The 56,196-nt window shown below is 66.6% G+C and carries 56 protein-coding genes (2 of these 56 only partly in view); 29 read left to right on the top strand and 27 right to left on the bottom strand.

Translation table 11 applies throughout. The annotated features are described in order from the left end of the window. A protein-coding gene (locus ABC419_RS13175) for a flagellar biosynthetic protein FliO (RefSeq protein WP_412877186.1) crosses the window boundary here: on the bottom strand, window positions 1–46 show its start. 353 nt of this gene lie to the left of the window's left edge; 46 of the gene's 399 nt are visible here — the first part of the coding sequence; it begins with the start codon at window positions 44–46; its stop codon lies beyond the left edge, outside the window. Further along, complete coding sequence (locus tag ABC419_RS13180) at window positions 43–1,272, bottom strand: EscU/YscU/HrcU family type III secretion system export apparatus switch protein (protein WP_412877185.1); 1,230 nt, start codon at window positions 1,270–1,272, stop codon at window positions 43–45. The genes ABC419_RS13175 and ABC419_RS13180 overlap by 4 nt, the downstream gene beginning before the upstream one ends. 491 nt (window positions 1,273–1,763) lie before the next feature. On the opposite strand from ABC419_RS13180, the gene ABC419_RS13185 reads away from it, so the two are divergent. Genes ABC419_RS13185 through ABC419_RS13240 form a run of 12 tightly spaced genes read left to right on the top strand, consistent with a single transcriptional unit; the run spans window position 1,764 to window position 12,525 of the window. Continuing rightward, entirely contained in the window at window positions 1,764–2,258 is a 495-nt protein-coding gene (locus ABC419_RS13185) for a lytic transglycosylase domain-containing protein (RefSeq protein ID WP_412877184.1), read from the top strand. Between the two features lie 53 nt (window positions 2,259–2,311). Next, complete coding sequence (locus ABC419_RS13190) at window positions 2,312–4,336, top strand: FHIPEP family type III secretion protein (protein WP_412877183.1); 2,025 nt, start codon at window positions 2,312–2,314, stop codon at window positions 4,334–4,336. A gap of 15 nt (window positions 4,337–4,351) precedes the next feature. Further along, a complete protein-coding gene (gene sctC, locus ABC419_RS13195) occupies window positions 4,352–6,271 on the top strand; it encodes a type III secretion system outer membrane ring subunit SctC (RefSeq protein WP_412877182.1) in 1,920 nt (639 codons plus the stop codon). A gap of 6 nt (window positions 6,272–6,277) precedes the next feature. Then, a complete protein-coding gene (locus ABC419_RS13200) occupies window positions 6,278–7,435 on the top strand; it encodes a SctD/MshK family protein (protein WP_412877181.1) in 1,158 nt (385 codons plus the stop codon). A 24-nt stretch (window positions 7,436–7,459) separates the two neighbouring features. Further along, entirely contained in the window at window positions 7,460–7,768 is a 309-nt protein-coding gene (locus ABC419_RS13205; protein WP_112999251.1) for a hypothetical protein, read from the top strand. A gap of 26 nt (window positions 7,769–7,794) precedes the next feature. Then, window positions 7,795–8,193: a hypothetical protein gene (locus ABC419_RS13210; RefSeq protein ID WP_088411497.1), complete on the top strand. Its 399-nt coding sequence runs from the start codon at window positions 7,795–7,797 to the stop codon at window positions 8,191–8,193. An 11-nt stretch (window positions 8,194–8,204) separates the two neighbouring features. Continuing rightward, the gene (gene sctJ, locus ABC419_RS13215) at window positions 8,205–8,927 is read left to right on the top strand and encodes a type III secretion system inner membrane ring lipoprotein SctJ (RefSeq protein ID WP_003164555.1); all 723 of its coding nucleotides are present in this window, start codon (window positions 8,205–8,207) and stop codon (window positions 8,925–8,927) included. Further along, window positions 8,924–9,463, top strand: a complete 540-nt coding sequence (locus tag ABC419_RS13220) for a hypothetical protein (RefSeq protein WP_412877180.1) — start codon at window positions 8,924–8,926, stop codon at window positions 9,461–9,463. The genes sctJ and ABC419_RS13220 overlap by 4 nt, the downstream gene beginning before the upstream one ends. After that, a complete protein-coding gene (locus tag ABC419_RS13225) occupies window positions 9,460–10,071 on the top strand; it encodes a FliH/SctL family protein (protein WP_412877179.1) in 612 nt (203 codons plus the stop codon). The genes ABC419_RS13220 and ABC419_RS13225 overlap by 4 nt, the downstream gene beginning before the upstream one ends. Next, window positions 10,068–11,387 carry a FliI/YscN family ATPase gene (locus ABC419_RS13230; RefSeq protein ID WP_112999254.1) on the top strand — a complete coding sequence of 440 codons (1,320 nt, stop codon included), beginning with the start codon at window positions 10,068–10,070 and terminating at the stop codon, window positions 11,385–11,387. The genes ABC419_RS13225 and ABC419_RS13230 overlap by 4 nt, the downstream gene beginning before the upstream one ends. Further along, on the top strand, window positions 11,384–11,881 hold the full coding sequence (locus tag ABC419_RS13235) for a hypothetical protein (protein WP_412877178.1): 498 nt from the start codon (window positions 11,384–11,386) through the stop codon (window positions 11,879–11,881). The genes ABC419_RS13230 and ABC419_RS13235 overlap by 4 nt, the downstream gene beginning before the upstream one ends. After that, on the top strand, window positions 11,881–12,525 hold the full coding sequence (locus ABC419_RS13240; protein WP_412877177.1) for a hypothetical protein: 645 nt from the start codon (window positions 11,881–11,883) through the stop codon (window positions 12,523–12,525). The genes ABC419_RS13235 and ABC419_RS13240 overlap by 1 nt, the downstream gene beginning before the upstream one ends. A 9-nt stretch (window positions 12,526–12,534) precedes the next feature. On the opposite strand, the gene ABC419_RS13245 is transcribed toward ABC419_RS13240, so the two are convergent. Both ABC419_RS13245 and ABC419_RS13250 read right to left on the bottom strand, forming a co-directional pair. After that, the gene (locus ABC419_RS13245) at window positions 12,535–13,197 is read right to left on the bottom strand and encodes a hypothetical protein (protein WP_412877176.1); all 663 of its coding nucleotides are present in this window, start codon (window positions 13,195–13,197) and stop codon (window positions 12,535–12,537) included. Between the two features lie 18 nt (window positions 13,198–13,215). Continuing rightward, window positions 13,216–13,458 carry a hypothetical protein gene (locus tag ABC419_RS13250; protein WP_412877175.1) on the bottom strand — a complete coding sequence of 81 codons (243 nt, stop codon included), beginning with the start codon at window positions 13,456–13,458 and terminating at the stop codon, window positions 13,216–13,218. A gap of 110 nt (window positions 13,459–13,568) precedes the next feature. On the opposite strand from ABC419_RS13250, the gene ABC419_RS13255 reads away from it, so the two are divergent. The 7 genes from ABC419_RS13255 (at window position 13,569) to ABC419_RS13285 (ending at window position 18,959) form a co-directional block, all read left to right on the top strand. Next, on the top strand, window positions 13,569–14,669 hold the full coding sequence (locus tag ABC419_RS13255; protein WP_412877174.1) for a sensor histidine kinase: 1,101 nt from the start codon (window positions 13,569–13,571) through the stop codon (window positions 14,667–14,669). After that, complete coding sequence (locus ABC419_RS13260; protein ID WP_412877173.1) at window positions 14,666–15,325, top strand: response regulator transcription factor; 660 nt, start codon at window positions 14,666–14,668, stop codon at window positions 15,323–15,325. Before ABC419_RS13255 ends, ABC419_RS13260 begins: the two co-directional genes overlap by 4 nt. A gap of 2 nt (window positions 15,326–15,327) precedes the next feature. After that, entirely contained in the window at window positions 15,328–16,299 is a 972-nt protein-coding gene (locus tag ABC419_RS13265) for a FliM/FliN family flagellar motor switch protein (protein WP_412877172.1), read from the top strand. Between the two features lies 1 nt (window position 16,300). Further along, the gene (gene sctR / locus ABC419_RS13270) at window positions 16,301–16,960 is read left to right on the top strand and encodes a type III secretion system export apparatus subunit SctR (protein WP_003164548.1); all 660 of its coding nucleotides are present in this window, start codon (window positions 16,301–16,303) and stop codon (window positions 16,958–16,960) included. Between the two features lie 11 nt (window positions 16,961–16,971). Then, entirely contained in the window at window positions 16,972–17,244 is a 273-nt protein-coding gene (gene sctS / locus ABC419_RS13275; protein ID WP_003164547.1) for a type III secretion system export apparatus subunit SctS, read from the top strand. After that, on the top strand, window positions 17,245–18,042 hold the full coding sequence (sctT, locus tag ABC419_RS13280) for a type III secretion system export apparatus subunit SctT (RefSeq protein ID WP_412877171.1): 798 nt from the start codon (window positions 17,245–17,247) through the stop codon (window positions 18,040–18,042). Between the two features lie 98 nt (window positions 18,043–18,140). Further along, the gene (locus tag ABC419_RS13285) at window positions 18,141–18,959 is read left to right on the top strand and encodes a DUF1521 domain-containing protein (protein WP_412877170.1); all 819 of its coding nucleotides are present in this window, start codon (window positions 18,141–18,143) and stop codon (window positions 18,957–18,959) included. Window positions 18,960–19,035: 76 nt separating this feature from the next. Here ABC419_RS13285 and ABC419_RS13290 read toward each other — a convergent pair whose 3' ends face one another. Together ABC419_RS13290 and ABC419_RS13295 are read right to left on the bottom strand one after the other, a co-directional pair. Further along, on the bottom strand, window positions 19,036–19,554 hold the full coding sequence (locus tag ABC419_RS13290; RefSeq protein WP_412877169.1) for a hypothetical protein: 519 nt from the start codon (window positions 19,552–19,554) through the stop codon (window positions 19,036–19,038). Between the two features lie 4 nt (window positions 19,555–19,558). Further along, on the bottom strand, window positions 19,559–20,653 hold the full coding sequence (locus ABC419_RS13295) for a LysM peptidoglycan-binding domain-containing protein (RefSeq protein ID WP_412877168.1): 1,095 nt from the start codon (window positions 20,651–20,653) through the stop codon (window positions 19,559–19,561). A 206-nt stretch (window positions 20,654–20,859) separates the two neighbouring features. Here ABC419_RS13295 and ABC419_RS13300 point away from each other — a divergent pair, with 206 nt between their 5' ends. The 8 genes from ABC419_RS13300 (at window position 20,860) to ABC419_RS13335 (ending at window position 29,408) form a co-directional block, all read left to right on the top strand. Further along, window positions 20,860–22,311, top strand: coding sequence for a hypothetical protein (locus ABC419_RS13300; protein ID WP_412877167.1), 1,452 nt, complete (start codon window positions 20,860–20,862; stop codon window positions 22,309–22,311). 41 nt (window positions 22,312–22,352) lie between these two features. After that, window positions 22,353–22,922 carry a hypothetical protein gene (locus tag ABC419_RS13305; protein WP_412878785.1) on the top strand — a complete coding sequence of 190 codons (570 nt, stop codon included), beginning with the start codon at window positions 22,353–22,355 and terminating at the stop codon, window positions 22,920–22,922. Between the two features lie 488 nt (window positions 22,923–23,410). Beyond that, on the top strand, window positions 23,411–24,139 hold the full coding sequence (locus tag ABC419_RS13310; protein WP_412877165.1) for a hypothetical protein: 729 nt from the start codon (window positions 23,411–23,413) through the stop codon (window positions 24,137–24,139). A 4-nt stretch (window positions 24,140–24,143) separates the two neighbouring features. Continuing rightward, entirely contained in the window at window positions 24,144–25,364 is a 1,221-nt protein-coding gene (locus ABC419_RS13315; protein WP_412877164.1) for an efflux RND transporter periplasmic adaptor subunit, read from the top strand. Next, a complete protein-coding gene (locus tag ABC419_RS13320) occupies window positions 25,361–26,050 on the top strand; it encodes an ABC transporter ATP-binding protein (RefSeq protein ID WP_412877163.1) in 690 nt (229 codons plus the stop codon). The genes ABC419_RS13315 and ABC419_RS13320 overlap by 4 nt, the downstream gene beginning before the upstream one ends. After that, entirely contained in the window at window positions 26,047–27,270 is a 1,224-nt protein-coding gene (locus ABC419_RS13325; protein ID WP_412877162.1) for an ABC transporter permease, read from the top strand. The genes ABC419_RS13320 and ABC419_RS13325 overlap by 4 nt, the downstream gene beginning before the upstream one ends. A 314-nt stretch (window positions 27,271–27,584) precedes the next feature. Then, a complete protein-coding gene (locus tag ABC419_RS13330; RefSeq protein ID WP_412877161.1) occupies window positions 27,585–28,490 on the top strand; it encodes a Tle-like phospholipase domain-containing protein in 906 nt (301 codons plus the stop codon). 81 nt (window positions 28,491–28,571) lie between these two features. Further along, window positions 28,572–29,408 carry an ankyrin repeat domain-containing protein gene (locus ABC419_RS13335; protein WP_412877160.1) on the top strand — a complete coding sequence of 279 codons (837 nt, stop codon included), beginning with the start codon at window positions 28,572–28,574 and terminating at the stop codon, window positions 29,406–29,408. Between the two features lie 7 nt (window positions 29,409–29,415). Here ABC419_RS13335 and ABC419_RS13340 read toward each other — a convergent pair whose 3' ends face one another. The 5 genes from ABC419_RS13340 to ABC419_RS13360 form a co-directional block, all read right to left on the bottom strand. Beyond that, entirely contained in the window at window positions 29,416–29,931 is a 516-nt protein-coding gene (locus tag ABC419_RS13340; protein ID WP_412878786.1) for a hypothetical protein, read from the bottom strand. Between the two features lie 61 nt (window positions 29,932–29,992). Beyond that, complete coding sequence (locus ABC419_RS13345) at window positions 29,993–30,541, bottom strand: TetR/AcrR family transcriptional regulator (RefSeq protein ID WP_412877158.1); 549 nt, start codon at window positions 30,539–30,541, stop codon at window positions 29,993–29,995. Window positions 30,542–30,695: 154 nt separating this feature from the next. Continuing rightward, a complete protein-coding gene (locus ABC419_RS13350) occupies window positions 30,696–31,280 on the bottom strand; it encodes a hypothetical protein (protein ID WP_412877157.1) in 585 nt (194 codons plus the stop codon). A 34-nt stretch (window positions 31,281–31,314) separates the two neighbouring features. Continuing rightward, window positions 31,315–31,803 carry a hypothetical protein gene (locus ABC419_RS13355; RefSeq protein WP_200216395.1) on the bottom strand — a complete coding sequence of 163 codons (489 nt, stop codon included), beginning with the start codon at window positions 31,801–31,803 and terminating at the stop codon, window positions 31,315–31,317. A 77-nt stretch (window positions 31,804–31,880) separates the two neighbouring features. After that, a complete protein-coding gene (locus ABC419_RS13360) occupies window positions 31,881–32,630 on the bottom strand; it encodes a hypothetical protein (RefSeq protein WP_412877156.1) in 750 nt (249 codons plus the stop codon). Between the two features lie 316 nt (window positions 32,631–32,946). On the opposite strand from ABC419_RS13360, the gene ABC419_RS13365 reads away from it, so the two are divergent. Beyond that, on the top strand, window positions 32,947–33,561 hold the full coding sequence (locus ABC419_RS13365; RefSeq protein ID WP_412877155.1) for a glutathione S-transferase family protein: 615 nt from the start codon (window positions 32,947–32,949) through the stop codon (window positions 33,559–33,561). Between the two features lie 87 nt (window positions 33,562–33,648). Here the strand turns inward: ABC419_RS13365 and ABC419_RS13370 are convergent, their stop codons facing one another. From ABC419_RS13370 to ABC419_RS13410, 9 genes are all read right to left on the bottom strand, one after another. Then, the gene (locus ABC419_RS13370) at window positions 33,649–35,157 is read right to left on the bottom strand and encodes an amidase family protein (RefSeq protein WP_412877154.1); all 1,509 of its coding nucleotides are present in this window, start codon (window positions 35,155–35,157) and stop codon (window positions 33,649–33,651) included. A 44-nt stretch (window positions 35,158–35,201) separates the two neighbouring features. Then, window positions 35,202–36,413, bottom strand: coding sequence for a patatin-like phospholipase family protein (locus ABC419_RS13375; RefSeq protein WP_412877153.1), 1,212 nt, complete (start codon window positions 36,411–36,413; stop codon window positions 35,202–35,204). A gap of 171 nt (window positions 36,414–36,584) precedes the next feature. Further along, window positions 36,585–36,923, bottom strand: coding sequence for a hypothetical protein (locus tag ABC419_RS13380; protein WP_200167820.1), 339 nt, complete (start codon window positions 36,921–36,923; stop codon window positions 36,585–36,587). A 74-nt stretch (window positions 36,924–36,997) separates the two neighbouring features. Next, entirely contained in the window at window positions 36,998–37,471 is a 474-nt protein-coding gene (locus tag ABC419_RS13385) for a PraA/PraB family alkane oxidation protein activator (RefSeq protein WP_200167821.1), read from the bottom strand. 133 nt (window positions 37,472–37,604) lie between these two features. After that, window positions 37,605–40,664 carry a TonB-dependent receptor gene (locus ABC419_RS13390; protein WP_412877152.1) on the bottom strand — a complete coding sequence of 1,020 codons (3,060 nt, stop codon included), beginning with the start codon at window positions 40,662–40,664 and terminating at the stop codon, window positions 37,605–37,607. Between the two features lie 446 nt (window positions 40,665–41,110). Next, window positions 41,111–42,112: a FecR family protein gene (locus tag ABC419_RS13395; RefSeq protein WP_412877151.1), complete on the bottom strand. Its 1,002-nt coding sequence runs from the start codon at window positions 42,110–42,112 to the stop codon at window positions 41,111–41,113. After that, window positions 42,109–42,669, bottom strand: coding sequence for an RNA polymerase sigma factor (locus ABC419_RS13400; RefSeq protein ID WP_200167823.1), 561 nt, complete (start codon window positions 42,667–42,669; stop codon window positions 42,109–42,111). Before ABC419_RS13400 ends, ABC419_RS13395 begins: the two co-directional genes overlap by 4 nt. A gap of 202 nt (window positions 42,670–42,871) precedes the next feature. Next, window positions 42,872–45,148, bottom strand: a complete 2,277-nt coding sequence (locus tag ABC419_RS13405) for an AMP-binding protein (protein WP_412877150.1) — start codon at window positions 45,146–45,148, stop codon at window positions 42,872–42,874. A gap of 72 nt (window positions 45,149–45,220) precedes the next feature. Then, a complete protein-coding gene (locus ABC419_RS13410; protein WP_412876289.1) occupies window positions 45,221–46,594 on the bottom strand; it encodes a transposase in 1,374 nt (457 codons plus the stop codon). Window positions 46,595–46,622: 28 nt separating this feature from the next. On the opposite strand from ABC419_RS13410, the gene ABC419_RS13415 reads away from it, so the two are divergent. Then, window positions 46,623–46,988, top strand: coding sequence for a GNAT family protein (locus tag ABC419_RS13415; protein ID WP_412877149.1), 366 nt, complete (start codon window positions 46,623–46,625; stop codon window positions 46,986–46,988). A gap of 11 nt (window positions 46,989–46,999) precedes the next feature. Here the strand turns inward: ABC419_RS13415 and ABC419_RS13420 are convergent, their stop codons facing one another. From ABC419_RS13420 to coxB, 7 genes are all read right to left on the bottom strand, one after another. Further along, window positions 47,000–47,326, bottom strand: coding sequence for a hypothetical protein (locus ABC419_RS13420; protein ID WP_412877148.1), 327 nt, complete (start codon window positions 47,324–47,326; stop codon window positions 47,000–47,002). A 1,030-nt stretch (window positions 47,327–48,356) separates the two neighbouring features. Further along, entirely contained in the window at window positions 48,357–48,848 is a 492-nt protein-coding gene (locus tag ABC419_RS13425) for an AAA family ATPase (RefSeq protein WP_412877147.1), read from the bottom strand. Window positions 48,849–49,813: 965 nt separating this feature from the next. After that, a complete protein-coding gene (locus ABC419_RS13430; RefSeq protein WP_412877146.1) occupies window positions 49,814–51,241 on the bottom strand; it encodes a UdgX family uracil-DNA binding protein in 1,428 nt (475 codons plus the stop codon). After that, window positions 51,241–52,482: a putative DNA modification/repair radical SAM protein gene (locus ABC419_RS13435; protein WP_412877145.1), complete on the bottom strand. Its 1,242-nt coding sequence runs from the start codon at window positions 52,480–52,482 to the stop codon at window positions 51,241–51,243. The genes ABC419_RS13430 and ABC419_RS13435 overlap by 1 nt, the downstream gene beginning before the upstream one ends. A gap of 54 nt (window positions 52,483–52,536) precedes the next feature. Further along, complete coding sequence (locus ABC419_RS13440) at window positions 52,537–52,833, bottom strand: hypothetical protein (RefSeq protein WP_412877144.1); 297 nt, start codon at window positions 52,831–52,833, stop codon at window positions 52,537–52,539. After that, window positions 52,830–55,376, bottom strand: a complete 2,547-nt coding sequence (locus tag ABC419_RS13445; protein WP_412877143.1) for a cbb3-type cytochrome c oxidase subunit I — start codon at window positions 55,374–55,376, stop codon at window positions 52,830–52,832. The genes ABC419_RS13440 and ABC419_RS13445 overlap by 4 nt, the downstream gene beginning before the upstream one ends. Further along, a protein-coding gene (gene coxB, locus ABC419_RS13450) for a cytochrome c oxidase subunit II (protein WP_412877142.1) crosses the window boundary here: on the bottom strand, window positions 55,373–56,196 show its 3' portion. Its footprint extends 127 nt past the window's final position; the window shows 824 of its 951 coding nt (coding positions 128–951); its start codon lies beyond the right edge, outside the window — the gene reads right to left on this strand; the stop codon is at window positions 55,373–55,375. Before coxB ends, ABC419_RS13445 begins: the two co-directional genes overlap by 4 nt.

The following is a 56,196-nucleotide window of genomic DNA, read 5'->3' on the forward strand; positions in this document are numbered from 1 at the left end:
CGACCAGAACGGTCAGGAAGTCCATCAGCAGGGCGAAGGGCGTCATTGCGTCTCCGAGGGGGAAGCCACGCCGTCGTCCGGCATGGCGGGAAAGAGCGGGGCGCGGCGGGCGGGTGCGGCTTCGGGCACGGCGGCGTCGCCTCGGCCTTCGCCTTCGCCTTCGCCTTCGCCTTCAGCTGTCAGATCAACCGGTTCAAGCGTCTCGCCTCGCGCAACCTCGTCGCGCAGGCGGCGCGCGGTCAGGATCACTTCGGCGACGGCGGCGAACATGTCCTCGGGCACCACGGCTTCGACCGGCACCTGTTCGTGCAGGGCGCGGGCCAGGGGGACGTTGCGGATGATCGGCACCCCTTCGCGCTCGGCCATGCCGCGCATGGCGCGGGCGATCAGGCCGTCGCCCTTGCCCGCCACCACCGGCACGACATGTTCGCCGGGATCATAGGCCAGGGACACGGCGATGTGGGTCGGATTGACCACCAGGGCGGCGGCCCCGTGCACGGACCCGACGGCGCTGGACTGCGCCCACTCCTGGGCCAGCTCGCGGCGCCGCGCCTTGACCGTGGGATCGCCCTCCATGTCCTTGGCTTCCTGACGGATGTCGCGGCGGCTCATCCGCAGCCGCTTCATGAAGCTGAAGCGCTGATAGGCCGAATCCAGGATGGCGACGAAGACGAAGACCACCAGGGTCCAGCCCAGCAGGTGAAACCCCGCCGCGCCGAACGCGCCCAGCACCTCTCCCGGCTGGGCGGCGGGCAGGCGCAGGATGCGGTCGAACTGGCCGAACAGGATCAGCCCCGCCAGTCCCAGCAGCAGGACTGTCTTCACCAGCGACTTCGCCACCTCGAACAGGTTGTCGGTGTTGAACATCCGCTTCAGCCCCTCGCCGGGGTTCAGGTGGTCCAGCTTGGGCGTCATCTTCTCCAGCGTGAAGACCGGCCCGGTCTGCAGGAACTCCATCAGCGACGCGAACAGGGCCACCGGCAACAGCAGCAGCGCCGTCAGATAGACGAACCGCCGCGCCGCCGACCACGCGACCTGTTCGAAGGCGTCGCCGAACGGCTGATCCATCACGCGGAACACGTCGTCGAACAGGGCGGCGAAATTCTCGAACACCGCCCCCGCCAGCATCAGGCCGACCAGCAGCCAGGCCAGCAGCACGGCGGTGGAGCCGACGTCCTTGCTCTTGGCGACGTCGCCTTTCTTGCGCGCGTCCTGAAGCCGTTTCGGTGTCGGCCGCTCTGTCTTGTCGCCGCCGTCGTTCTTCTCCGCCACGCGCGCTCCGCCTCATCGAACAGGTATGAAAAACATCAGGAACAAGCTTTGCCGAATACAGAAACAGCACAGCTTATGGTCAAGCTTATTCCTTCTCCGCACCCTGACAACTTCAGAATAAAAACAAGCTAGGGTTAACCCTACTGGCAGAAATTTTCATTCCCGATCTCGTTGACAACATTCATGAGCAATAATATCGCTGTCACACAAGATCGAAATTCACATAGCTTCGGGCGAAATACGAAGTGAGACAATTTTGCTCGGCAACAGGCACAGTAATACTTATAATTACTGCATGGAATCACTCCGCAATTGCGGAAGACTGTAGCGCTACCTCGTCGCAACTGGTCGCTTCAGCCGCTTCCGTCAGCCAGTTTTCCCTGGCGCTGGGAAGCGGAGCGCTCGGATCAGGGCCTTGCTCGGCACACGCCCAGCGAGAGACGCGAGCGGCGCAGCAACTGCTGATCTACGACAATGAGTCGCCAACCGAGGTGATCGGTTCCTCGGAAACCGTTGTTTTTTACAAACCGCGAAGTTCCACGACCGGCTCGGGACCAGACCGCAGCAGGCCGCCGCACGGCGAACTGATCGCAGCAGCGGCGCGCGAGCACGACATCGATCCCGCCCTGCTACAGGCGATCATCAGCGTGGAATCCGCCGACAATCCCAACGCCCGCTCGCCCGTCGGCGCGCGCGGCCTGATGCAGGTGATGCCCGCCACCGGCCGCCGCTTCGGCGTCGCCGACGAGATGCGGCTGCACGAGCCGGAAACCAACATTCGCGCCGCCTCGCGCTACCTGAAGACGCTTCAGGGCCTGTTCGGCAACGACCTGCGCCTGGTGCTGGCCGCCTACAACGCCGGCGAAGGCGCCGTGCAGCGTTACGGCCGCAACATCCCGCCCTACCGCGAGACCCAGGACTACGTCCGCAAGGTCATGGCTCGCTACGACCAGCTCCTCACCGCCCGCCGTTCCTCCTTCCGATAGTTCTCACCGATCTCCCGTTCGGCCTGATCCGCCGGCAGCCACAAGGCGCGTCCATGTCCTTCGCCAGCCCGCTGAAACTGCTGGGCCTGCGCCACAACGGCGGAGGCGTCGGCCGCTATTCGGACCTGTTCCTGGTGGCGGGGGTGGCGGCGATCATCGCCATGATGATCATGCCCCTGCCGTCGCTGGCGATCGACGCCCTGGTGGCGATCAACATCAGCGCGGGCGTGGTGATGCTGCTGGTGTCGATCTACATCGCCTCGATCGTCGACATCTCGGTCTTCCCCAGCCTGCTGCTGATCACGACCCTGTTCCGGCTGGCGCTGTCGATCGCGACGACGCGGATGATCCTGCTGGAAGGCCACGCCGGGGCGATCATCAACACCTTCGGCAACATGGTGGCGGGCGGCAATCTGGTCGTCGGCCTGGTGGTCTTCCTGATCATCACCGTCGTGCAGTTCATCGTCATCGCCAAGGGCGCCGAACGGGTGGCCGAGGTCGCCGCCCGCTTCAGCCTGGACGCCATGCCGGGCAAGCAACTGTCGATCGATTCCGATCTGCGCTCGGGTCTGATCGACAAGGATGAGGCCAAGCGCCGCCGCCGCCTGCTCGAAATGGAGAGCAAGCTGAACGGCAATCTCGACGGCGCGATGAAGTTCGTGAAGGGCGACGCCATCGCCGGGATCATCATCGTGGTGATCAACCTGCTGGGCGGCCTGGCCGTGGGCATGCTGCAGAACGGCATGGATTTCGGCGCGGCGGTCCAGAAATACTCCATCCTGACCATCGGCGACGGCATGGTGATGCAGATCCCGGCCCTGCTGGCGGCCATGTCGGCGGGCCTGCTGGTGACGCGCGGCGGCGATTCCGAGACCGACGCCCACCTGGGCGCCTCGATGCATCGCCAACTGTCAGCCCAGCCCAAGGTCTTCCTGGTCGCCGGCGGGATGTGCTGGCTTCTGGCCCTTGTGCCAGGCTTTCCGACCGTGGTCTTCCTGGTGCTGGGCGCGGCGGCCATGACCGCCTCCATCATGATCGAGCCGCGCTGGCGCAAGTCGGCCGGGCGCAAGGTCAGGGCTCTGACCGGCCGCTCGTCCGCAGAGACCGAAGGGCCGATCGCCTCGACCCAGACACGGCCGACCGAAGGCGCCGCCATGACGCCTCTGCTGCTCGAGATCGACGGCCGCGCCCTGCGCGCGACCGATCCCGAACGTCTGACCGCCGCCCTGGAGACCCTGCTGGACGAGTTCGAGGCCTCGCTGGGCGTGGCCCTGCCGCGCGTGACGGTGCGCTACGGCCCGGCCGAGGCGACGGACCGCTGGCGGCTGATGGCGTTCGAGGCGCCCCTGGGCGCGGGCGATCCCGGCCCGGCCGAGGACGCGCTGGAGGCGACCCTGGCCGGCGTGCGCGGCCTGTTGCGGCGCAACGCGGGGATGTTCATCGGCATTCAGGAGGCCTCGATCCTGCTGAACCGCGCGGGCGAGAGCTATCCCGAGGTGGTCAAGGAGGTCGCGCGCGCCCTGCCCCTGGCCCGCATCGCCGAGATCATGCGTCGCCTGGCCGAGGAAGAGGTGCCGCTGCGCAACCTGCGGGACATCCTGGAATCCCTGGCCGACGCCGGTCAGCGCGAGAAGGATCCGCTGGCCCTGACCGAGTTCGCCCGCGTGGCCCTGCGTCGCCAGATCAGCCACCGCTACGCCCCCGACGGCGTGCTGAAGGCCGCCGTGCTGGAGCCCGCGCTGGAGAAGCATCTGCGCGAATCCATCCGCGTCGGCGGCGCCGGGCAGCAGCTGGCGCTGGAGCCGGACATGGCCCGTCAGATCATCGAGGCCGTGCAGAAGACGGTGCGCGACACCGGCGCCGACGCCGTGCTGGCCGCCATCGACCTGCGCCGTCACATCCGCAAGCTGGTCGAGCCGGAGCTGTTCGATACGCCCGCCCTGTCGTTCCACGAGCTGCTGCCCAGCCTGAAGCTCGAGATCGTCGGCCGGGTCGCCCTGCCCGACCTCGACGCGGCCACGCCGGCGGCTGTTCCCGCCTCCTCCGCTCCCCCCGCCTCCACGGCCGCTGCGGCCTGAAACGACGGACCCTGCATGACGATCAAGACGCCGACCGCCCGCAAGAGCTTCAAGACCGCCCTCCTGGCCATGGCCTCCCTGGCCACGCTGCTCGGCCTGTCCGCGCCCGCTGCGGCGGGCGACCCGCCCATCGGCAACCAGACGCTGCAGATCGCCCCGCGCGAGCAGCCGGTGGGTCAGTTCCTGCAGAGCTTCTTCGGCCAGTTGGGCGTGCCGGTGATCATCAGCCCCAACCTGCGCGGCACGGTGAACGGCGCCTTCAGCGGCCCGGCTTCTACCATCTTCAGCCAGGTGGCGGACGCCTTCGACCTGGTGGCCTATTACGACGGCGGGGCGGTCTACATCTATCAGACCTCCGAACTGACCAGCCAGTCGATCCCCGCCTCGCCGCAGATGCTGCGTCGCGTGCGCGCCACGGCGCAGGAAATGGGCCTGCTGGACAGCCGCAACACCCTGCAGCCCGCCGGGCAGATGCTGGTCGCCAACGGCACCCGCCGCTTCATCCAGCAGATCGACGAGATCGCCCGCGCCGGGCCCGGCGCTCGGGCCGAAGCCGCCCAGCCGACCTATGAGTACCGCGTCTTCACCCTGCGCTACGCCTGGGCCGATGACGTGACCTTCGAGACGGCCCAGAGCGAAGTCACCATTCCGGGCGTCGCCTCCATCCTGCGCGCCATGGTCAGCAACGACCCGAACGGCGCCGTCGCCCGGCGCATCGAGACCCGCCGCTCGCCGCGCGTCGGGGGCCTGCGCGGTCAGGGTCTGGCCTCGCAAGGCGCGGCGCAGAACGGCCTGATGGACGCCAGCTATGTCGACGGCGGCTTCACCCCGACGCCGGACACGCTGGGTCTGGCGCTGGCAGACGAACAGATGGCGGGCGGCGCGCCGGTCCAGCACGCGCGCATCCAGGCCGACACGCGCCTGAACGCCGTCATCGTGCGCGATACGGCCGAGCGCATGGGGGCCTATGAGGCGCTGATCGCCGCCCTGGACAAGGAGCCGCAGCTTCTCGAAATTCAAGCCACCATCATCGACATCGACACGACCCGCGCGCGTCAGCTGGGCATCAGCTGGCGTTTCGACGACGGTCGCGGCGGCATCCTGTTCGGCGACGGCACGCGCAACGACGACCGCCTGCGCCGGGGGCAGGACATCACCCCGCGCAACAACGGCCTGGCCATCTCGACCATCATCGGCAACGGCGACTACTTCGTCTCGCGCATCACGGCGATGGAGGATGAAGGCGTCGCCCGCATCGTCTCGCGGCCGCAGATCGTCACCCTGTCGAACGTCCAGGCCCTGTTCGAGAACACCCGCAGCTTCTACGTCGGCCTGGAAGGCGAGCGGGACGTCGACCTCTACAACGTCACCGCCGGGACCACGCTGAAGGTCACGCCGCACGTCCTGCGCGACCAGAACCAGACCCGCATCCGGATGCAGATCCAGATCGAGGACGGCTCCCTGACCGACGCCGACGTCGACGACATCCCGGTCGTGCAGCGCGCGGCCCTGAACACCCAGGCCATGATCCTGGAAGGCCAGAGCCTGCTGCTGGGCGGCATGGTGGTGCAGCAGGACGTCAACGCCGTGACCAAGGTGCCGGTGCTGGGCGACATCCCGGCGGTGGGCCTGCTGTTCCGCCGTTCGGAGCGTTCGACGGGCCGGATCGAGCGTCTGTTCCTGATCACGCCGCGCCTGGCCTCCATCGGCGAGGAAGCGCCCGCGCCGCGCCTGGACTTCGGCGCCATTCCCGGCTCGCCCGAGACCCAGCCCCTGCCCGCCGCCCCGGCCCTGCCCAAGGGCGGATCGCGCATGGGCTTCAATCAGGGGTCGGCGCCGAACGCCCCCCTGCCCGCCCCAGCCGCCACGCCGGTCGTCGCGGTGCGCGAAGCGCCGCCGCCCGGCTTCACCCCCTATGAACCGGCCAAGGACTGATCCACCATGCCCGCCGACGCCGTCGCCGCACCCGAGATCGAAAGCCTGGTCCTTCGCGTCCTGGCCGGGCGTGTGCGCGGCGCCTCGGCGCCGTTGGAGCGGGGCCGCGTCATCGCCGTGGGCCATGACCTCGACGCCGACATCGTCCTGCGCGACGCCAGCGCCGAGGGGGTGCGGCTGACGCTGAAGGCGCGAGCGGACGCCGCCGACCTGGAGCTGACGTCCGGCGCCGTGACCTTGCTGGGGCACGAGCTGACCGCCCCGGCCCAGGCCATCCTGCCCCTCTATCTGCCGCTGCTGATCGGCGACAACGCCGTCGCCATCGGCGAGGCCGAAAGCCCGCGCTGGAGCGAGGCCGAACGCATCCTGGCAGCCGCCCGCCCCTTGCCGGACGACGACGGCGAAGAGGACGACGCCCCGGCCGGCGACGGCCGCAACTGGCAATATCTGCTGAACAACACCAACGCCCTGGTGTCGCGCTCTGCCAAGTTCGTTCCGGTTCTGCTGATCGCCGTCATCACCGTCTCGGCTCTGTTCGCCATCAGCACGGGCGTCCCAGCCTGGCCCAAGTCGCAGCCCAAGCCCGCCAAGGTTCAGGCCGTCCTGTCGGAGGAAGGCTTTGACAAGCTGGTCGTCACCAAAACCGAGGCGGGCGATCTGCGCATTGAGGGAATGCTGGCCTCGGACGCCGAGCGCGTGCGTCTGCAACGCATCCTGGCCGCCCGCGAATGGCGCCCCCGCCTTGAGCTTCAGACCCACGACGGCATCGCCCGTCAGGTCGAGGAGCTCTACCTCGCCAATGGCGTCAAGGCGGCCGCGCGCTCGGTCGGCGCGGGCATGGTGCGGCTGGACGTCACCGGCAGCGACCCGGACGAAGCCGCCCGCCTGGAGCGTCTGGCCATGGGCGAGGTCAAGGGCCTGCGCCGCATCGACGTCAGCATGCTGCCCGGCGCCGACGAGGGCGGCCGCTTCGAAGACATTCAGCAAGGCGGCGGCAAGCGGGTGGTGTCGGTGATCGGCGGCGAGCGCGGCCACGTCACCACCGCCGACGGCGCCCGCTACTTCCCCGGCGCCGTCCTGCCGACCGGCCACCGCATCGTCTCCATCGAGGACACCCGCGTCCTGGTCGAGCGCAACGGCTCCCGTTCCGAACTCAACTTCTGACCCCAGCCCAAAAGGAGAATACCCATGTCATCCCAAAGTCTGAACGGCCTCGGCATGCTGGCCGTCTCGCCCGGCCTGAACAGCGAGCGCGACAAGGCCCGCCCCGGCTCCTGGTTCGAGGCCATGGCCCATTCGTGGGGTCAAACCCTGGACGCCCAGGCCGGCCGCATCGTCGAACTGTCCGAGCAGATCGGACCGGGCGGCGAGGACAAGCCCTCGACCATGGCCATGCTGACCGCCGAGTCGATGCGCATGAACTTCATGGCCAACTCCTCCTCCACCTCGACCGACTCCGTCGGCAAGGCGCTGGAGACCATGGCTCGCAAGAACTGAGCCCTTCATTCCAACAGGAGGGGCCCATGTCCTTCGAAGCCTCGGCCGCCGCAGCGGCCATGCCGCCCGAGATGCTGCAACCCCAGACGCAGCAGATCGACGTCGCCTACAACGCCACCCTCAGTCAGGCGGTGCAGTTCCAGAACCTGCTGCACGTCACGCCCCTGTCGGCTCCGGCCGCCCCGACCGAGCCCAACGGCGTCATGAAGACCATGATGGGCGCCCTGGAGCAGGTGAACGGCCAGGCCTCGGACCTCGCCGCCCTGGCCCAGGCCGCCGAAGGCAAGGCCGGCGGCATGACGCCGGGCGAGATGGTCATGATGACCGTCCGCGCGCACGAGTTCATGTTCAACTGCCAGCTCACCTCCAACATGGCCAACCGCACCTCGGACGGCCTGCAGCAGCTGTTCCGGCAACAGTCCTGAGGGAGGCGGTCATGCGAATCCGATCGCTCGCCGCCCTCGCGGGCGCGGCCCTCCTGCTCGCCGCCTGCGGCCAGCAGGAGCTTTACGGCGGCCTGACGGAACGCGACGCCAATGAGATGGTCGCCGTGCTCAAGGCTCAGGGGCTGGACGCCTCCAAGACCCGCGACGGCGACAACTGGGTGCTGAAGGCCGATCGCGGCGACTTCTCCCGCGCGGTCGCCCTGCTGCACGACCGGGGCTATCCGCGCCAGAACTTCGCCAGCATGGGCGAGGTCTTCCAGAAGGAGGGCTTCGTCTCCTCGCCGATGGAGCAGCGTATGCGCATGATGTACGCGCTGCAGCAGGAGCTGGGCCAGACCATCTCCTCCATCGACGGCGTGGTGCAGGCGCGCGTCCACATCGCCGTGCCGGAAAGCGATCCCCTGGCGCAGGAGAAGCCGCCCTCCTCCGCCTCGGTCTTCATCAAGCACCGGCCCGACTACGACATCTCGGCCCAGACCGGTTCGATCAAGGCCCTGGTGGTCAACTCGATCGAGGGCCTGCCCTACGACAAGGTCACGGTCGTCGCCTTCCCGGCGTCTGAAGTCCTGACCCAGCCGCAGGCGCCGGCCGTCACCCAGCTCAGCCTGCCGCTGGGCGTGCTGATCCTGGGCGCGGCGGGACTGGGCATCTACGGCCTCTATCGGCGGCCCAAGCCGCGCGCCAAGGCAGACGCCAAGCGAGGCGAGGCTTGACGCCGGACGCCGCCAGGACCGAACGCGTCGCCCTGTGGCGCCGGGCCCGCGCCCTCGACGGCGCGGATGCCGCCGCGCGCTCGCCGCGCGCCCGCATCCTGGCCCGCCGACTGACGCCGCCGCGCGCGCCGATGGACTACGCCGCCATCCTGAAGGCGCCCGCCTGGTCCGCCCTGCCGCTGAACGAGCGTCGCCGCCTGGCCGCGACCTGCGGCGCCGTGCTGCTGGCCGAGCGGCTGGCGACCAGCATCGACGGACGGATGCTCGGCGTCGTCGGACGCAGCATCGGCGAGAGCGCGCTGGACGCCGTCCTGGCCCTGCCGCCCGCCCAGCGGCCCGAGACGCCGCCGGTCGGCGCGCTGGACGCCGAGGCGCTGGAAGGTCTGGGCGCCGCCGCCCTTCTGGCCGGTCTGGCAGGCGAGACGGCCCGGCGGCTGGCCGACGGCCTGGCCCCGCCCCTGTTGCGCCTCGACGCCGACCAGGCTCAGGCCGCGCGCCGCCTGGCCCTGACAATCTGCGGGATCGCCGCCGCATGAGCTTTCACCTGATCGCCGCCGCGCCCGACGCGGCCCTGCTGACCGACCGTCCCGTCATTCGCCGCGAGGACCGCGCCGTCATCGAGACGGCCCTTGATCTTCTGGCCCAGGCCCAGGCGCGGCTGGCCGAGGTCGATGTCCATCGCGCCGCCGAGGGCAAGGCGGGCCGCGCCGACGGCTACGCCGCCGGTTATGAGGCCGGGCTGACCGCCGCCGCGCGCGACGTCGCCGAACGCGCCGCCCGCCTGCACCGCGAGATGGAGGCCGAACGCGAGCGCCTGCGCGAGACCGCCGGACGCCTGGCGCTGGACGTGGTGCGCCGCATCGCCGCCGAACTGGCGCCCGAGGCCGTGCTGGCGGCCCTGGCCGAGCGGGCGGTGAAGGACGTCCTGCCCGAGGCGCCGGTCGTGGTTCACGTCGCGCCTGACGGCGTCGGCGCCGTCTCGACCCGGCTGTGGCCCATCGGCGCGGCGATCGAGGTGCGGCCTGACGACGCCCTGGCCCCCGGCGACTGCGTCATCGAGACCGCCGCCGGACGCAGCCACGCCGGACTTGAAGTCCAGCTCGCCGCCCTTGAGCGCGTCTTTGAGCGAGGGCGCGCCGCATGAGCCACGACGCCGTCGAACTGCGCCTGCACGACGCCCTGCGCCGCGCCCGCACCCTGGACCGGCGCGGGCGGGTCGTTCAGGCCTTCGGCACCACCGTGCGCGCCACGGGACTGAACGCCCGCATCGGCCAGCAGGTCGAGATCCGCGACCCCGCCGGCGGCCCCGTGGTCAAGGCCGAGGTCGTGGGCCTGAGCGACGGCGCGGCCATACTGACGCCCTTGACCAGCCTGAACGGCCTCGGCCCCGAAGCCGAGGTCATCGCCGCCGACGATCGGACGGAAGTCCCCAGCGGCCCCGGCCTGCTGGGCCGGGTCATCGACGCCTTCGGCCGCCCGCTGGACGGCCTGGGCCCCATCGCGGGGCCGGTCGCCCTGCGCGACGTCTATGCCGACGCGCCCAATCCGCTGGCCCGGCCGCCGATCAGCGCCCTGTTCCCGACCGGCGTGCGCGCGGTCGATACCCTGCTGAGCGTCGGCGTGGGCCAGAGGGTCGGCGTCTTCGCCATGGCGGGCGGCGGCAAGTCGACCCTGATGGGGATGTTCGCCCGCCACTGCGCCGCCGACGTCAACGTCATCGCCCTGATCGGCGAGCGCGGGCGCGAGGTGCGCGAGTTTCTGGACGACAGCCTGGGGCCGGAAGGCCTGGCCCGCTCGGTCGTCGTGGTCGCCACTTCCGACCGCCCGGCGATGGAACGCGTCCGCGCCGCCCACGCCGCCACCGCCATCGCCGAGGGCTTCCGCGCCCAGGGCCTGCGCGTCATGCTGCAGATGGACTCCGTCACCCGCTTCGCCCGCGCGCTGCGCGAGATCGGCCTGTCGGTCGGCGAACCGGCCGTGCGGCGCGGCTTTCCGCCGTCGGTCTTCGCCGAACTGCCCCGGCTGTTCGAGCGGGCGGGCGCGATCGAGGGCGGCTCCATCACCGCCTTCTACACCGTACTGATCGAGGACGAGGAAGGCGGCGACCCCATCGGCGAGGAGGTCCGCTCCATCCTGGACGGCCACGTCTATCTGTCGCGCAAGCTGGCGCAAGCGAACCACTATCCGGCCATCGACCCGCTGACGAGCCTGAGCCGCGTCTTCCCGCGCGTGACCTCGCCCGAGCATCAGGCGGCGGCGGGCAAGGTGCGCGCCTGGCTGGCCAAATACGCCGAGATCGAGTTCCTGCTGCAGATCGGCGAGTACAAGCCCGGCGGCGATCCCCTGGCCGACGAGGCCGTGCAGCGGATGCCCGCCCTTCGCGCCCTGTTGCAGCAGGGCGCGCATGAAGGCGTCGCGGCCGAAGCGGCCCTGGCCCAACTGGCTGAGGCCGCGTCATGAGCGGGCGCGACCGCATCACCCTGCTACGACGCCTGGCCCGTCTGCGGGCGCAGAGGGTCGAGGCCGCGCGCCGTCTGGTCGCCGTCGCCCAGGACGCCCTGGCGCGAGCGCAGGCGGCGTTGCAGGCGCGCGAGGAATCCATCGCCGCCCTCGGCCGCCACATCGAGACCCTGGACGAATGGTTCGCCTCGGGCGCGGGCGGCGACGCGCGCTTGATCGAAGGCGCCCTGTCGCGACGCGGCCTGATCGTCGATCGTCGCGAAGCCGAGACAGAGGCCCGCGCCGAGGACCACCGGGCGGTCGAGGCCGCCCAGGCTGAACGGGACCAGGCTCTGCGCGCCCTGATGCGCGCCACGGCCCGCCACGACGCCGTCGACGGCCAACTGCGCCGCGCCGTGGCCCAGCGCGCCGGGCGTCGCGAGGACCAGGACCAGCTCGATTTCGAGGAACGGGGCCGTCCGCGCCTGCAACTGCTTATGGGAGGCCGCGCCTGATGGCCGACGCCGTGAACAACTCCGCCCCCGCCCGGCCCGCGCCCTCAGCACGGTCCGTCAGCTCCGCCCCCTCGGCCTGGAGCGGCGGCGCCTTCGAGGCCGCCCTGGACCAAGCCGCTGCGCGCCGCCATGCGCTCGAAGCCGGCGAGCGCCAGCCCCGCTTCGCCCGCCGCGACGAAGACGCCGAACCCGTCCGCGACCGCCCGGACGACGCGCGGCGCGAAGAGGCCAAGGCCGACGACAAGGCGAACAAGGCCGAGGGCCAGTTGAACATCGCGGGGACGACCGGCCTGAACGCCGTCCAGGGCGGCCCCGCCGCAGCGGCGGGCTTCACCGGCGACGTCGAGGCCATGGCGTCGATGATGGAGAAGGCCTGGCTGGCGGCCCAGGCCGACGCCGCCAAGGGCATGCAGGTGCAGTTCACCGACCGGACCCTCGCCCTGGCCGGGTTCGGGGTGATGCGGCTGGCCGACGGCGGCCTGACGCTGCAACTGGCCGCCCACCAGCGGCCGACGCCCGAGCTGGAGCGCGCGCTGGAGCTGATGCGCCGTCGGCTGGAGGCGCGCGGCGTGGCCGTGTCCGAGGTGCGCGTCGCCCCCGCCGATGCCGACAGCGAGCATCGCCCGCCGGACGGGGTGCGGTGAGCCATGATCTCAGCGCGGCGTGAAATCCCAGCGGCCCTGGTCGCGATCGGCGCGGGCGGCGTCCAGCACGGCGCGCGCCGTCTCGGCGGGAGCACGACCCGCCGCCAGCCCCTCGGCGGTCAGCCGCACCAGGCGGCGGCTCTGGCGATTGTGCAGCCCCTCGGTCGGGCTGTCGGCGTCCGCCGCCAGCTTTCCGGCATAGAGGCGCGCCGCCTCGGGCGAGGTCTGGATCAGGGTCATGACCAGGGCGGCCGCGCGCTCGAACGCCTCGTCCTCCAGCGGCTGACCCACGACGTCGCGGGTCAGCCAGACGCACAGGAACTCCAACGGCCCCACGCTGCGGGCGTTGGTCATCAGCCCCCCGCCGGGGCCGGACAGGCTCGAAAAGGCCGCAGCGCCCCAGGCCGGCAGGCGCGTGGCGGGCAAGCGATCGGTCGTGAGGGCGCGGGCCAGGGCGTCGGCGGCCAGCCTCCGCGCCTCCCGGTCGCCGAAGCGCGCCACGGCGGCCAGCAGCTTGACGAAGCCGGGATAGAGCGCCTCGCCCAGTCCGTCGCAGACGCGCTGCAACACTGTGACGCGCGCATCGGGCGTCGACTGGCCATTCAGCCCATCGATCAGAGCCTGGGCCGCGGCGGCCCAGTCGGGTTCAGCCTTGAGAACGAGATCGGTCACGATGAACGAGGCATAGCCTCAGCCGAAGCCGTTGTCGCGGGTTTCAGTCAGATGATCAGCGATGGCGCGGGCGGCCGCGTCCATGTCCAGCCGATCCGACACCCGCACGCGCACGTCGTCGCCGGCGAAGGCGGTGAAATCGCCGAAGGCCTGGCCGCCGCGACCGTGAGCCAGCGCCTCGGCGCCCAGCGGCGTCGAGGCCGACAGATCGCGCGACCAGACGCCGGACAGGGGCGCGTTGTCGGTGCGGATCGTGGTCATGGCGGCCTCCTCGACGTGGAAGTGTCCACGCTAGGCCGCCAATCTAGGCGCATCGACGCGCCCTCGCCATGCGGGACTTCCCTAACCGCCCGCGCCCCGGAGGCGCGCCGATGACCGCCGCCCTTCGCCCGCTCGACGCGCCGCAATGGACCGACGCCGCCCTGTCGGCGCTGAACATCTGCGCCGCCGCCTTCGACGCGCGCGGCCTGACGTGGCGTTCCCCCGCCTTCGTCGCCGCCTTCCCCGAATGGCGCGAGGGCGAGGCCCTGTCGGCCGTCGAATGCCGCCTGCCCGGCCTGTCCGAGGCGATCGCGGCGGCGCGGCGCGAGGGCGCCTCGGACGCCCTGATCGTCCAGCCGGGCGGCCGCCGGGTGCATGACGCGCGCCTGGCCCTGTCCGACGGCCTGGTCTTTCTGGAGCTGTCCGACGCCGCCGAGCGTCAGGAGGCCCAGCAGCGCCACCTGGCCGACCGCGAGGAGCTGCTGACCACCTCGCGCGTGCTGTCGGTCGGCGAGATGGCCACCATGATCGCCCATGAGCTGAACCAGCCGATCGGCTCCATCGCCAACATCCTGCGCGGGCTGAAGGCGCGGCTGCAACGCGGCGCCCTGACGCTCGAGACCGGCGCCGAAGCCCTGGACCGCGCGACCGAACAGGCCCTCTACGCCTCGGGCGTGATCCAGCGCGTCCGCACCTTCGTCGATCAGCGCCAGCCCCAGGTGCAGCGGCTGGACCTGGCACGGCTGGCCCGCAACACCCTGGACCTGCTGGACTGGGAGATCACCCGCGACCGGGTGACGGCGCGCGCCGCCACGCCGCCGGACCTGCCCGCCGTCCTGGGCGATCCGGTCATGATCCAACAGGTGCTGGTCAATCTGGCGCGCAACGCCCTAGACGCCATGCGCGGCGTCGACCTGCCCCAGCGCGAACTGACCATAGAGGCGCGCCACAGCCTGGATGCGCGCCAGATCGAGCTGACCCTGACCGACACCGGGCCGGGCGTGCCGGAAGAGGCGAGCGCCCGCGTCTTCTCGCCCTTCTTCAGCACCCGCAGCGGCGGCATGGGCGTCGGCCTGGGCATTTGCCGCTCGATCATCGAACTGCACCGCGGCCGCCTGTGGTTCACGCCCGGCGAGACGGGCGGCAGCGTCTTTCACATCGCCCTGCCGCTGGCCGCGGCCGAAACCCCGACCGAGGAGGCCCGCCCATGAGCGCCGTCGCAACACCGGCTGACGGGCCGTCCGGCCGCATCTGCCTGGTCGACGACCACGCCGAGTTCCGCCAGTCCGCCGCCTGGTGGCTGGAAAGCCTGGGCTATGAGGTCGAGTGCTGGGAAGAGCCCGCCGCCTTCTTAGAGGCCATGACTGAGCGCCCGGCAGAACCCGCCTGCTTCCTGCTGGACGTGCGGATGCCGGGCATGTCGGGGCTGGAGCTGATGGAGGCGGCGCGCGAGCGCGGGCTAGATCAGCCGGTGATCTTCATGACCGGGCACGGCGACGTGCCCCTGGCGGTCGAGGCCATGCGGCGCGGCGCCGTCACCTTCCTCGAGAAGCCCTTTCAGGAGAAGGCGCTGGAAGAGGCCATCGCCCTGGCCTTCCGCACTACGCAACCGGAAACAGAAGACGAAACAAGCGCTTCTCCGCTGTCCCTCGCCTATCAGGAAAGGTTGTCGCGCCTGACCGCGCGCGAGCGCGAAGTCATGGATCTGGTCGTGGCTGGTTCCTACAACAAGGTCATCGCCTATGACCTGGGCATCAGCCCCAAGACGGTCGAGCTGCACCGCGCCCGCATCATGACCAAGATGGAGGCGCCGACCCTGACCCATCTGGTCCGCATGGCGGTGTCCGGCCAGGTCGAGGAGGCGTGAGCGTGGCCCTGGACTCCCTGCCCTCCTCGCTCGCGGCCGCGCGCCCGCCCCGGCTGGACGAGCCGACCGTGCGCGCCCGCGCCGCCGTCGTCGCCGCTCTGGACGGCCTGATGCTGAACGGACTGCGCGTCAGCATTCTGATCCCCGATCACGACGAGACCTTCGTCGGAGAGCAGGTCGCCTTCGCCACGCCGCACGGCCCCGTCCGCGTCGCGCCCCTGACGATCGACGGCGCGGCCTTCGAGAATGGCGACCACGTCGCCCTGCTGGCCGCCGTCTCGACGCTGGAGCCGCTGCTGGCGACGTTGGAAGACTCCGGCGCCGAGGCGCTGACGCCTGTCGGCGTGCGTTCCGACACGATCGATGCGGCGCACGTCGAGGTCCGCCTCAGCGACGGCGAGCGTACGTTGCATGAGGCGCGCCTGTCCCTGTCGCCCGCGTTGGCCCTGCGCCTGCGCCGTGTCGGCGATCAGCCGCCGGGGCTTAACCTGCCCCTGCCGGTCCGTCTGCTCATCGAGGGGCCGCGTCTATCGCCCGACGATCTGTCGAGCCTGCGCACGGGCGACCTGTTGCTGATCCCCGCTCTGGAGAGAGCCTGGTCCGCGCGTCTGTCGGTTCCTGGCGGGACGGCCGTCGGTCTGTTCACCCCCGCCTCCCGAAACTTCACCCATCAACGCAAGGAAAGCCGCATGACCGAGGCCGCCGCCCCGCCTGCCGAAGACGCGCACGGACTGACGCCGGGGGCCGATACGCCGATCGCCGTGACGGTCGATCTGGGCGAGACCGCTGCGCCGCTGAAGACGCTGACCGAACTGCGCCCCGGCGCCGTCCTGCCTCTGACCGGACTGGACGCCGAAATGCGCGTCACCCTGCGCAGCGCCGGCCAGGCCTTCGCGCGCGGCCGCCTGGTGTCCCTGGGCGAGGCCTACGCCGTGCTGATCGACGCCGTCGCCGATCCGAAGGAGGCCGTCTGACATGGACCTGTCCCAGTTCTCGCCGGGTTCGGCGCTCGTCACCGTCATCCTGCTGGCGCTCGCGCCCTTCGTGGCGGTGATGGTGACGTCCTTCACCAAGATCGTGGTGGTGCTGTCCCTGCTGCGCAACGCCCTGGGCCTGCAGCAGGTGCCGCCGAACATCGTGCTGAACGGCATGGCGCTGATCCTGACGCTCTACGTCATGTTCCCGGTCGGCCAGCGCATGGCCGAGGCCACCAACCACATGCCGCCCACCGCCGCCCTCAGCGACACCCAGCAGTTGTTCGCCTATGCCGACAGCGCCAAGGAGCCCTTGCGCGACTTCCTGATCAAGCACTCGTCCGAACGCGAGCGCGCCTTCTTCCTGCGCACCGCCCAGCGCATCTCGACGCCTGAAAAGCGCGCCGAAATCACCGCGCGCGACTTCCTGGTCGTCGTGCCCGCCTTCACCGTGTCGGAGCTGGCGACGGCGTTTCAGATCGGCTTCCTGATCTTCCTGCCCTTCCTGATCATAGACCTGGTGGTGTCCAACATATTGCTGGCGATGGGGATGATGATGCTGTCGCCGACCACCGTCTCCCTGCCGTTCAAACTGTTGCTGTTCGTGCTGATCGACGGGTGGGTGAAGCTGTCCCACGGCCTTGTGCTCAGTTACGTCTAGGAGAGCGCCCCATGATGAACGCCCAGGCCATCGAGCTCGTCAATCAGGCGCTCTGGCTCGTCCTGTTCCTGTCGGCCCCGCCGATCATCGCCGCCTCCATCGTCGGCCTGATCGTGGCGGTGATCCAGTCGGCGACGCAGCTTCAGGAACAGACCCTGCAGTATACGGCCAAATTCTTCGCCATCGTGCTGACCCTGTTCGCCACGGCGGCGCTGATCGGCGGCTCGCTGTATCAGTTCAGCGATCGCATCTTCACCGAGTTTCCGGCCCTGGTGCGCCGCTAGGTGTTCGAGGGTCTGGACAGTCTGTTCGACAACGCCATCCTGGTGGCGGTGTCGACCACGCGGGTGGCGACGACCTTCCTGCTGATGCCGCTGCTGTCGCCGCAGACGGTGCCGGCGATGGTCCGCAACTCCATCTTCCTGGTGTTCGGCCTGGCGGTGCTGACCATGCAGCCGCAGATGGCCCAGATGACCCTGCCGACGGTCCAGTGGATCCTGCTGTTCGGCAAGGAGGCCCTGGTCGGAGTGGTCATCGGCTTCTTCTTCGCCACCATGCTGTGGGCGTTCGAGGCCGCCGGCCAGATCATCGACACCAAGGTCGGCGCCACCATGGCCCAGGTGGTGGACCCGCTCAGCGGGCATCAGACCTCGCTGAACGGCGAGTTCCTGGGGCGGCTGGCCAACTTCGTCTTCATGTTCTCGGGCGGCCTGCTGCTGCTGGTCGGCACCATCCTGGACAGCTTCGTCATCTGGCCCATCGGCAGCCTGACGCCGGTGCTGACCATGAGCAGCCTCAGCCTGTTCGAGGGCGAGTTCACGCGGCTGATGACGCTGGCCGTGCTGTTCGCCTCGCCGGTTCTAGTGGTGCTGTTCGTCACCGACGGCGCCCTGGGCCTGGTCAACCGCTATGCGCCGCAGCTGAACGTCTTCTCCCTGTCGCTGTCGATCAAGGCGTGGCTGGCGACCCTGATCATCCTGATCATGATGACCGGCCTGGTGCAGACCCTGCTGAACGAGATCATGGGCCGCCACGACACGGTGCTGGAGGTGCTGAAGGCGATGGGACGACGCTCAAGCTAGGAAGCTAGGGTCGTCCCTGATGGGGACCGTCCCGACTGTGAAGCCCCGCCCGCGCGTGGTCCGATGCCCGTCAGCAAGATCAACCTCGGGGCTGCACGATGACCAGCATCAACACCGCCTTCTCCAACGCCGTCGGGACGCTTGTGCTCGGGGCGGTCGCCGACCGCATGGCCACGGCGGCCAACTTCGCCCAGATGGGCTTCCAGTTGGGCGTGATGCTCAACGGCGCCTTCCAGCCCTCCGCCCCCGCCTTTTCGGCTTCCATGCCCCAGGACGGCAAGGCCACGGTTGACCTGGGCGACGGCTATACGCTGGAGATCAACGAGGCCAACTCCGAGTTCGTGGTGCGTGACGCTGACGGCAACGTCACCCAGATCTGGGGCGATCCGCACTTCAACTACAACGGCCGGCACGTCGGCGACTTCTGGGACACCATGACCCTGGAGCTCGAGAACGGGACCAAGATCACCGTCAACACCGAGCCCTTCGGCAACAATCCCAACGCCACCGTCACCAGCCAGCTGGTCATCACGCGCGGCGACCAGGCCATGATCATCGACGGCGTCAGCCAGAACCGGCTGGGCGACCTGAACATCAGCATGAGCAACAACGGCTACGCCATCGACGCCGCCTATCGCGACGGCCTGACCATCCGCGAGGACGACGCCGCCGGATCGGGCTGGACCAGCGGCATCACCGGCGACGCCGTCAGCCAGGAAGACTTCAACCTGACCAAGATCGGCAACGCCGGCCTGCCCGAGGCGCTTCAGGCCTTCAGCGACGCCCTGCGCGGCGTCCTGGGCGCCTGGCTGCTGACCGGCGTGTTGAGCGGATTGGCAGAAGCCCTGGGCGGCGCCTCTGAAACCAGCGAGCCCGGCAGCCCGCGCATCGCCCTCGGCCCAACGCCGACGCGCTGAACTTCACCTGCGGTTCAGCGCGGAACCCCGCAGACTTCGGTCTGCGGGGTTTTTCTTTGCCAGACTAGCTTTGAGCTCAGCGTCGGTTCAGGGCGTCGGTCGCGGCGTCCACCATGCGGGCGAACTGTTCGACGGCGCTGTCGCGGGCGGCGGCGGGGCCTTCTTCACGCGCCAGGCCCGCCGCCAGGGCGCGCAGCATCGGCTCGACCACGGAGGGCGCGGTCAGGTACGGCGTCGCGCGGGCGTGATCCTGAACCGCGCGCACGAAATCGGTCAGGGCGCGGTCGATCCTGCCCGTTTCGATCGGAGAGACGGCGCTCAGCCGCGCCGCGACCGCCTGGCCGGTCTGGGCGGCCAGCACGCGCATGTCGCCGCCGACCACCGCCCCGCCCTGCTGGCCCTGTTCGGCCCAGACCTGAGACAGGGCCACGCCGCGATCCAGACTGTCCGCCGGATCGGGCAGGACCGCGCCGGCCAGTTCGGCCATCGCCTGGACGGCGGCGCCGACGGCCAATGCGCGGCCCTCGACGAACGACGCCCCGGCGGAGACCGCCGAGGCGCCGTTCGCGCCGGAGGTGGCGCTGGATTCAGTCATGCGTTCAGCGGCCGTCCAGCATGTTCAGGGCGTCGCGGCGCTCGTCCTCGAACCGCTGGGCCACGCCCGCCTGGACATCAGCGCGCGAGCTGGAGAAGTAGGCCAGTTCGCCGTTGCCGTCGCGACGGCCGCGCTCGTCATAGACGGCGTTGATGAGCGCCCGATCATAGTCAGGACTAGAGGCGTCGATCCCCTGGCGCTCGACCGCCGCCATGGCGCGGGTGACGACTGCCGTGTTCGGACCGTGATGGACCGAGGTCGACCACACCACGTCCTGAAGCGCATGCGAGCGGCTGGAAACGTCCAGGCCCGCATTCTCGATCCGGGCGGACTGCACGTCATAGTGGGTGCGCTCAATGAAGGCGTGCTGGGCGGCCTGGAAGGCTTCCGGCTCGCGCGCGGCGATGGCGCGCCAGGTGTCGGAGAAGGCGCGCGTGCCCGCCGCCGCCCCGCCGAACTCATCGGCCCAGCGCGCGCCGTCGGCGGCCAGGAACTCTTGCGGCCGGTTGCGGTTCACCGCCAACTGATAGGAGCCGTAGGACACCCCGCCGGGATCGCCCGAGCCGGACGACACCGTGCCGGGCCCACGCCCGCCCGTCTCATAGCGCGCCGACAGGGCGCCCAGGTCCGGATTGACGCCTTCCTGCGCCGTCGCGGGCGTCGCTTCAGCGGCGGGTTCGGACACCCGCGTCGCCGTCTCGGGCGCCGCGCCGTTCAAACGGATCTGCTGACCGACCTGAATCAGCGACGGATTGGCGATGCCGTTGTCCGCCGCCAGCTCGCGCCAACTCATCCCGTATTGCTGGGCGATGCCCGACAGGGTGTCGCCCCCGCGCACCGTATGAACGGCCGCCGTCTCGACCTGCGCCGCGCCTTGCCCCTGTCCCGCGCCGACCGGCAGCGTCACGGTCTGGCCGGGATGGATCAGGTTCGGATTGGTGATCTGCCGGTTCGCCGCCAGCAGATCGCCGACACTGACGCCATAGCGTTCGGCTATCCCGGACAGGGTCTCGCCCGCCCGGACGGTGTGGGCAGGCGCGGCGTCGCGCGCCCCGACGGCGGCGGACAGGCTGGTGGCGGAGGAAGCGGCGAGAGACATGGGTCGGCTCCAGAAGACGCGGTGATCCGTCAGGCCACTTTGGCCCCTCTTCGCGTGTCTGAAATCTGGGGCTTTCCCTAGCGGCGCTGTTCGCTGGCGCCCCGACATAGGGGATGTCCCTAGCTAAGGACGCCCCCAGCTTATGCCGCCGCCGTCCCGACCATAGGCTCGCTCCAACATCCGTCTGTATCGTGCAGGAGCCGGTCATGACCGTCACGCCTCTTTCGCCGTCCGTCGACACCCGCGTCCTGGCCTCGCCCGTCAACGGCCCCGTCGCTGGATCGCCCTCGACCAGCCGGGTCGATCAGGCGCTGGACACGATCCGCGACCGCCTGGACGAAGGCTTCTTCAACGACGTCTCCCAGGGCGACCTACGAGACATCAACGCCACGCTGAGCGGCCTGACGGCGGAAGAGCGCAACGCCGTGGTCTCCGAACTGTCCGACGACGAGCTGAACAAGTGGACTGACGAGCTCGACAATTCCGGCTTCCTCGGCATGGGCGGCGGGCTGAACGTGGACGAGCGCCGCGACCTGCACACGACGCTGGGCGGCTCGCTGGACGCCACCCAGCTGGAGCGCGTCTACAACGCCTATGACAACCGCGAGCAGAAGATCGAGCTGGCGCAGGGCGTCGCCACCCACGCGACGTCCGACGTGAAGACCGACTTCATCGCCGCCCTGGCGCCTCAGACGACCGAGGCCGACGGCATGGGCGGCGTGATGATCTCCGATCAGGGCGACACCGAGGGCCTGGCCGTGGCCCATGTGCTGGGCAGCCTGGGCGGCAACGCCTCCGCGCTCAGCACCGCCTATGCATCTTTGAGCGACACCCAGCTGTCGGCCGTCTTCGAGGCCGGAACCCAGCAGACCATGTACGCGAACATGCAGGGCGGCGTGCCGACCTACAGCTATGACGCCGGGCCGTTGGCCGCCGCCGTCGACGCCGCCGCCACCAGCCCCGACGCCGAGCTGAAGGCGCGGGTGTTCGAGCTGGCGGGTCGCCAGATGGCCAGCGTCTCGGGCGCCAACGGCGTGCTGACTCCCTCGCTCGGGACCGGCGACGCCGCTGACGAAATCCGCGCCAGCATGGAGGGCCTGCTGAAGTCCGACGTCAACGGCGTGGTCGACGCGCTGGAGCAGGACTATCAGGCCGGCAAGGGCATGACCGCCTTCCTGCAGGAGACCCTGGGTCAGGACGGCGGCGCCGACACCATCCGCGGGCTGGTCGACCAGCTGGCGCGCGGCAATGATCTGAAGGGCGACATGCTGCAACGCTTCACCGCCCCGACCCAGCAGGACGGCGGCGTCTTCTATCCGGCCGCCGAGCGCATGGGCTATTTCTCCGGCGCCCTGCATGAAGCCTTCGAGGGCGTGAACAAGGGCGCGGCCGAGAATGTCGATACGCTGAAGACCATCTTCGGCTTCGCCACCGGCAAGCTGCCCGGACCGGGCGTCAGCGACGCGACCGGCTGGCTGAGCGATCAGGTCTTCGACACGGCCCTGAGCCAGTATCAGAGCGGCCAGGCGGACCTGTTCGAGAGCATCGTGGCCTTGACCACCCCGACCGGCGCGGACGGCCGCCGCCCCTATGACGGCCCGGCCGAAGTCAGCTACAACGAGGGCTGGGAGTCCGTGACGCGGATCCCGCTGAACTGATCCTCATAGTCTGGCCGCGCCCGGACGGAAAGGACGCGGCCTTGCCTGCCCCCCGTTGGCTTCCAATCCTGGCGACCCTGACCATGCTGACCGCCTGCGACTCCTCCCCCGAGACGCCCCCTTCCGTCGCCGTCACGACCGAGAGCTTCATCGCGGCCGCAGCCCGGATCGATGCAGAGTCCCTCCCCCCCCTGGCCGCCGCCGTGGACGCCGACGCTGCGGGCGTGGCAAACCAGATTCAGAGCGGTCTGGGCGGTCGTCGGGCGTTACAGGCCTACGCCGCCGCCATGCTGGAGAACGGCGAGGCGGCGCATCTGGGGCGGCAATGGGCGGCGCTGACGGCCGATGTCCCCGCCCTGTCCGCCTCCGAACAGAAGGACGGTGGCGTCTGGCATCCCCGCGCCGAGGACGCCGGCTTCTTCACTGGCGGGGTCGCCGCCGCGCTGTCGCAAAACCCCAAGGCCCTGCCCGACTTCGCTCAAGGCGCAGGCGTCGCCCCGCCCGCTCCCGGCCAGGACGTCGCCGAATGGCTGTCAGCGCGCGTCGATGCCTTGCCTCGCCCCGCCCGCGCCGCCTTCGACCAGGCATTGCACGCGAGCGCCGCGAGCTAGGCGACGCCTCCAAGGTATCAGGTGTTCGAGCCGAGCATCCCGTTCCTAAAAACCAAGCATCTGCTTTAGCCGATCCGCATCAGTCGAGTTCTTCATACGAAGCCGCTGAAAGCTCTCGACGCCCGTAACGGCGCCGCGGACCAATGCGTCAAGCCTGGCGAAGGCTGGCTCGCTCATCTCCTTCCCTCTCTTCTCGCACACACGAGCTACCGCGCCGATTTCAAATAACTTGACTCGACCACCAACGTTTGGTCAATTTGAATTGCAGGCTAGCCTTCAAGAAAAAAAGAGGTTGTAATGCATAGGATTATTGTCGGTCCTGCATTCTAATTTTTTGCGTTATTCAGCGCTGCTTCTTCCGCGCAGTAAGTATGAGAATTCTCTCGCAGACTGCTGGATTCCATGCTCGGCAGCGCACCCCAGTGACTTTGCGAAGCGTTTCCAGTGTGTGTCAGCCTGCTGCGGTTGCTAGGTAGGAGATGGTTCCGATGAAATCTAATTTTATGCACCCGGCCATCTTCATGGCGTTTTTCACTTTGACAGGGTGTAGTCAATCGGAGCCTGAAGGCGCTGACGCGGGGGTGTCTGCGGTCACGTCAAGTGAACGACTCACCTCCGCGTCGGCATTCTATCGCGCTCAGCATTGCGATGCCGCCATTGCCAGTGATCCCCCTAGAGCGGGGCGCGTCTTTCATTATACGATGTCCAGCAGCGGCGAAAATCAGCCGCTCATGACGCGCGCCCAGACCATTCGCAGCGTCTCTGGAGACATGGTAAATTATGACGAGGTTCTGGGCATGGGCGAAATGTCGTCCCCGCCGGAATCGCGGCAGGCGCGTCTCGGTCTTCTTCTGACCGCCTCGACCGGCCGATCAATCCGATATGACGGCGCCGAGGACGCCATCAAGGGCTTGCAACCAGGCCACACCGTTAAAATTCCGATGACTGAAACGCTGTCCGATTCCGATGCGACGCCTGCCCAAGGCGAAGCCGTCGTGATGTTCGTCGGTTGCGGCGTAACGCACCCGACCGTCACGGGCGCGCCCGGTGAGCCTGTGCGGCTTTATCGCCTGAAAATGCCGCACGCCGCGCCTCAGGCCCCCGGACAAATGACTGAGGTCACGGAGTTGGAGATACTGCTGTCTCAACGCTATGGCTGGCCGGTCGTCGAAAGCGTGTCGGGCGGCACGATGGTGCTGACCTCCGTGTCGAACTAGCGCCATGCCGACGGAAGGCGGGTGGCGACGTTTTCTGCTGGCGGTGGCTGTTCTGTTCGCGGCCGCCTGTTCCGAGTCGGCCGGCGACAGCGCTTATGAAACGTCGGCGGTCGAGATCGGTGATGTGCGCGACATCGTACCCGCGACCGGCACGCTGCTCGCTGCCGGCATGGCCGAAGTCAGGGCGCCACGTGCGGGCGTTATGGCTGCGGTCTATGTCAAGGAAGGCGACACGGTGCGCGCCGGCCAGGTTCTGGCCACACTGTCGGCGCCGACGCGGGCGCCCGCGGGAGATATGGCCGATGCGGGCGCAGCCGCCTCGGAAGCCGCTATTCGCGAAGCCCAGATCGCCATCCGGCAAGCCGAGGAGCAGTTGGCGCGCAGCCGCACGCTGCAAGATCGGGGGTTCGTGAGCGCGGCTGCTACGGCTCAGGTTCAGGCCCAGGTGGACCGCGCCCGCGCCACGGTAGATCGCCTGACGGCGGAACGGACAGCGGCTCTTGCGCGGGCCAGGCTGGCCCAGGCCGAGGGCGTTGGTTCGGATATTCTCGCGCCGCTGGACGGGGTTGTGACCTTGGTCGACGCCCGCGTCGGACAGCGTGTCACGCCAGAGGATGCGCGCCCCCTGTTCCAGACTGTACAGGATGAAAAGGCCATGACGCTGGAAATCATGGTGTCCGAAGCCGATCTGAACCGTGTCAGCCTGGACAGTCAGGTGCTGTTCACCGTCGACTCATCGCCGGGCGTATTGGAGCAGGCGCGCCTTGTCAGTCTTGGTCGCGCGCCGATACGGGAGGGTCGGTTCGTGTCCTATCGCGCGCTTGCAGAATACGACAATTCGTTTGGCGTCCTGCGTCCTGGATTGTCCGCCTCGGTTCAGCTTGTTCGGGCCAACGCCAGAAACGTTCTGCGGATTCCAGCCCAGGCGACCTTCTACAAGCCAAACGGTTACGTGCCGCCGCTGCCTCCGGGCAAGCTCGAAGAGTTACTGGCTCAACATAAGGGCGACATGGGCATGGTTCGGGCGTCCGCCGACGGTCTGGAAATCGGTCGAATGCTGCGCACGGGCAAGCGCGTGGTCTTCGTGCTGGTCAACGGGTCGCCACAGCGCCGAGAGGTGCTTATCGGCGGCGAGACGGATGACTTCATAGAGATCACGGAAGGTCTGAGAGAAGGCGAACAAGTCGTTCTCAAGAACCGTACAGATTCACGCGGCGCCGTATGAACGATGGCGTCCAGGCTTGGGGACTGGGTCGAAACTATTCTTCTCGCGAAGGAGACGTGTCGGCGTTATCCGATGTGGACCTGAGCCTGACATGGGGACAATTCGTGGTCGTCCAGGGGCCGTCGGGGTGCGGCAAGTCGACGTTGCTGAACCTGTTGGGTCTTCTCGATACGCCGTCGGTCGGCCGTTTGAATATCGCCGGCGTCCCGGTGCATGAGTTGAGCGAGCGCGAGCGCGCCGGATTACGCCGATCCGAAATTGGTTATCTGTTTCAGGATGCGGGCCTGATTGAGCGAATGCGGGCCGTCGATAATGTAGAGATACCGCTGGCCTATCGCGGCGTCCCGCGAAGCCAAAGGCGCGCCAGAGCAGAGGCCGCTCTTAGAGAGCTTGGTCTATCGCATCGGCTGAAGGCGCTGACAGACACCTTGTCGGGCGGTGAACGCCAAAGGGTCGGATTAGCGCGAATTCTGGCGCAACGTCCGCGTCTGATCATCTGTGACGAACCCACAGCTTCACTGGACGAGGTCAATAGCCGCCTTGTCGTCGACCGCTTGATGCAACTGGCGGCTGAAGGCGCGCTGGTGGTCTGCGCCAGCCATGACCCTATTGTCATCGAGTCGGCCCACAGGCGGATTGAGCTGTCCCACGGACGAATGACGGCCATCACGGGCGGGGCGTCATGAACGTGCTGCGCTTCGCCGTATGGGGCGCAACCGCTCACCCATTGCGCACTCTGTCCCTGATCCTGTCGCTAGCGTCGGCTGTGGCCTGCGTTGTCTTTTCCGCTTCAGTATTGGGCGGCTTTTCGGAACGACTAGAACGTTTGGCTTTTGGAGATTACGCCACGACCCTGGTGATCCGAGCCAATGGTCTGGTTCCTTCCCGCCGAGGTCCGCCCTCACTCGATGACCAAGCGCGCCTTCTGCAGGAATTGGACAATGTCGAGAGCTCGGCAGCATGGGTCGAGACCTCGACGCCGTTGCAGGGACGAAACGAGACCCGTGCTTTGCGCGTATTTGGCGCCTATGGGGACTATCGGCGGGAGTTGGACGCCGATCTGGTCGCTGGCCGTTGGTTGACGACTGAAGAACTGGGAGGACTGACGCGGGTGTGCCTGGTCGGCGCGACTCTCGCCGATTTTCTCAGTGAAGAGCGCGGACAAGCCGCTCGCCTTGTAGGGGATGAGCTCTCCCTAGGAGGACCACGCTGTGAAGTGGTCGGGGTTCTGGACTATGCCAACACGCGACCAGCCGGACGTTTCAACGACGCCATCATCGCCCCCTTCCTTTCAGCGCATCGTTTCTTCGACGCACGACCGGAGTCTGACAACCCGTCGATCGGTCCGCGAGAAGCCAGTTGGCTCAGCTTCTTCATGGCGCCCGAGGTCGACATCCAGGACGTCCGATTCCAGGCGGACCGACTGATGCGACGCATGGCCGGCGTGCCGATGTCGCGCGCCAGTCCTTACAGTTACGACGACCCAGGGGCCGATATCCTGGAGCAGATCAGGCAGCGGCGCGCCCTCTCTCGTCTGTTGTGGACGATTACCGGGGCGGCGCTCGTCGCCAGCCTGATCGGATATGGCGGCATCGCACTAGCGGCCACCGTTCAAAGGCGCCGCGAGATTGCGCTGCGTCTTGCAATGGGCGCGGATATGCGCGGCATCTTGGCCCAAATCACGGTCGAGCACGCCTTGGTCGGAGCCGTCGCCTCAGCGATCGGACTTTCCGCCGGCATCGGCGCAGCGGCGATGGCCTCTCGACTATGGGACTGGCCGGTCAAGCTTGATCTATCGGCAGGGCTGCTCGCTGTGAGCGCAGGTTGGAGCCTTGGAATTGCGATTGGGATCATCGCTGCATGGCGCGCCGCCAACACTCCGCCTTCCATAGCGGCCAAAGGTTAGGCTCCGACTTCATAATCATAAAAGAGCGCCGCTAGGGTCGGGAAAAGACAGGCGGTTGGTCCGCCATCATGCCTTTGACCTGCAAGACATCCATGATGTCTGTCCGCGCCGCAGTCTATCGCCCTGCAGTCATTGCCCCCGCCAGACAGATCATCTGGACATTCGCCAAAATTGCTGCAGAGAAACTGATTCCACTTGTCGCCCGACTAAAGCCCGGAGCCTCTAGTTGATCCGCACCCCAAGTCTAGGGAAGACCCTAGCAGCGCGGTTCGGCGAGCAGCGATAGAGTGACTGCATAGGATCGGGAGGCGACCATGCAGATCGACCGGATCGGCGCGACATCGTTTCAACCTCAGACGACGCCCGCGGCGGCGCGCTTCGACGACGATCCGCGCGTCGCCCTGGACTGGGCGCCGCCGCCCGCTGCGCCGGTGCAGACCCAGGCCGTCGTCGCCCCCGCCCGTTCGGACAATGTCGTCGATCTGGACGCCGCGCGCACGCATCTGGCGCTGTCGGCCGACGTCTATAACGATACGCCTTCCCCGCCTGACGGCTGGCGCGTAGCCGGACCGGACGACCTGGACCGCTTGCGGTTGACGCCCGACCTGCTGGAGCGCGCCGATTCCGAGTTCCGCGCCCGCGTCTATGCCAGCGACGAGGGCGGCCAGACCCGCTACGTCGTCGCCTTCCGCGGCTCCCAGGCGGGCGAGGACTGGCTCAACAACGGCCAGCAGGCGCTGGGCCTGTCCTCCGAGCACTATGACAAGGCCCTGCGCATCGGTCAGCGGCTGGCCGCCGTCGAGGCGGACGTCACCCTGACCGGCCATTCGCTGGGCGGCGGCATGGCCTCGGCCGCGTCCCTGGCGTCGGGCCATGACGCGGACACCTTCAACGCCTCCGGCCTGCACGCCTCGACGATCGAGGCCGCCCAGGCGGGCGGGCGCCCGACGCCCGATATCTACGCCTTCTACCTCAAGGGCGATCCGCTCAGCCTGCTGCAGGACGGCGGCGACCGCATCATCCTCGGAGGCCTTGGAGCGGTTCTGTTCGGCCCGCTCGGCGGCGTGGCCGCCGGATGGGCGGGCGACGCGCCCGAGGCTGTCGGCGACCGCATCCCCGTGTCCCCCACCCCGCCCGAGGACCAGTCCTGGTGGAATTGGACGCCCGGCGCCCTGCACGGCGTCGAATGGTTCCAGTCCAGCCTGGACGCCATGCGATAAGGCGGCGGAACGGCCTCGACCCGCCGACAGTTCAACGCCAAGATGCGCCTCTTCACGCCGATCCTTCTCGCTGGAGTTCTGATGAGCGGTTGCGACGCCCGCGCCGACGGTTTTGTCGTCGGCACCGTCCTGCCCTCCCCGGCCAACGTGGCCGCGCTGGGCCGGGACGGCCATTCCACCCGCGACATGGTCGAGGCGGTCCGCGACGGCGACCTGGCGAAGGCCCGCCGTCTGCTGGACGCCGATCCCGCCCTGGCCCGCATCGGCGACGGCCGGAATCTGGATCTTCTGACCCTGGCCGTCGCGCGCGATGACCGGGCCATGGTCAGCCTGCTGCTGGAAAAGGGCGCCCCGCCCGACGGCCCGAACGGCGAGACCTCGCTCAGCCTGGCCCTGCGCGCCCGCGAGCCCTGGCACGCCCAGGCTCTGCTTCAGGCAGGCGCCTCGCCTGATCCGGTCGCGCCCGACGCCTTCTGGCCGCTGGACGAGGCTATCGCCCTGAACTCGCTCGGCGCGGTGCGTCTGCTGCTGGATCACGGGGCCGACGTGAACCGGGCCGACCGCACCGGGGGCACGCCGTTGGAAGCCGCCGTCGCCATGCGCAACTACCGGATCGCCGAACTTCTGCTGGAACGCGGCGCCGATCCCTGGGCGGTCGGCGTCAACGGCGACACCATCGCCGCTGCCCTGAACGCCGCCGTTCGCCCTGCCGAACCCGTCGAGGTCCAGGCCGAAGCGCGCGTCAAAGCCCGCATGACCGCCGCCGGCTGGCGCTTCCCCCCGCCCTCGGCCCAGGCCGTGCGCGCCGACGTCCTGGCCGGCCGCTGGCCGCCCGCCGGCGTAGAAGGCGGCCGCCCGCCCTCGCCCGAGCTGGTGCGACGGATGCGAGAACTTTGGCCGAGCGAAAGCTCACGATAATCAGCTATCAAGGAAGCGTCCGCGGACTGGCGCGGACGCCGGAGTCAAGGAACTGCGGACGATCAGTCCAGGTCAGCAGCTTGACCAGCGTTCCTCCCGGTCTGGCGAACGCCTCGCACACAGCCGGCTCCGGCGGAGCATGGTCAGACGCCGCCTGCGCGCCATCGCGCAACCCTTCCCAATAGATCTCGAAAGCGTCCTTCTGTTCTTCGAGCAGAAGTAAGAGCCCGGCGTTCATGTCCTGACGTCCATTGGCGACGATCAGGCGCGCATCGTCTTCGGACAGCAGTTTGCAGAGGACGCCTGTCGCTACGAGTCTCTCGATCCGTACAGACAGGGCGGCCTGCGACTTCACCAGCCTGAACTGAACCTCGGCGAATTCGGGATCCGTCCGCATCAGATGCTGCAGGACTTCCCGCGCTGCCTCCTCATCGGCGCTCGACACAATCTGAGCCGGCGCCGGTCCCGCCATTGTCAGAACCACGACCAAGGCCAACACGCCGGTCATCCGTCGTCCGATCATCAAGAACTCCCGCCACGCGACATGGATCGTCGCACCGGAGCGGATTATCCAATAATTCTGATCATCGCTCAATAATTTTACGCGGCGTCGCTCCCGCGTGGACCAGGGTTTCCCATACCCGCTCCAGAGCCAGGGCGACGGGCCGATCCAGCCCCATGAGAGCGAAGCTGCCGTTCAAATCGAACACGCAATGTCCATGGACGACGGCGATAAGAGACCGGGCCAGTCGCGGCGCGCCCGCATGGGCGTCGGACGGCAGGACAGCCGCCACCTCTTCGACGATGATCTGCGTCAGCTCGCCGCGCAGCGCGTTCTGCGCATCGGACAAGGTCACGTCCGGCGGCAGATGATGGTCGTAGATGGCGTTCCAGCTGTGCTCATTGGCTGTGGCGAAGTCGAAATAGGCCTGAACCAGACAGCCGATGCGGTCATCCGGCGCCGTGATCAGTCGTTCGCGCACATGGTCGGCCCAGAGCTGGAATGTGCGGGTGTTGATCGCGATCAGCAGCTGATCCAGCGTACCGAAGACGTTGTACAGGGTGCCGATCGAATAGCCGACGCGCTTGGCCACCTCGCGCGCTGAAAAACGCGCAAAGCCGACCTCGGCCATATGCTTGTGGCCCTCAACTACGAACAGATGCTCGAGTTCCTGCCGTGTATGATCCGATCGCCTGCCCATAGCTCGACATAGCAGGCGAACAACGCGGATCGAAGGTCAAAGATTAACCACGCCCGCCTCGCCCGACCTGCCCTTTGGCGCCGCCTCAGCCTGGGATGGGACCAATCGGCCAATTGCTGAGCGTCTCCATATCCCCTTCCTCGGCCGGGCACGGCGCATAGAGGGTGAAGGCCTGGTCGCCTTCGAAATACCAGTCCGCGCCCTGTTCGTATTTCACAATGCCGGTGGAGTAGCAGACTGCGGCCTTGCTACCGTCCGGAATCATCAAGATGGCCCAGTTGGTGGAGCCCGCCCCTACCGGATCATAGCCATGAAGCAAGAACCGCCCGCGCGTCTCGGTCACGACGCCGACGACATTACCGTCAAAGAAGACGGCCTTCTGGATATCGCGATCCACGCCGGAAGCGTCGATGGCGGCGCGCACGTCTGGGTGCTGGAAGAAGGTGACGCCCTGAACAGGCTCCGTCGGATGTTTGCCGACATAGGCCGAAAGCGGCGGCGCCTCGCCGTCCCGCGCCGACGCAACAGCCACGGCCGGCGCGCTCGTTTCAGCCTGAGCCGTTATGGCCGGCGCCTCGGCGCGGGCATCATCTTCGGCTTGAGAACAGGCGGCGAGCATTGCGGCCAAGGTGAATGCGCCGAGGGCGGCGCAGGCGGTCCTGTGGGTCATAAAAATTCCTGCAATGTACAAGTTCGTGAGACGCCTATTGCTCGACCGCGAGCATCTCGATCGTCAGAGGATCATCTTCGGTCCCGCGCCCGAAGAGGCTGGCGACGATCGTCTGTCCCTGCGCCGTGGACTGCGGCGCGCTCTTCATCGAACGACCGCCGTCAAGCTCGTCTTCAAAGACCGTGAAGCTGGAGCAAGTCGCTTGGCCCAGTCGATCGGCGAAGGCCCGGTCGATCTCGCCGCGCCAGCCCGGGAGGCTCACCGGGGCGGACATTTCGACCTTCTTGCCGACGATCCGTCCGTCACGGCCCCATCTATAGTTCACCCCGTCCTGCGCCTGAGCCCAGCACCCCGTGCGACCGCAGTGCAGCGTTCCAAGGGGCGCCGCCGCCATAAGCTGCTGCTGTTGCGCCTGCGTCAGCACCTGACCGATATACAGGTTTCCCTTGTCCAGCGACGCACAAGCGTCCTGCGCCAGTGCTCCTGTCGCCGCCAGTGATACGGCGACGGACAATCCAATCATGAGTATGCGCATTCAGATATCCATATGTCTCTGCATCGCCGTTCATGACGGCGGGATCCTCAAGATAAGAGCGGCCCCTAGCAGGCGGGAACCCGGCTCGGCCCGTCCAGCTTGAATTGGCCGTCGGCGCCACGCCTGTAGGTCTCGCTGAAACGAACGGACCCGCTGTAGGACACCGTGAAGCTACGGCCCTGCTCAGCAGACGTGATCACGCCGTCGACGCCCGCGTCGCCATCATCGGCGCTGGCGTCCGAAAAGGACGTCTGGAAGCGCGCGATATCTACGGGGCCGGAAGGCGTCAACTCGGTCAGGACGGCATATCCGCAAGCCCGCCCCTGCCACACGCCGCCGCCCTCGGTGAAAAGAACGGGATTGTCCGCGATCGCCTTGGTCCAACCCCATCGCGCTGCAGGATTGCCGACCACGCCTGTGGCGCCGACATCGAGCCATTCGCCCTGCAGCGTATAGGGATAGCGAGGCGCCCCTGTCGGATGATCCAGATAGTGCACGGCATTGAGACCCGAACAGGCCTGGCCTGTGCAATCGTTGGCCCCGGTGCTCACCAATGCGACCCGGGTGTCGGTTAGCGGGATGAACGCCAGCGGTACGAAGGCGTAGACGTCCTCACCTCCCACCTGACGCCGAGCCTCGTTCCGATCCGCATTGGGGAAGGCCACGTAAAAGGCTGCAGGCGTGCCCGTCGGGACTGCGTCTCGATCAACATCAGCGATTTCAATCAGCGACGCGCCAGGTTCCGCCTGGACGGTGACCGGAGCCGCAACAACCGTTGCAAGCCCGAAAACAAGGGTGATCCCGTAACGCTTCATCAGTTTTCCGCCTCAATCGCTTCGCCGTCAAAGACGGCGCTCATCCACAAATTAAACACCGCTCATATCCATGCGCAATAGGGATTCTCCCTAAATTATACATCGATCATTTAACTTATGCCCGCCACTGCCGCGCCGCGCCTCGGTCGTCCGCAGTCCTTCTTGCGCTCCCCCGCTCGCTTCAACATCAATAAAATGAACCGAAACGCCGCCCCGACTCCATCATCAGGAAGTCGGTGCGCGTGACGTCGAAGTCAGTTCCGTGCACGCGCCTTCACCGCTAGGCTCGTCGTCAAACACAAGGAAACCCCTGCTCATGCCGACTCTCTACTTCGCGCCCGGAGCCTGTTCGTTGGCGCCGCATATCGTTCTGGAGTGGATCGGCGCGCCGTATGTGGCGACGAAGGTCGGCTATGGCTCACCAGAACTTCTGGCCGTGAACCCGGCCGGGGCGGTGCCGACCCTGATCGAAGGCGACGGTTGGCTGTTGACCCAAGCCGGGGCGATCCTGGACTATCTGGCCGCAAAGCATCCCGAAGCCGACCTGGCGGGCGGCGACAGCTTGCGAGAAGTCGCCGAGGCGCATCGCTGGTCGTCATTCTTCACCGGCGACCTGCACCCCGCATTCTTCCCTGTCTTCATGCCTTATCGCTATACGACCGGTGGCGCCGCCGCGCACGAGCAGGTGGTGGACGCGGGCTACGCCCTCGTCCGCAAGCAGTTGACGATCCTGAACAGCCACCTGGACGGCAAGGACTGGGTTCTGGGCCGTCGTTCGATGATCGACGCCTACGCCTTCCCTATGATCCGCTGGGCCATCGCCCGCGTTCCAGGCGGCCTCGCCGACTTCCCTCATGTCCAGGCCCTTCACGACCGCATGGCCGCGGATCCCGCCGTCCAGAAAGTACTGGCGCACGAAGCGGCGGCATAGCCTACATACCGAAGCGGATACAGCCGGGCTGCGGCGCCCCAGGATCGGGATCATAGCCCTCTCCCGCTCAGATTCCGGCCGCCTGTCTCAACCTGCCCAGACAGGCGGTCGACGCTGCGCCCACGGCCGGGCCTGCTCCAACTCAAAAGCCAGTTCCAGCAGGGTGCGCTCGTCGCCGCGACCCGCCGCGAACTGGAGCCCGACAGGCAGGCCTTCTTCGGTCCAGTGCAGCGGGAGGCTGATCGCCGGGCCGCCGACTGCGTTCTGAAGCATCGTGTAGTCGGCGTACTCGACCAGCCTCTGGGCCAGATCGCCCAGAGGCATGGAGGCGTTGATCTCGCCTACCTTGACCGGCGGCTTCAGAAGAACGGGCGTCAGCACGACATCCCGGCTCGCGAACTGGGCGTAATAGGCGGCGGCATGCGCAGGCACGCGCGACAGCACGATCTGAAGCGCCGCCTCGGACACCATCGTCCCCATTAGCGCTACAGCCTGCGACGCCGACTCGACCTGATCGATCATCGCCTGGCGCTCCAGCCCGTTGTCCGCCGCCAGCCGATCCGCCATGCGGTCGCCGTACGCGAGATAGATCTGAGCGAAGTCGGCCTGAAAGGCTTGAGCGTCCAGCGGCCAGGCGTCCTCGCGCACATCATGACCAAGCCCTTCAAGCAGGCGAACAGCCGCCGTCAACGCTTCAATCACTTCCGGCGAAGGCGCCCGCCCGCCCAGGCTGGTCGCGATCACGCCGACCCTGAGACGCCGCGCCGCCGCGCCCTTGACCTGGCCGACGGGCGGCAAGCCATCCACGCCGCTCGTCTCTACGACGGCCAGAAGATTGGCGCTGTCGCGGACCGTGCGGCTGACGCAGAAGTGGCTGGACAGGTTCAGTTCCGGAAACCACCTGTCCGGACTGGGCGTGCGGCCCCGCGAGAGCTTGAGACCGACCAGGCCGCAATTGCTCGCCGGAATGCGGATCGAACCCGCGCCGTCCCATGCGTCGGCCATAGGAATGATCCCAGCGGCGACGGCGGCGGCCGCTCCGCCTGATGACCCGCCTGGCGTATGCTGCAGGCTCCACGGATTGCGCGTGATCCCGTAGGCCTCAGTCTCGGTGGTGGGCAAAGCCCCGAACTCGCTCATCGTCGTACGACCGAAGACGTTGACGCCTGCCGCCTCCATTCGTGAAATCGTGGGGTTCGTCTTCGTCGACATAGCCAGGGAGCCGTCGATGCGGGAGCCCAGATGGCGACGCACGCCCGCCAATTCGGTCTCGTCCTTCAGCAGATAGGGAACGCCTGCAAAAGCGCCTTCGGGCGCGATCCGGTCTGCACGCGCCCGCGCTCGATCGTACAGCGTCTCGCTGAGGCAGTTGAGGCGTCCGTTCACCGCCTCCGCCCGATTGATCGCCGCTTCCAGCAACTCCAGCGGCGTCACCTCGCGGGCCCGCACCTTCTGCGCCAGACCAGTGGCGTCCAGATCAGCCAGCACATCTTGCGCAAAGGCCGCCGAAGCGAGCCCGGCCAGACCCAGGACGGACGCTCCCTTCAGCACCGCGCGGCGGTCCGGAATACGCGACCCATGTCCTTGTCCCTTCATCCGTCAGCCCTCTGCTTCAAAAAGACGACGACCGGCCATGTCGCTCATGGCAGAGCGCTCGCCATAGCGTCCCGTCCCGCCTGGATCGCCAGATCGACCTGAGACGACGGCAAGGAAAGACGAGTGGGAATATGCAACAGCACCCTGGCGCGCTCGGGCGGCAGATCGGCGAAGGCGACCATCTCGGCGGAATAGCTCAAGGCGGCGCAGTTCCAACCCGGCTGAGCGCCCAGAGCCCGCGCCTGCTCGGCCGTCAGGGCGCAGCGCCAGGCGATCGTCCGCCGCTCCCACTGTTCAAGATGCCCTCGAAATGCGTCATAGGCGTTGCGCTTGGCTGCGTCGGTCGAATGATCGGCGACGGCCTCGACGATCTGCCGACCATCCGGCCCCTGAGGCGTCAGCCCCCAGGGACGGCGGGTGGCCCGTTCGCCATTGATCACGATCACGCGCAGGCGACGCAAACGCACGGCGTCGGCTGGCGACAGCATCGGGCCATAGGGCCGGCTCGACGCCGCCTGGATGACCGGCAGGCCGGACAAGCCGAAGTTGTCGACCACGCCGCCGTCCAGAAGGTGAATGTAGCGCAGACGTTCGGAGTCGCGGAACGTCTGGAAAGCGCGCGCCGCGTCCCGAACCGTCATGGCCTGGTCGCGCGCCTCAGCCATTCGCCCCACCCAATCCGGCAAGGGCGCGGGACAATCGCGGTTGAACGTTTCCAGCACTACCGGCCGGACAGCGAAAGGATAGGCCGCCGATGCCGCCACGGCGTCGGCGAGAAGAACGTCATCAAGGTCGCTGCACAGGGCGTCGAACCAGGGAGCGGCAAAGGCGAAAGGGACGCTGGTCGACAGCTCGACCGCATTCAGCACCACAGGCGGACCCGACAGATCCCCCATACGCGCTTGGCCATAGACTTCGCTCTCCAACCAACCGGCGATCCGCGCGCGTCCGTTCAATCCGCCCCGCCGCAGCCGTGACCAGTTGGCGGGCCACAACAGATCGTCATGCACCGCCCCCTGCCAATCCTTGTCAAGCATGGCGGCGCGGAAGCCTTCCAGCCCTTCCGGTCCATGCAGGCCGAACCAGGCGGCGGTCAGCGATCCCCCGGACACGCCCGTGACGAAAGCCACCTGATCGATCCAACGTCGCCCATCGGATCGACGCCGATCCTTGAGCTCAAGCAGCGCGCCGTAGGAGAAGGCGGCTGCACGCGCGCCTCCGCCTGAAAAGGCCAGGGCCACGGCTTCATCCGACAAGCCCAGGTCCCGCAGTTCCCCTCCCTGTTCACTGGGCGCGCTCCGGCCGGATCGGAGCGGTCCGTTGATCGGCGCCATGTCAGCCCCGCTCGCACAGCCCGCCAGCACGAGCGCGCTGGCAACGATCAGGGAAAGAAGCCTCAAGGCCACGGGACCGCGTCCAGGACAGCGTCAGGCGACAGGCGCGTTCAACGCCTTCAACCCCGTCTCGACCGCCTGCAGCCGCTCATCCGAGATCAAACCGCCCGAAAAGGGCTTCAGCGCCTTCAGGCTCATGCCCTTGAATTGTTCATAGCGCGCATGGGTGGTCAGGCCCGGCAGTTCGCGGTCCAGAACAGCCTTGGCGCCCGCATCCGCGACCAGTTGCTGGATCGGCGTATCCAGGGTGAAGGCCGCCCGCAACTCAGCAACCGGGGCAGGCGCCGTCTGTTCGGCAGACGTCTGTGGGGATGCACAGACCGCCGAAGACGGAACCACAACAAGAAGCACCAGTGAAACCAGATGACGCATGAAACCTTGCCTCCAGGAGGAAAACGAGGGCGGCGCGTGAACACTCGCCGCCCCCAGGCTGTGAGAAGACGGCCTTAGTTGATCGTGGTCGCCGGCGAGACCGTCAGCGTACCGGCCAGACGGCAGAAGCCGATCGCCGTGGTCGGGACGGTGACGCTGCTGTTGGCGTTGTTCCACGGCACGCGGATGTCCGTGCCCGAGCAGGAGCCCAGGCGCGTGTCCACGACCAGTTCTTCGATCGACAGTTCGCTGGACGACACCGCGTTGATGCGTACCGGCAGTTGGATGCCGTCATCGCAAGACAGCGGGCCGGACACGTTGACGCTGGACAGGCCGGTCAGGGTGAAGCCGGTGGCGTCCGCCGTACCGGTGAAGGTCGCATTGCAGACCGTGTCGAACCAGCTGACGCCGTTCAGGCCCTGGGTCAGCTGACCCGAGACGGTAACGGCGCCGGTCGGCGAAACAGTCTGGGCCGAAGCAGCCGAAGCGGCGGCGACCATGCTGGCGGCGGCAAGGGCGATTACAGAGATCTTGGACATATACTTCATAGTCTTTATTCCTAGTTGATGAGGTATTGGCTAGAAGCAGGTACGCTCGCCGCTTAAATATGCAGCAATGAATACATACACACAAAAGATGACATTATTGATTCGCCAGATCTATTTTACTTGGTAAATATTTCTAAAATTCCTTCCGGACAGAAACTCCTACAAGACGAGGATCAAGAGTGAATACATTTGTAGAATTACCGATCTCATCAGGCCCCGTGAAACCGTCCGTCAAAGGAGTCTCATCGAAAATATTTTTCACATAAACCTGAACGGTCAGTCGTTCGTCGGGATGAGACAGAGTCGCCGACAGATTGGCGTTTTCCCAACTCTTCAATTTATCGAACTCGGTATTATATACCCGCATGTAGCTCTCGGACTGGCGATAATAGTCGCCACGCAGCATCAGATCCCATCCCGCCGGCAATGCGATGCGGTACTGGGCGCCGATGTTGAATGTCATCTCCGGCGCGTTCGGCAGGCTGTTACCGCTCAGATCCGCCGAGAAACCGCGACCGCCATTCGTGTCGTGTGTCCCTGTCCTCGGATTCACATACGTCGCCGGGTCGTAGATGACCGGCCCCCACTGATCGACAACCCAGTTGCGGGGATCATCGCGGAACAGGCCGGCGCTGAGTTCAGGCCCCGGACACATCGCCTTGAGAAAGACGGAGTTCCCGACGCCGCTGCCCATCGCGCGGGCGAGTATGTCTTTCGGCACGATGCAGGTCGCGGGACTGGTGGGCCAAGGGCGCAAGGTGATCCAGTCGTCGTTCCCCTGGGTCCGGTTCATGATATCGATGGATTTCTCGCCATCGGCGATCCGCGTCCTCAGCAGCCCCAAGGTGGCGTCGATCCGGAAATTTCGCGTCGGCGCCCAGGCGGCCTCGAACTCCATCCCGTAGATCTCCGCATCGAAGTTCTCGTTGTGGAGCGTGCGGTCGATGACCTGAGTGACCTGGTAGTCCTTGTAGTCGTAGTAGAAGGCCGATGCGCTGAGCATCATCTTGCCGCCCATCAGGGCGTTCTTCGTGCCGACTTCATAGGCGTTGACGTATTCAGCCGCGAAATCGGTCGGCAGACGCGGATAGTTTGTCGCGCTGGTGTCTTCGGGCCCGCGCGGATTGGCGCCTCCGCCCTTGTAGCCCCGCGAATAGGAAGCATAGACAAGCGTGTCGTCGGTAAACGACAGAACGGGTTTCCAATCCAACGCCAGTCGCCCGGTCCACTCGCCCCAACGATGAACCTCATCGGGATAGCGCGGATAGCCCTTCCCGACCGTACCTGTCCCTAGCCAAATATTCGAGGAACCCAACAACTGCGTCGGGATAGGCGTGGTGGTCTTCTTGTCTTCTGTGTAGCGCACCCCGGCCGTCAGGCGCAGGTCTTCGCGCAGATTGAAGTAGCCCTCACCGAACACCGCCCACGACGCTGTCGAGGCGATGTTCATGTTCCGATAGTAGTTGTGTCCTTGGCCGTCGAGCTTGCCGATCGGGTTCGGGTCGATATAGGTGCAGGCGTCAGGGTTGGCGGTCGCGGCTTGGGCAGGATTGCCGATCCACTGGCAGGTTCCGCTCCAGTCCATGCCGTTCTGGCCCATGGCTGCGATCGTGAAAGCGTTGGAAAAGACGTAGTAATCTTCCTCGGTCTCAAACTTCAGATAGTTGGCGCCGAGATTGAAATTCACCGGCCCATCGAACGCCGAAGACAATCGGAACTCCTGAGACCACTGCTTGCTGGCCGACCGGCTCAGATCGACGGCGACCAGACGGTCAAGCGCGCCCAGTTGCGGATCATTGAAGGTACCGTTGCCGTAGTAGGCGATCTCGTTCCGATCATTCGTCGGTCGAGCGCCGCAGCTCCCGAGATACTGCGCGTACGGCGAAACCGATTGCCAAGGGTTGCGCGAAAGCACGCGATCTTGCCCGCAGGCAATCAACCCCGACTGCGGGTTGATGCGGAAATAGTCCTGCATCCCATAGTAGCTGTCCTCCATGTACAGCGTCTGGGAATGGAGCGTTAGACTGTCCGTCAGGACGAAATCGAGGTTAAGCTGAACCACATCGTTTTTCGCTCGGAACACCGGATCGAAATAGGTCTCGATCTCGCGCAGGTCAGCCGACTGCTTTCCTGATACTGGCGAGAAGGGGTCGATGTTGGTCTGGAACAGATAGTTGCCCCAAGCGCCGCGCGGCCCCGTTCGGCTGGTTCCAGGCAGGGTCCGCGAGTCATTGAACGGCGTGACCAGGATCATGCCTGTCACGATCGGAAAGCCGATGCCGTTGGGCGCCCCGAAAGCCTCCTCCGAGTATAGCGTCTCGGCCTGGCACCCCGGCGTCAGGCTGGTTCCGGCCCATGAGGCCGCGTCAATCCTGGTCGTCCGCGCAGCGCCCGAGGGGTCGGTCCAGTTCAGGCCGGCGGGGGACTCCCCGCGTGTGCAGAGCTGCTTGCCGGTGCGGGACCGGTTGTCGTCTTCCTCGAAATGCTCCCACAGCAGATTGGCGCTGAACCGCTCGTTCGGCTTCCACAGCAAGCCCATGCGCGAGGACCACAGGTCACGGCCGTTCACCCGGCGCTGTGTGACCAGATTGTAGTCGTAGCCATCGCGCTGAGTGAAGGCGGCGGCGGCGCGGAAGGCGAACTGCTCGCCCAGCGGAATATTGATGTGCCCCCGCGCCCGGCGGGCGTCGAAGTTGCCCAGCTCGGCCTGCGCCGACATGGAGAACTCTTCCAGCTCCGGCAGCTTGGGCAGCATGTTGACCACGCCCGCCGTGGCGTTGCGGCCGTACAGCGTCCCTTGAGGCCCGCGCAAAACCTCCAGCCGCTCCATGTCGAAGTATTCCTGCTCGAACAGACGGTTACGTAAAAGAGCCGTATTGTTGAAGCTGACCGCCACGCCCGGGTCGGTCGTCACCGAGATGGCCTTGGTGCCGATCCCGCGTATCGAGAAGTTGTAGCCGGTGAAGTTGTCCTTCGAGAAGTTGACGTTCGGCACCACCCGCAGAAGCTCGGAACCGCCCTCAACCTTGCGATCATCGAGTTGTTCGCCCGAGAAGGCCGAAACCGCCACCGGCACGTCGATGATCCGCTCCTCCATACGACGGGCGGTGACGATGATGTCCTCGACCGCCGTGACTTGCGGTGCGGCCGTTTCGGCGGCGGGCGGCGGCGTCGCCGGACGCCTGCGGCGCACAGGCGCGTCCTGGGCCGGCGCCGAGGCGCGTGTGACGACATAGGCGCCCGAGGCGCCGGCGCGATAGGTCAGGCCGCTTCCATCGAGCGTGGCGGCGAGCGCCCGCTCCACGCTGCCCCGACCGCGATAACCTGCAGTGCGCTTGCCGCGCACAGCGTCAGCAGAGAAGACGATGCTACGGCCGCTGTCGCGTCCGAGTTGCGTCAGGGCTGCGCCCATGTCCTGCGCGGCGACATCGAAGGCGGCGGCGCGCGTGGCCGACTGCGCCGCAGCCGGCAACGGCGCCGCAAACAGCGAAGCAGCGCCCAACAGCAGAATGGCCTTGAAGGATCGGCCGGTCTTGATCGTCATGAAATCGTCCCCCGACCGCCCTCACCACGAGGCGGCCTATCTTCAGGAACGACATCGATCTGCGAATCCCCTCAGCCTTGGCCGTGAAGTTTTTGCTACGTTTTCTTGCTGGAGATCACAGTTCGTCCGTCCGCGGATCGGCGTACGGACAGGTCGAAAACATCGGCCATGGCCTCGGCGAAAGCATCAGCCTCCGACGAACGAAAGGCGCCGCTGACACGCAGTTCTCCGGCTTCGGCGTCCGCCACCACCATACGCTGACGGGCATAGCGATTCATCTCGGCGACCGCTTCGAGAAGCGGCGTTTCCTCAAAGAAGATCACACCGTCGCGCCAGCCGGCCAGACGCTGGATATCCGCTGTCCTGACCGTGACTGAGCCGTCGCGCCCCGCACGCATGACCTCGCCGGCCGACAGGGTTTGCGGCGCCCCCTCAGTTCCCACGGAAACCCGCACCACGCCATCCAGCATCGCCACACGCAGCGCGTCGGGCAGAACCAGGACATCAAACGCCGTGCCCACTGCCGTCACTCTATGCCCGGCCGCGATCACATCAAACGGGCGAGAAGGATCATGCGCGACATCGAAGAAAGCCTGCCCCTTCACCAAGGTTATCCTGCGCGTATGAGCGTCATAGGCCGTCTCGACCGCGCTGTCGGCGTTCAGCGTCAGTAGCGAGCCGTCAGACAGGGTGACGGTCGCCCGCTCGCCTGCCGCTGTAACGTAGCGCTGCGTCGAGACACCCGCGCCGAGCGTCGTTGGAAAATCCACCCCTCCCCCCGCCGCCCACCATCCGGCTCCGCCCAGGATTGCGACCGCAGCAAGCGTCGCCGCCACGGCCGTCGGGAAGGATCGCTTCTCGCTACGCGCCTTCAGCGCAGAACCACGCATCGCTATCAACACGTCTTCGCCGGCGAAACGATCCAGCAGCAGGCCTGCGTCGCGCACGGCGTCAAAAGCCGCCTGACGCCCAGCATCCGCGGCCAACCAGTCCGCCAGTTCGGCGGCCTCGACCGGCGACAGTCCGTTCTCGACGCGCAAGACCCATAGAACGGCGCTTTCGTTCAGATCAGAGGCCGTGGATTTCAGCCCGCTCATTGCGAGACCTCCTGCAGACGCGCTGCAAGATGGGCCATGCCCTTGACCAGACGCCGCTCCACCGTGCTGACGGATATCCCGAGCCTGCGCGCGATCTCCACATGGGTCAGGCGCTCCAGTCGCGCCAGGAGCACAACATGACGCGTGCGCTCCGGCAGCGAACGAAGCCCGTCGACAAATCTCTGCAACTCCTGACGCCCCTCCACGACACGATCCACCGCGTGGTCGGCGACAGCATGCAAGGCCTCCTCATACGGCGTGTGCCGCTCCTCATGCCGGGCGCGAGCCCGCCGATGCCGATCCACGGCGACCGAAGCCGCCGTCTCGAACAGATAGGCCTCTCCGTGAGACGCCACAGCCACTTCGGGCCGTCGCGACAGCCGCACGAACACGTCCTGGACCGCATCCTCGGCGTCCGGCGCAGACAAGCCGCGCCGCTGAAAATAGCGCAAAAGGGCCGGACGCGCGCGCTCAGACAGGGCCGCCAGAGCGCGATCGCCGCCGTCTTCGTCCTCATCGCTCAGCTTTTCGGCCACGCCCGTCCGCCATGCCGCCATGGAGCCACACCCTCATTCCTACGCGGTCGTTGCGGATGGTTTGTGAAGGTCCGCACATAGTGAAACGAAAGAGACTCGCGAAACCCCTCACTCTGGGATCAGGCAGAGACGGACTGCCCCCAGACTGGGCGCTCGATCCGCAACTTTTCGAGACCTGCGCCATCGGAGCAGGTCTTTAATGACGGCGAGCGATCGCTTTCTGTCAGAGCGAGCGCCGCCCCAGATCCAGTTCCTTCGCTTTTTTCCTGAGCGCGCGCCGGTCGGTCTTTCCGACAGCCGTCCTGGGGATGTCCGCGCACGGTTCGATCCAGTGCGGCTTCTTGTAGGAAGCAATCTGGCGTCCGACATGGGCGATCAGTTCGGCAGGCTCCGCATCGTCTCGCAGGACAACGAACGCCACCACCGCCTCCACCCATTTGTCATTGGGTGCGCCGACCACCGCCGCCGCCTGGACGGCGGGGTGGCTCATCAGGGCGTCTTCGACCTCACGCGGGTAGACGTTATAGCCGCCCGAGATGATCATGTCGGACGTTCGGTCCTTCAGGTGAAGGACGCCCTCGGCGTCGATCAGGCCGACATCGCGCGTATGCACCCAGCCTTCGGCGTCGAAGGTTTCGCGGGTCAACTCATCTGCTTTGAAATATCCCCTGGCGGCGCAATCGCCGCGCACCAGGATTTCTCCGGCCTCGCCGAGCTCGGCGTCAGCGCCGTCTTCGCGCAGGATGCGGATTTCCATCTCCAGGACCGGCCGACCACAGGCGCCCAGGCGGTCGCCGTCATGATCCTCGGGCCGCAGCACGGCCAGGGCCAGGGGCGCTTCGGTCTGACCGTAATACTGCCAGAACTTGTCCTGACCGAAGCGGGCCATGGCGCGCTCGATCACCGGGCGCGGCATGGGCGAGGCGCCGTAGATGATCCGTTGCAGCGAAGACAGATCACGGCTGTCCAACTCTGGGCGCTCCAGCAGCATCTGCAGCATGGTCGGCACAAGATTGATCGCCGTCGCGCCGTACCGCTCGATCGCGGCGAGGCAAGCGTCTGGCGCGAAACCGGACAGGACGACGCCGGCCGGCGTCGTCGGAAAGCCCGTGCGTTCGACATCGCTGTGACCGACAGCGCCGCTGAGCCGCACCTGCCAGGCTTCAGAGAAGTCGTAGGTGAGAGCGCCTGAAAAATCATACTGTTCTGTCGAGGGCGCGCCGATCTGATAGTCGCTGGCCGTCGCCCGCACGGACCTGACGTCGCGCTTGGCGTAGAGGCCGTTCAGCTCGAGCGAGAGGTTCGGCGAGATCGTCTGCGAGATCGCGCCATAGAGACTGTGTCGTTCCGTCTCCGGATAGAGATCATAAGGCTGGAACGGCGCATTGCGGGAGAAGCGTCTCTCGGAGACGTCGAGATTGTCCTGCAACAGGAATTCGTAGCTCAGAAGAGCCTGACCGCTCGACCAATTCCAGCCCCCCGTCTGGACCGCCTGAAACTCTTCCAGACCGCCCGAAGTCGCGCCGCCGTAACGCAACCGCGTCTCGTAGCCCTCGAAATCCTTGCGCAGGACGATGTTCACGACGCCGCCGATCGCATCGGACCCGTACAGGGCCGAAGCGCCATCGGTCAGCACCTCGATCCGCTCGACCGCCGATACGGGGATCAACGAAATGTCGACATACTGAAACTGGTTCGATGCGGTGAGGCGCCGCCCGTTGAGAAGGGTCAAGGTGGTGCCGGTGCCCAGTCCGCGCAGGTTCAGACTGGATCCGGCCCCCCAGTTCGACCCTACGTCGCGATCGACCCCGGAGTTGGCGTTATTCCCGGCGTTGGCGCCGCCGCCGAAGTTCTGCGGCAGCTTGTCGAAAAACTGCTGCAGCGTCGCCGCGCCGGACTGAGCGATCATCTGATTATCGAACTGGATGACCGGAGATGCGCCATTGCCGACCCCACGAATATGCGATCCAACGACGACGATTTCGTCCAACCGAGTGACGCTTTCTTCGCCGGCGGCTTCAGGCCTGGCGGAACGCATGTCCGTCGCCCGTCTGAGCGTCACAGTCCGTGCATCGCTGGTGACCACTTCGAGGCCTGCAGCTTCGGCGAGGCGCGCGAGAACGTCGGCATCGTCAAACCGGCCAATGATTGCAGGCGCGCGACGTCCATGCGCGGCGTCGAACGGGAACAACACCTGTTTGCCGGATTGCCTCCCGAACACCTGCAGGCTCGCAGCCGCGTCACCTGCGGGTATATTGTAGGCGCGCGTCTGCGCGACTGCCGACGTAGCCGTCGCCGTCGCCAAGCCGGCGACCGTGCCAAGCAGCAGATACCTGAAGTCCATCAACATTAGCTCCCCCGGCCGCGCGCCACTCGAGCGAGCCTTAACCGTACTGACGAGCGAGACGGCGCTATCCGCTATACGCAGCTTCAAAAACTGAATACTCGCGTGAGCATTATCCCGATGGAAGTCTGCGCGATGCGCTTCCGTTGTCGGCATTGCGCCGATTTCGTTGAAAAAGGCGGCTGTTAAGATCGCCGCCAGTAATGGGCGCGACGGCTTGGTGCCGCTTCAGGCGACCGCCGGAGCTGCTGGCGGGATCAGTTTGGCGAGTTTGCGCAGGTTCTGGGCGGTGGCGGCGAGGAGGAACTCGTCTTTGGCGCCGTTGGGGCCTCTCAGGCGCAGTCGGTCCAGCTTCAGAATGCGCTTGAGGTGGGCGAACAGCATCTCGACCTTCTTCCGTTCGCGCCGGGAGACGACGTAGGCGTCGGTCTTGGCGATGTCGCGGGCGAAGTCCCGGGCGCCTTCGTGGATGGAGCGCGTGACCTTGCGCATCGGCGTGTTGGGGCAGCAGCGGGGCTTGAAGGCGCAGGCCCGGCAGTCGGCCGTACTGGCGCGATAGCGCAGGGTGTCGTCAGGCGGCGCCTGGGTCCGGGGCGTCGAGAAGACGCGCCGACCGTGGACCAGCGTCTTGCCCGCCGGGCAGCGGTAGAGATCCTGGGCGTGGTCATAGGCGAAGTCGCTGCGCGAGAAGGTTCCGTCGATCCGCTCCGACTTGTCGATGACGGGGATGTGGGGCTCGATGCCCTGGTCGTGGACCAGCCAGTCCAGCATCTCGGCCGAGCCGTAGGCGGTGTCCGCCGCCAGCCGGGCCGGCCACAGATCATGATGCTCGCGCGCCCGCTCGATCATGGTGCGGGCCGCCGTCACCTCGGCCTGGCGCACCGCCGTGGACGGCTCGACATCGACGATGATCGCGTGGTCCAGGTCGATCAGGTAGTTGGTCGCATAGGCGAAGAAGGCCAGGCCCTTGTTGGCGCCGGTCCAGCGCGAGGCCGGGTCGGCCGGCGAGATGAACCTGGGCGTCACCGGGGTCGCGCCGCCGAAGGCCGCATCATCCAGCACGGCCAGGTACTCGTCGATGGCGCGGCTGGCGGCCTCGGGCGGCAGACCTTCGTCGCCGGGCACGCAGCGCTGGCGATTGGCGTCGGCCTTGATCAGGCTGGCGTCGACCGCGAAACCCTCGCCGCCGACCAGGCCCTCGGCGATGCAGCGGCGCAGCACCGTCTCGAACAACTCGCGCAGCAGATCACTGTCGCGGAAACGACCGTGGCGGTTCTTCGAAAAGGTCGAGTGGTCCGGCACGTCGCCGTCCAGGCCCAGCCGACAGAACCAGCGATAAGCCAGGTTCAGGTGAACTTCCTCACACAGGCGCCGCTCCGAGCGGATGCCGAAACAATAGCCGACTAGCAGCATCCGGATCAGCAACTCCGGGTCGATCGAGGGGCGACCGATGGCGCTGTAGAACGGAGCCAGATGCGTCCGCAGGCCGTCCAGTTCCACAAAGCGATCGATCGCGCGCAGCATGTGATCCGCCGGCACATGCCGCTCCAACGAGAACGCGTAGAACAGGGCCGACTGATCGACCCGCCGCTCGCCCATCATCGCTGCACCTCCGGTCTCAACGACCAGAGTGAATCAGCGCAGCGCCCTCATGCCAATTGCCCGGGACGCCTTTTTCAACGAAATCCGCCATGAGCGGACCTTGCCACCTGCGCTCAAAGTGGCCCTTCCGCTATTCGAGCCGCATGAACTTCAGCATTCGCCCAGACCGATCGGGGGGAGTCGATCGCCTCGTCGAAATCTGGCGTCGTGCGCGGTGGACACCATCCATCATTTCCTGACGGGTGAGGACCGTCTCGCCTGCGACGCGCAGGACGATTCCGTGGGGTTCATGTTGATGGACGGCGCTCACTGGACGCGCTTTTCATGGATCCTGACCAGCACGGAAAGGGGTTGGGCAGCCGCTGCTTCAGCAATCATCAGTCCGAAAAGGTGATGCGACAGTAGTCAGAGCCCTTCGATCGCGGGTATTTCGAACTTCACGCCCTGCGCGCGCTCCTTCTGAAGCCAGTCATTCAAGCGCCGAAGAAGCCAAACGGCGACCGCCGAGAAGGGAAGTCGGGCGTCCGCTCGATCCGTGATCGCCTGAATGGCGGCGGCGGCGCTAGCTCGCGCCATATCGATCGCCATCTGGTTCTGAGCCTTCTGGGCAGCGTCCTCGTTGTCCAATGATTGAGCCAAACTAAGCACATGTGGCCGAAGATCCCTTAACACGAGCGAACGCGCGCGAACCGTATCAAACCGGTTCAGTGCGGTGATGTTGATCGCGGCCAATCCGTACGGGTCAGGCCCAACTGGCGTGGGCATGGGAGCGGCAATACTCACCCCCGTCTCGGGCGGAAAACAAATGTGGTTCGTCGGGTCGGGCCGGGTCAATGATTAGGGGGTCTTCCGATGCTACGGCAAAGTTTGACGGCTGTTTTCGCGCTGCACGGACGGGGAAGTGTGAAGCTTTTCCGGCGCTCGTTGCAGTGCTGACAGGTGGGCAGCCGGTTGGTCCATGTAGAAGCGAGCCACCAGTATCCGGGATGGGGCTCGTCCGGAAAGGCACCCTTGGGACGATAGTGCTCGACAGCCGCGTCTGCGCCGACCCCATGGTTCATTTCGCAGGATGCGCACTTCTCATGCGACATAGCCTCTAAGGCCAACTTCACCTCAGGCCGGCGGTAAACGCTGAACGGATATGCTGCTGTAGGAGCGCCCCCATAATAAAGCGCAGCGGCAGCTCTTTCGACAGCAGCGGGGGATGTGTGGCCTGTAAGGCAGGCCGGCCCTTTCTTCGGGCGCTTAATGCTGATCACGACACGTGACCGCTAGCTCGTATCGCTAGTAAGGCTGCATTGATCGCAGTTCGGCGGCCTTCAGATACTTCCTCACCGGCGGCCGAGCGTCGCTCTCGCAAATACTGGAGCATTGCTGTCTCGGCGATCTGACGCTCGGGAGACGCTCCGATCATCAAACCATCGAACGCCTCGGTCGTTGGCTCTGAAGGCGGCTCGTCAGCATAGGCGTCCGCCAGTCGCCAAACGCAACGTCCGCAGCAGGATCGGATGTGGAGTTGAGGCCGAAGTAATCAGACATGAGAATTTGTTCAGCGCTCATTACACTGAAATCTGGCAGGTCAGTCATCAGATCAAAGCGCTACTCCTGCGAACGTTTCATAACGATGACTTCGCCTCGTCCCATTCCACGAAGACACAACGGACCATGGGTCGTGACGATAAACTGAACCTACGGCATGGCCTTTCGGAGCGCTGTCATGATCTGCAGCTTGCAACGCGGATACAGATGGGCGTCCACTTCATCAATGAGCACAACGCCGCGCGCCGTTTCCAAGTCGCCCCAATCGGCGAGAAGCCAGCGCATGGTATCGACCGCAATAGCAAGAGCCGGCGGGAGCCTTCTGGACCTGGCCCCACCGGCCAGCCGCACCGTTACGGATCAAACCGGAACGGTCCAGCGGCAGTTGGCTGGCGCGCTCGGGGCCCATGAGGGCCAGCGCGATCGCCTGCAACGCGCTGGTCTTTCCTGCAGCGTTGTCTGCGAGCAGCATGAGAGCCGATGCGTTCTCTCCGTCTGGGCCGGTTGATTGCACCTCGAAGCTCAGTTGGTCGATGCTCTTGAAGTTCTCGATCTCGACGCGAGCGATCCGCTGATCGAAACGATAGGAAGGAGAGTTCAGTATGTCCGGAACACGTCCCAAAACTTTGGAGACCACGGATCGAGCCTTGGGCTGATCTTCGGGCGGCGTTCGAAAAAGTTTGATCGCATCATCCTGCGCCAGCATCCCGAGCATGCGCACGAACTCCCACAGTCTGTTGGCGCGGCTTGGTGTCGGCACGCCGAGATACTGCGAGAGGGCAACGCAAGCCCGTCGAGCGAAATTCTCGAAGGCACCCACGTACGGTTGGTCGGGATCAAAAATAACTGTTGCCGCTCCCGCGCCGTCGCGCCAGATGCGATCGAACGCCGTAGCGAAACTCTCGGCGCCTCCGCCGATAAGCTCCCTAGATTCAAGTCAAGAATCTCGATCGTCTGGCGGCCCCGCGCGTTTTTGCCGAGCGCAGCACCATCCATTGTGAAGGCCAAGGCCTCCTCCGGCTTGTCAAAGCAGGGGTCAAGAAGGAGGGGCGATTCCCGACTTTGAACTTCATCGAATCCGAAGAGTAACGGGGCTCGCGCACCAAATACAGGAAAGCGATTGCGCTTGCTATAATTGCATTCGTGACAGGATAGATACAGGTTCCGCCACTCGTAGGCGAGCCAGCTGTAGTGCAGCAGGTATCTTCTTCGTTCATTTGCATCGGTGGCCGCTTGAAGGGGACGAAAGCGATCGACCGAGCCGTCTGCTATCCGCTTTTCGCAATAAGCGCACTTGCCTCGAAATAGATTTCGGAGCGAGTCATACTTGGGTTTAGGCGCAGGAAGTCGATCTGACCGACCAAGTCATCGTAGCTGAGGCGAGCCGAGTCGGAACTCAGAGCCTGGGGGACGGGGATGGATTGACGATCGACTCTACGCATTGCCCATGAAACGACATTTTGGGCATTCCAACGCGTGAACTTCATTCCAATGGAAGGCCTGGGCAAGTTCCAGTTGGAAGTCCACGGCAGCCTTGTGGCGCTGTTGGCGCTGGGCCAGGCCCAGACAGCAGAAAGCCCCGGGGCGTATGCCGTCGGGGCTTTGTAAGCTTGGGTGCGGGAGCTGGATTTGGGCGATACCTCACACTTAACTTCCTCGCCTGAGCTTCGCCGACAGACTCTAAACTTGGGCCGATGCAGCCGCGAGGTCCGCGAGGAATCGGGCCCGTTCGCTATCCCTCCTAGCCGGATCAGGCAGGCGCAGCAGATAGGCGGGATGCACCGTAAGAAGCACACGCGCGCCGTCTGCCGTCGTCATGACCCGGCCGCGCTCGGCCTGCACGGCCGGTTTTCGGCCAAGCACCGCCAGACCCGCCGTCGCGCCCAGCGCCAGGATCAGCCGGGGCTTCACCAGACGCCGCTCGTGATCCAGCCACCAGCGGCAGGCCTGGACCTCGCCTGTATTGGGCGTCTTGTGCAAGCGGCGCTTGCCGCGCGGCTCGTGCTTGAAGTGCTTCACCGCATTGGTGAGGTAGAGATCGCGTCGGTTCAGTCCCACCTCTTCAAACGCCGCGCCCAGAAGACGGCCCGCAGGTCCGGCGAACGGTCGCCCGACCAGATCCTCCTGATCCCCCGGCTGCTCGCCCACAACCATCAGAGCAGCGCGCTTCGGCCCCTCGCCGCAAACGCCCTGGGTGGCGTCACGCCATAGCGGACAGCGGCGGCATCCCTGAACGCCGCGCGCCAATTCATCCAGGCTTTCGGGAGCCAGATCGTCAGTCGCCACGCGATCGACCACCGGCGCGCGGACGCGCTGGAACCTGTCGTTGGGTCGAGACGTGGGGCGGGTCACCATGGCTTCGGTGCGAACCGACGCGGCGGCCATCAGTTCCGGGATCAGCGCCGCCTCAGGCAGGTTCTTCCAATAGCGCTTGGGCATTTCCGACTGCATCGCCTGAGGCCGCAGCCGCGCCGGATTGAAGGTCGAGGCGTAGTAGGTGCGCCAGAAATCCTCCATGGCGTCCTCGGTCGGAGCCTGCGCCTGCTCGGCGGCGGGGCGGCAGGCCAACGCCTCACCGTTCCAATGAGCTGAGCCGTCCGGCGTCAGGATTGTCCATCGCATGGCGCTGAACCGACGGACGAAGAAAGGAGCCGTCGCCTGCAGCACGCGATGCGCCGGCTCGAACCAGGCGACCCAGTGTTCGCCTGCCTCATCCTCAGCCTGTCGGAAGCGGACGAAGGCCTTCATCTTGTGGGCGGCGCGGCGCACCGCCTTCACCCGATCAGCCGCCTCGGCCACGTCCCGATCAGACAGGACGTTCAGCAGGTCAGGCTGATCCTTCAAGCGCCACAGCAGGCGATACATCAGATCAAAACGATTCTCGGATCGATGCTGGATCAACTGCGCCGCCGTCTCCATGAAGGCGCGCGGGGCGTTGAATGCACCCTCGACTTCGGGAAGAGCCGCCGCCTCGTCGAACAGGTCGCCGCGCGAATGGCCCACGACGAACCGCACCTGTGCCGGCTCAACGCCCGCCAACCGCAAACGCCGGGCCGCCTCGCGCCAGCCGTCGAAATCAAGCGGATCGGCCAGGACAAGGGTCCGCATCAGAACAGACTCAACTGTTCGGCCTTGCGCCGGGGGGCCAGGCGCGCACGCAGGTCCGCCGCATCGGTCAGGCCGCCGGCCGTCCAATCCAGCGCCGTGATCCACGGCCGCACCGCCTCGATAGAGCGCGTCAACCGCCCCACGTCCTCCAACCGCAAGGTCCGATGCCGCCGCACGGACAGGATGCGGTCGACCGCCTTCACACCCAGTCCCGGCACCCGCAGCAGCGGCTCACGCGCTGCACGGTTCACGTCGACGGGAAAGGCCTCCCGCCGCCGCAGCGCCCAGGCCAGTTTGGGATCGACGGCCAGATCCAGCATTCCATCGTCCGTCCCCTCCCCGATCTCGGGCGCGGTGAAGCCGTAGAATCGCATCAACCAATCGGCCTGATAAAGCCGGTGTTCGCGCATCAGCGGCGGCTTGGTGGGCGGCAACAGGCTGGAGCCGTCGGGAATGGGGCTGAAGGCGGAATAATAGACCCGGCGCAGGCCGTAACCGCCATACAGGGCGGCGCTGCGCGCCATGATCTCCGTATCCGGCGCCCCGTCGGCGCCGACGATCAATTGGGTTGCCTGTCCCGCTGGAGCGAAGGCGGGCGGGCGTTTTCGGTCCTTCTTTTCGGGCCGGGCCGCTTCCAGCTTCAGCCGCACCTGTCCCATGGCCTTGCGGATTGTCCGCGCGTCCTTTTCGGGAGCCAGTCGGCCCAGGGCCTCATCGCGAGGCAGTTCGATGTTGGCGGACAACCGATCGGCATAGAGGCCCGCCAGCTCGACCAGCCGCGCGTCCGCCTCCGGGATCAGCTTCAGATGGATATAACCGCGAAAGTGGTGGTCTTCGCGCAATCGCCGCGCGACCTCGACCAGTTGCTCCATGGTGTAGTCGCCGTTGCGGATCACCCCCGACGACAGGAACAAGCCCTCGATATAGTTGCGCTTGTAGAAGGCCAGGGTCAGGTCCACGACCTCCTGCACCGTGAAACGCGCCCGCTCGACGTTCGATGACACCCGGTTGATGCAATAGGCGCAGTCGTAGATGCAGAAGTTGGTCAGCAGGATTTTCAGCAGGCTGACGCACCGGCCGTCCGGCGTATAGGCGTGACAGATGCCCATGCCCTCGGTCGAGCCGATCCCGCGACCGCCCAAGGAATCTCGTTTGGCCGAACCCGATGAGGCGCATGAAGCGTCATACTTCGCCGCATCCGCCAGCACCGTCAGCTTTCGTTTCAAATCAATTCGCGCCATTTGTTCATGATATGTTCCAGCCGTGGAATGATCCAGCTTGGCTGGAGCGATTTCTCAGAACGCCAGCGGTGCGGTCTGCCAGGTCACGCCGACAGCGGCGACCAGAGCGCCGGTCAGGGCGACACGCCGCTCCCAAAGAGCCGGCTCATCCGGCCCCGGACGCCGCGCCGTGGCGAAGGCCGCGACGGCGATCAGCGTCAGACACAGAAGGCTGAAACCCAATCCGATCCAGCGACCAGCGGCCGCCTCGGTCGAGGACCACACGTCTGCGGCGCTGGCCAACAGGTAAAGCCCCAGAAAATGCGCGGCCCAGATCAGCAGCCCCGCCGTCATCGCCAGCCAGCGCCTCATGCGCCGGAGCTCGGAAACAGTCGGATCAGCAGCACCACGATCACCGCCTGCGCCGCCGTATAGGTCATGAAGAGGCCGATCAGGTCTACCGTCGACGGCCGCTCGGCCGACAGCCGCCTGAACGCCCGTCGCAGCAGGAGGTAGAGTCCCATCAACATCCCGATCCCGGCGAACGTCGCCGACCACCCGAGCAGGGCGAAGACGGCGGCGCCCTGGCTGGTGGCGTCAGGCTTGAGCCCAGCGGTCCACCAGGCTTGGAGCTCAAGCCCTATCGCCGTCGCGGCGGCGATGGCGCTGATGACCAGAAGAACCGTAGCGAGCGTCTCCGCTCCCTTCCCGGTCCGGCGCAAAACGCGCGGCGCCGCTGCGGCGCAAAGCCCCCCCAGGGCCAGAACGCCGAGGTGCAGCATCATCGACGCCGTTTCCGGCGGCGCCTGCCACAGATCCGGCCGCCGGCTCCACAAAAAGACATAGGAGAAGCCCGCCAGCAGGCAGACCATGCCGCCGACGATCAGCACGATCACCATGGCCCACCAGCCGTGGCTGGACGGACCCGAGACATAGTTGGGCATGGGGACGCCCGCTCCGATGTCGGTCGTCTTGCGGCTGTGCGGCGCATCCAGGAACCAGCACCAGCGCATGATGCAGTAGATCGCCAGCACGCCGCTGACCACGGCGGCGACATAGGCCTGGATGGTCAGGATCAGGAAGAAGCCTGCCGTGAAGAGGGCGCCAAACACGTGCCAGGGTGACGGACGCGGGAGACGCAAGACATACTGCGGCTCAGCGTTCAGAGGGCTGGTGACCAGGGTCTGGCGCTCGCCTCCCGCCGCGCCGGGCAGGAACCAGCGCCCCTCCTCCACCTCCTTCGCCAAGCTCTTCTGTTCCCACAGCGGATAGAGGCTCTTCACCACGGGGACGGAGCGCACGGAATAATAGCCGCTGGGCAGCCACTCCAGTCCTGGGCCGTCGTGGATGTTGCCCGCCTCGCGCGGGCCGAAGGGGCGGAAGTTGCGGATCATGTCGACGACCCACAGCAGGACCGCGAGACCGAACAGAAAGGCGCCGACGGTGGAGATGAAATTGGGCAGATCCCAGCCCCGCCCCGGCAGATAGGTGTAGACCCGACGCGGCATCCCCATCAGCCCCGTCAGATGCATCGGCATGAAAGCGATGTTGTGCCCGGCGAACATCAGCCAGAAGATCCATCTGCCCATGCGTTCGCTCAGCGGCCGGACGCTGGACATCGGCAGCCAATAGTAGATGGCCGCGAACATCGGAAAGACCATGCCGCCGATCAGGACATAGTGCAGGTGGGCGACGATGAAATAGCTGTCGTGAGCCTGCCAGTCGAAGGGCACCATGGCGACCATGACCCCGGTCAGCCCGCCCATGACGAAGATGACCAGGCCGCCCACGGCGAACAGGCCGGGCGTGGTGAAGCGCATCTTTCCGGCCGCTATGGTGGCGATCCAGGCGAAGACCTGCACGCCCGCAGGGACGCTGACCGCCATGGAGGCGGCGCTGAAGTAGTTGATGCTGATCTGCGGCATGCCGGTGGTGAACATGTGGTGCGCCCACACGCCAAAGCTGATGAAGCCGGTCGCCAGCATGGCCATGACCACCAGGGGATGCCCGACCAGCCTGGTCCGCGCCATGGCGGGTATGATGGTCGACATGGCGCCCGCCGCCGGCAGGAAGATGATGTAGACCTCCGGGTGGCCGAAGAACCAGAACAGGTGCTGCCACAGCATGGGATCGCCGCCCTTCAGCGGATCGAAGAAGGGCCAGCCCAGCGCCCGTTCCAGCTCCAGCAGCAAGGTCGCCAGGATCACCGATGGAAAGGCGATGATGATCATGCAGGCGAAGATCAGCATGGCCCAGGCGAAGACCGGCAGCTTGTCCAGCGTCATGCCGGGCGCGCGCGTCTTCAGCACGCCGACGATGATCTCGATCGCTCCGGCGATGGCCGAGATCTCGATAAAACCGATGCCCAGCAGCCAGAAGTCGGCGTTGATCCCCGGCGAATAGGTCATGCCCGTCAGCGGCGGGTACATGAACCATCCCCCGTCCGGCGCCAGGCCGAAGAACAGGGAGCAGAAGAAGGCCAGGCCGCCGATCAGATAGGCCCAGAAGGCGTAGGCCCCCAGGCGCGGAAACGGCAGGTCGCGCGCCCCCAGCATCTGCGGCAGCAGCAGCACGCCCAGCGCCTCGACCGCCGGCACGGCGAACAGGAACATCATCACCGTGCCGTGCATGGTGAAGATCTGGTTGTAGGTCTCCTGCGGCAGGAAGCCGGTCATCGGCAGGGCCAGCTGGGTGCGCATCAACAGCGCCAGCACGCCTGCCAACACGAAGAACAGCATGGCCGCGCCGACGTAATAGACGCCGATGATATTGTTGTTGATCGCCGTGATCCACTCGCCGGGACGGCGCGGACCGCACCAGGCGGCTTCCAGCTGCTCCAGCTCGCCGTCCGGACGCGGCTCCTCGGTGGGAAAGCGATCGTATTTGCGGACGTCGAAGCCGGTTTCCGACGTCATTTCAGACTGTCCAGATAGGCGGCCAGATCCCGCAGCTCGCGCCCGGTCAGCACCGGATAGGACGGCATGCGGTTGCCCGGCTTGATCCCTTGGCTGTCGGCGATCCACCCCGCCATCGTGCCCTGATTGTTGGGCACGATGCCCGCGCCCAGCGTCTGGCGCGAACCGACGTGGGTCAGGTCCGGCCCGGCCAGGCCGTTGGCCTCCGTTCCGCGTATGGTATGGCAGGCGCCGCAGCCCGAGGCGCCGAACACCGCCGCGCCCGGCAGGGCGGACGCCGCGGCGGGCGCGGCCTGCCTGGCCCGCCAGGCCTCGAAGTCGGCCTCGGCATGGGCGACGACGACGAAGCCCATCAGGGCGTGAGGTCCGCCGCAATATTCGGCGCACTGTCCCGCATAGACGCCCGGCTTGTCAGCCTGCAGGCGCATGAAGTTGCGGCGGCCCGGGATCATGTCCGTCTTGCCCCCCAGGCGCGGCACCCACAGGCTATGGATGACGTCGGCGCTCTCCAGTTCGACCACCACCGGGCGGCCGACGGGTATGTGAACCTCATTGGCGTCCTGAACCGTTTCGCGGCCCTGGCCGTCCAGATAGGCCACGCGCCACCACCACATCTCGCCGGTGACGCGCACGCGCATCTCGCCGTCGCGCGGCGCATCCGACACGCGCGCGGTGACGCTGAGGCCGTAGATCAGCAGGCCCGTCAATACGACCACCGGAAAGGCCAGGCCGCCGATCCAGACCAGGCGCTCGCCGCCCGCTCGACGTTTCCACTTCCTCGGCCCGAACAGGGCGACGCCCAGGGCGATCAGGACAACGG

It is taken from the genome of Brevundimonas phoenicis (assembly GCF_047237745.1).
Lineage (GTDB): Bacteria > Pseudomonadota > Alphaproteobacteria > Caulobacterales > Caulobacteraceae > Brevundimonas.

Coding starts and splice junctions, on each gene's coding strand:
- ABC419_RS13330 (WP_412877161.1), top strand. CDS start 27,585: ATGCAGATCGACCGGATCGGCGCGACATCGTTTCAACCTCAGACGACG.
- ABC419_RS13340 (WP_412878786.1), bottom strand. CDS start 29,931: ATGATCGGACGACGGATGACCGGCGTGTTGGCCTTGGTCGTGGTTCTG.
- ABC419_RS13400 (WP_200167823.1), bottom strand. CDS start 42,669: ATGGCGGCATGGCGGACGGGCGTGGCCGAAAAGCTGAGCGATGAGGAC.
- ABC419_RS13430 (WP_412877146.1), bottom strand. CDS start 51,241: ATGCGGACCCTTGTCCTGGCCGATCCGCTTGATTTCGACGGCTGGCGC.
- ABC419_RS13440 (WP_412877144.1), bottom strand. CDS start 52,833: ATGAGGCGCTGGCTGGCGATGACGGCGGGGCTGCTGATCTGGGCCGCG.
- ABC419_RS13345 (WP_412877158.1), bottom strand. CDS start 30,541: ATGGCCGAGGTCGGCTTTGCGCGTTTTTCAGCGCGCGAGGTGGCCAAG.
- ABC419_RS13310 (WP_412877165.1), top strand. CDS start 23,411: ATGAAATCTAATTTTATGCACCCGGCCATCTTCATGGCGTTTTTCACT.
- ABC419_RS13410 (WP_412876289.1), bottom strand. CDS start 46,594: ATGATGGGCGAGCGGCGGGTCGATCAGTCGGCCCTGTTCTACGCGTTC.
- sctS (WP_003164547.1), top strand. CDS start 16,972: ATGATGAACGCCCAGGCCATCGAGCTCGTCAATCAGGCGCTCTGGCTC.
- ABC419_RS13445 (WP_412877143.1), bottom strand. CDS start 55,376: ATGACGTCGGAAACCGGCTTCGACGTCCGCAAATACGATCGCTTTCCC.
- ABC419_RS13395 (WP_412877151.1), bottom strand. CDS start 42,112: ATGAGCGGGCTGAAATCCACGGCCTCTGATCTGAACGAAAGCGCCGTT.
- ABC419_RS13315 (WP_412877164.1), top strand. CDS start 24,144: ATGCCGACGGAAGGCGGGTGGCGACGTTTTCTGCTGGCGGTGGCTGTT.
- ABC419_RS13365 (WP_412877155.1), top strand. CDS start 32,947: ATGCCGACTCTCTACTTCGCGCCCGGAGCCTGTTCGTTGGCGCCGCAT.
- ABC419_RS13210 (WP_088411497.1), top strand. CDS start 7,795: ATGTCCTTCGAAGCCTCGGCCGCCGCAGCGGCCATGCCGCCCGAGATG.
- ABC419_RS13385 (WP_200167821.1), bottom strand. CDS start 37,471: ATGAAGTATATGTCCAAGATCTCTGTAATCGCCCTTGCCGCCGCCAGC.
- ABC419_RS13200 (WP_412877181.1), top strand. CDS start 6,278: ATGCCCGCCGACGCCGTCGCCGCACCCGAGATCGAAAGCCTGGTCCTT.
- ABC419_RS13360 (WP_412877156.1), bottom strand. CDS start 32,630: ATGAAGCGTTACGGGATCACCCTTGTTTTCGGGCTTGCAACGGTTGTT.
- ABC419_RS13235 (WP_412877178.1), top strand. CDS start 11,384: ATGAGCGGGCGCGACCGCATCACCCTGCTACGACGCCTGGCCCGTCTG.
- ABC419_RS13370 (WP_412877154.1), bottom strand. CDS start 35,157: ATGAAGGGACAAGGACATGGGTCGCGTATTCCGGACCGCCGCGCGGTG.
- ABC419_RS13295 (WP_412877168.1), bottom strand. CDS start 20,653: ATGTCTCTCGCCGCTTCCTCCGCCACCAGCCTGTCCGCCGCCGTCGGG.
- sctC (WP_412877182.1), top strand. CDS start 4,352: ATGACGATCAAGACGCCGACCGCCCGCAAGAGCTTCAAGACCGCCCTC.
- ABC419_RS13230 (WP_112999254.1), top strand. CDS start 10,068: ATGAGCCACGACGCCGTCGAACTGCGCCTGCACGACGCCCTGCGCCGC.
- ABC419_RS13405 (WP_412877150.1), bottom strand. CDS start 45,148: ATGCCGACAACGGAAGCGCATCGCGCAGACTTCCATCGGGATAATGCT.
- ABC419_RS13350 (WP_412877157.1), bottom strand. CDS start 31,280: ATGACCCACAGGACCGCCTGCGCCGCCCTCGGCGCATTCACCTTGGCC.
- ABC419_RS13320 (WP_412877163.1), top strand. CDS start 25,361: ATGAACGATGGCGTCCAGGCTTGGGGACTGGGTCGAAACTATTCTTCT.
- ABC419_RS13300 (WP_412877167.1), top strand. CDS start 20,860: ATGACCGTCACGCCTCTTTCGCCGTCCGTCGACACCCGCGTCCTGGCC.
- ABC419_RS13325 (WP_412877162.1), top strand. CDS start 26,047: ATGAACGTGCTGCGCTTCGCCGTATGGGGCGCAACCGCTCACCCATTG.
- ABC419_RS13205 (WP_112999251.1), top strand. CDS start 7,460: ATGTCATCCCAAAGTCTGAACGGCCTCGGCATGCTGGCCGTCTCGCCC.
- ABC419_RS13260 (WP_412877173.1), top strand. CDS start 14,666: ATGAGCGCCGTCGCAACACCGGCTGACGGGCCGTCCGGCCGCATCTGC.
- ABC419_RS13255 (WP_412877174.1), top strand. CDS start 13,569: ATGACCGCCGCCCTTCGCCCGCTCGACGCGCCGCAATGGACCGACGCC.
- ABC419_RS13435 (WP_412877145.1), bottom strand. CDS start 52,482: ATGGCGCGAATTGATTTGAAACGAAAGCTGACGGTGCTGGCGGATGCG.
- sctR (WP_003164548.1), top strand. CDS start 16,301: ATGGACCTGTCCCAGTTCTCGCCGGGTTCGGCGCTCGTCACCGTCATC.
- sctJ (WP_003164555.1), top strand. CDS start 8,205: ATGCGAATCCGATCGCTCGCCGCCCTCGCGGGCGCGGCCCTCCTGCTC.
- ABC419_RS13380 (WP_200167820.1), bottom strand. CDS start 36,923: ATGCGTCATCTGGTTTCACTGGTGCTTCTTGTTGTGGTTCCGTCTTCG.
- ABC419_RS13335 (WP_412877160.1), top strand. CDS start 28,572: ATGAGCGGTTGCGACGCCCGCGCCGACGGTTTTGTCGTCGGCACCGTC.
- ABC419_RS13225 (WP_412877179.1), top strand. CDS start 9,460: ATGAGCTTTCACCTGATCGCCGCCGCGCCCGACGCGGCCCTGCTGACC.
- ABC419_RS13240 (WP_412877177.1), top strand. CDS start 11,881: ATGGCCGACGCCGTGAACAACTCCGCCCCCGCCCGGCCCGCGCCCTCA.
- ABC419_RS13425 (WP_412877147.1), bottom strand. CDS start 48,848: ATGCTCGGGATGCTGGCGCAGGATGATGCGATCAAACTTTTTCGAACG.
- ABC419_RS13190 (WP_412877183.1), top strand. CDS start 2,312: ATGTCCTTCGCCAGCCCGCTGAAACTGCTGGGCCTGCGCCACAACGGC.
- ABC419_RS13355 (WP_200216395.1), bottom strand. CDS start 31,803: ATGATTGGATTGTCCGTCGCCGTATCACTGGCGGCGACAGGAGCACTG.
- ABC419_RS13290 (WP_412877169.1), bottom strand. CDS start 19,554: ATGACTGAATCCAGCGCCACCTCCGGCGCGAACGGCGCCTCGGCGGTC.
- ABC419_RS13250 (WP_412877175.1), bottom strand. CDS start 13,458: ATGACCACGATCCGCACCGACAACGCGCCCCTGTCCGGCGTCTGGTCG.
- ABC419_RS13285 (WP_412877170.1), top strand. CDS start 18,141: ATGACCAGCATCAACACCGCCTTCTCCAACGCCGTCGGGACGCTTGTG.